The 51,635-nt window shown below is 58.0% G+C and carries 41 protein-coding genes and 2 tRNA genes; 15 read left to right on the forward strand and 28 right to left on the reverse strand.

Annotation, left to right across the window (positions count from 1 at the left end):
• Positions 1-275 precede the first annotated feature (275 nt).
• The 4 genes from PHW69_02220 to PHW69_02235 all read right to left on the reverse strand — a co-directional run bounded on the left by PHW69_02220 (position 276) and on the right by PHW69_02235 (position 5,117).
• Complete coding sequence (locus tag PHW69_02220) at positions 276-824, reverse strand: hypothetical protein (protein ID MDD4004002.1); 549 nt, start codon at positions 822-824, stop codon at positions 276-278.
• A gap of 11 nt (positions 825-835) precedes the next feature.
• Positions 836-2,776, reverse strand: a complete 1,941-nt coding sequence (locus PHW69_02225; protein MDD4004003.1) for a hypothetical protein — start codon at positions 2,774-2,776, stop codon at positions 836-838.
• Positions 2,773-4,083, reverse strand: a complete 1,311-nt coding sequence (locus tag PHW69_02230; GenBank protein MDD4004004.1) for a clostripain-related cysteine peptidase — start codon at positions 4,081-4,083, stop codon at positions 2,773-2,775. Before PHW69_02230 ends, PHW69_02225 begins: the two co-directional genes overlap by 4 nt.
• Positions 4,084-4,187: 104 nt before the next feature.
• Positions 4,188-5,117, reverse strand: coding sequence for an FAD:protein FMN transferase (locus PHW69_02235; GenBank protein ID MDD4004005.1), 930 nt, complete (start codon positions 5,115-5,117; stop codon positions 4,188-4,190).
• Between the two features lie 407 nt (positions 5,118-5,524).
• On the opposite strand from PHW69_02235, the gene PHW69_02240 reads away from it, so the two are divergent.
• Both PHW69_02240 and PHW69_02245 read left to right on the forward strand, forming a co-directional pair.
• On the forward strand, positions 5,525-6,796 hold the full coding sequence (locus PHW69_02240; GenBank protein MDD4004006.1) for a clostripain-related cysteine peptidase: 1,272 nt from the start codon (positions 5,525-5,527) through the stop codon (positions 6,794-6,796).
• A 394-nt stretch (positions 6,797-7,190) separates the two neighbouring features.
• The gene (locus tag PHW69_02245) at positions 7,191-8,849 is read left to right on the forward strand and encodes a glycoside hydrolase family 3 protein (protein MDD4004007.1); all 1,659 of its coding nucleotides are present in this window, start codon (positions 7,191-7,193) and stop codon (positions 8,847-8,849) included.
• A 10-nt stretch (positions 8,850-8,859) separates the two neighbouring features.
• Here the strand turns inward: PHW69_02245 and PHW69_02250 are convergent, their stop codons facing one another.
• The 12 genes from PHW69_02250 to PHW69_02305 all read right to left on the reverse strand — a co-directional run bounded on the left by PHW69_02250 (position 8,860) and on the right by PHW69_02305 (position 21,705).
• Positions 8,860-9,525: a DedA family protein gene (locus tag PHW69_02250; protein MDD4004008.1), complete on the reverse strand. Its 666-nt coding sequence runs from the start codon at positions 9,523-9,525 to the stop codon at positions 8,860-8,862.
• Complete coding sequence (locus tag PHW69_02255; GenBank protein ID MDD4004009.1) at positions 9,525-10,784, reverse strand: nucleoside transporter C-terminal domain-containing protein; 1,260 nt, start codon at positions 10,782-10,784, stop codon at positions 9,525-9,527. The genes PHW69_02250 and PHW69_02255 overlap by 1 nt, the downstream gene beginning before the upstream one ends.
• A 175-nt stretch (positions 10,785-10,959) precedes the next feature.
• Positions 10,960-12,072: a DUF362 domain-containing protein gene (locus PHW69_02260; GenBank protein ID MDD4004010.1), complete on the reverse strand. Its 1,113-nt coding sequence runs from the start codon at positions 12,070-12,072 to the stop codon at positions 10,960-10,962.
• A 380-nt stretch (positions 12,073-12,452) separates the two neighbouring features.
• Positions 12,453-12,524: transfer RNA gene (locus PHW69_02265), tRNA-Glu, on the reverse strand.
• 113 nt (positions 12,525-12,637) lie between these two features.
• Complete coding sequence (locus tag PHW69_02270; protein ID MDD4004011.1) at positions 12,638-13,492, reverse strand: peptidyl-prolyl cis-trans isomerase; 855 nt, start codon at positions 13,490-13,492, stop codon at positions 12,638-12,640.
• Between the two features lies 1 nt (position 13,493).
• Positions 13,494-14,189: a response regulator transcription factor gene (locus PHW69_02275; GenBank protein ID MDD4004012.1), complete on the reverse strand. Its 696-nt coding sequence runs from the start codon at positions 14,187-14,189 to the stop codon at positions 13,494-13,496.
• A complete protein-coding gene (locus PHW69_02280) occupies positions 14,189-15,604 on the reverse strand; it encodes a HAMP domain-containing sensor histidine kinase (GenBank protein MDD4004013.1) in 1,416 nt (471 codons plus the stop codon). The genes PHW69_02275 and PHW69_02280 overlap by 1 nt, the downstream gene beginning before the upstream one ends.
• A 146-nt stretch (positions 15,605-15,750) precedes the next feature.
• Positions 15,751-16,191: a prepilin-type N-terminal cleavage/methylation domain-containing protein gene (locus PHW69_02285; protein MDD4004014.1), complete on the reverse strand. Its 441-nt coding sequence runs from the start codon at positions 16,189-16,191 to the stop codon at positions 15,751-15,753.
• A 120-nt stretch (positions 16,192-16,311) separates the two neighbouring features.
• Entirely contained in the window at positions 16,312-18,105 is a 1,794-nt protein-coding gene (locus tag PHW69_02290; protein MDD4004015.1) for a hypothetical protein, read from the reverse strand.
• 50 nt (positions 18,106-18,155) lie between these two features.
• Positions 18,156-19,847: a tetratricopeptide repeat protein gene (locus tag PHW69_02295; GenBank protein ID MDD4004016.1), complete on the reverse strand. Its 1,692-nt coding sequence runs from the start codon at positions 19,845-19,847 to the stop codon at positions 18,156-18,158.
• An 8-nt stretch (positions 19,848-19,855) separates the two neighbouring features.
• Positions 19,856-21,583, reverse strand: a complete 1,728-nt coding sequence (locus PHW69_02300) for a tetratricopeptide repeat protein (GenBank protein ID MDD4004017.1) — start codon at positions 21,581-21,583, stop codon at positions 19,856-19,858.
• A 50-nt stretch (positions 21,584-21,633) separates the two neighbouring features.
• Positions 21,634-21,705 (reverse strand) — tRNA-Lys (locus PHW69_02305).
• Between the two features lie 328 nt (positions 21,706-22,033).
• Here PHW69_02305 and PHW69_02310 point away from each other — a divergent pair.
• Genes PHW69_02310 through PHW69_02345 form a run of 8 tightly spaced genes read left to right on the forward strand, consistent with a single transcriptional unit; the run spans position 22,034 to position 29,629 of the window.
• Positions 22,034-22,792 (forward strand): cell division protein FtsQ/DivIB, encoded by a 759-nt coding sequence (locus PHW69_02310; GenBank protein MDD4004018.1) that lies wholly within the window; start codon positions 22,034-22,036, stop codon positions 22,790-22,792.
• Positions 22,793-22,801: 9 nt separating this feature from the next.
• On the forward strand, positions 22,802-24,052 hold the full coding sequence (gene ftsA / locus PHW69_02315) for a cell division protein FtsA (protein ID MDD4004019.1): 1,251 nt from the start codon (positions 22,802-22,804) through the stop codon (positions 24,050-24,052).
• A gap of 12 nt (positions 24,053-24,064) precedes the next feature.
• Positions 24,065-25,210 (forward strand): cell division protein FtsZ, encoded by a 1,146-nt coding sequence (gene ftsZ, locus PHW69_02320; protein MDD4004020.1) that lies wholly within the window; start codon positions 24,065-24,067, stop codon positions 25,208-25,210.
• A 51-nt stretch (positions 25,211-25,261) separates the two neighbouring features.
• Entirely contained in the window at positions 25,262-26,350 is a 1,089-nt protein-coding gene (locus tag PHW69_02325; protein MDD4004021.1) for a PilT/PilU family type 4a pilus ATPase, read from the forward strand.
• Positions 26,351-26,377: 27 nt separating this feature from the next.
• Positions 26,378-27,103 carry a deoxynucleoside kinase gene (locus PHW69_02330; protein MDD4004022.1) on the forward strand — a complete coding sequence of 242 codons (726 nt, stop codon included), beginning with the start codon at positions 26,378-26,380 and terminating at the stop codon, positions 27,101-27,103.
• A gap of 3 nt (positions 27,104-27,106) precedes the next feature.
• Positions 27,107-27,784 carry a (d)CMP kinase gene (gene cmk, locus PHW69_02335; GenBank protein MDD4004023.1) on the forward strand — a complete coding sequence of 226 codons (678 nt, stop codon included), beginning with the start codon at positions 27,107-27,109 and terminating at the stop codon, positions 27,782-27,784.
• Between the two features lie 8 nt (positions 27,785-27,792).
• Complete coding sequence (locus PHW69_02340) at positions 27,793-28,380, forward strand: lysophospholipid acyltransferase family protein (protein ID MDD4004024.1); 588 nt, start codon at positions 27,793-27,795, stop codon at positions 28,378-28,380.
• A gap of 55 nt (positions 28,381-28,435) precedes the next feature.
• A complete protein-coding gene (locus tag PHW69_02345; GenBank protein ID MDD4004025.1) occupies positions 28,436-29,629 on the forward strand; it encodes a S1 RNA-binding domain-containing protein in 1,194 nt (397 codons plus the stop codon).
• Positions 29,630-30,041: 412 nt separating this feature from the next.
• Here PHW69_02345 and PHW69_02350 read toward each other — a convergent pair whose 3' ends face one another.
• Genes PHW69_02350 through PHW69_02375 form a run of 6 tightly spaced genes read right to left on the reverse strand, consistent with a single transcriptional unit; the run spans position 30,042 to position 37,403 of the window.
• The gene (locus PHW69_02350) at positions 30,042-31,979 is read right to left on the reverse strand and encodes a sulfatase-like hydrolase/transferase (protein MDD4004026.1); all 1,938 of its coding nucleotides are present in this window, start codon (positions 31,977-31,979) and stop codon (positions 30,042-30,044) included.
• Entirely contained in the window at positions 31,969-32,265 is a 297-nt protein-coding gene (locus PHW69_02355; protein MDD4004027.1) for a hypothetical protein, read from the reverse strand. Before PHW69_02355 ends, PHW69_02350 begins: the two co-directional genes overlap by 11 nt.
• Positions 32,262-32,747: a hypothetical protein gene (locus PHW69_02360; protein MDD4004028.1), complete on the reverse strand. Its 486-nt coding sequence runs from the start codon at positions 32,745-32,747 to the stop codon at positions 32,262-32,264. Before PHW69_02360 ends, PHW69_02355 begins: the two co-directional genes overlap by 4 nt.
• Positions 32,744-34,174 (reverse strand): complex I subunit 5 family protein, encoded by a 1,431-nt coding sequence (locus PHW69_02365; protein MDD4004029.1) that lies wholly within the window; start codon positions 34,172-34,174, stop codon positions 32,744-32,746. Before PHW69_02365 ends, PHW69_02360 begins: the two co-directional genes overlap by 4 nt.
• Entirely contained in the window at positions 34,171-35,985 is a 1,815-nt protein-coding gene (locus tag PHW69_02370) for a proton-conducting transporter membrane subunit (GenBank protein MDD4004030.1), read from the reverse strand. The genes PHW69_02365 and PHW69_02370 overlap by 4 nt, the downstream gene beginning before the upstream one ends.
• Entirely contained in the window at positions 35,982-37,403 is a 1,422-nt protein-coding gene (locus tag PHW69_02375; protein ID MDD4004031.1) for a proton-conducting transporter membrane subunit, read from the reverse strand. Before PHW69_02375 ends, PHW69_02370 begins: the two co-directional genes overlap by 4 nt.
• A gap of 98 nt (positions 37,404-37,501) precedes the next feature.
• On the opposite strand from PHW69_02375, the gene PHW69_02380 reads away from it, so the two are divergent.
• Genes PHW69_02380 through hypF form a run of 5 tightly spaced genes read left to right on the forward strand, consistent with a single transcriptional unit; the run spans position 37,502 to position 42,918 of the window.
• A complete protein-coding gene (locus tag PHW69_02380) occupies positions 37,502-38,239 on the forward strand; it encodes an MBL fold metallo-hydrolase (protein MDD4004032.1) in 738 nt (245 codons plus the stop codon).
• A 13-nt stretch (positions 38,240-38,252) separates the two neighbouring features.
• Complete coding sequence (locus PHW69_02385; protein MDD4004033.1) at positions 38,253-38,501, forward strand: HypC/HybG/HupF family hydrogenase formation chaperone; 249 nt, start codon at positions 38,253-38,255, stop codon at positions 38,499-38,501.
• Positions 38,498-39,595: a hydrogenase formation protein HypD gene (hypD, locus tag PHW69_02390; GenBank protein MDD4004034.1), complete on the forward strand. Its 1,098-nt coding sequence runs from the start codon at positions 38,498-38,500 to the stop codon at positions 39,593-39,595. Before PHW69_02385 ends, hypD begins: the two co-directional genes overlap by 4 nt.
• A complete protein-coding gene (gene hypE, locus PHW69_02395; protein MDD4004035.1) occupies positions 39,592-40,599 on the forward strand; it encodes a hydrogenase expression/formation protein HypE in 1,008 nt (335 codons plus the stop codon). The genes hypD and hypE overlap by 4 nt, the downstream gene beginning before the upstream one ends.
• 42 nt (positions 40,600-40,641) lie before the next feature.
• A complete protein-coding gene (gene hypF / locus PHW69_02400; protein ID MDD4004036.1) occupies positions 40,642-42,918 on the forward strand; it encodes a carbamoyltransferase HypF in 2,277 nt (758 codons plus the stop codon).
• Here the strand turns inward: hypF and PHW69_02405 are convergent.
• The 6 genes from PHW69_02405 to PHW69_02430 all read right to left on the reverse strand — a co-directional run.
• The gene (locus PHW69_02405; GenBank protein ID MDD4004037.1) at positions 42,915-44,264 is read right to left on the reverse strand and encodes a hypothetical protein; all 1,350 of its coding nucleotides are present in this window, start codon (positions 44,262-44,264) and stop codon (positions 42,915-42,917) included. The two genes, hypF and PHW69_02405, sit on opposite strands and share 4 nt — an antisense overlap.
• On the reverse strand, positions 44,257-44,748 hold the full coding sequence (locus PHW69_02410; protein MDD4004038.1) for a prepilin-type N-terminal cleavage/methylation domain-containing protein: 492 nt from the start codon (positions 44,746-44,748) through the stop codon (positions 44,257-44,259). Before PHW69_02410 ends, PHW69_02405 begins: the two co-directional genes overlap by 8 nt.
• A 3-nt stretch (positions 44,749-44,751) precedes the next feature.
• Positions 44,752-47,223 (reverse strand): carboxypeptidase-like regulatory domain-containing protein, encoded by a 2,472-nt coding sequence (locus PHW69_02415; protein MDD4004039.1) that lies wholly within the window; start codon positions 47,221-47,223, stop codon positions 44,752-44,754.
• Positions 47,224-47,242: 19 nt separating this feature from the next.
• Positions 47,243-48,301 (reverse strand): hypothetical protein, encoded by a 1,059-nt coding sequence (locus PHW69_02420; protein MDD4004040.1) that lies wholly within the window; start codon positions 48,299-48,301, stop codon positions 47,243-47,245.
• On the reverse strand, positions 48,270-51,422 hold the full coding sequence (locus tag PHW69_02425) for a prepilin-type N-terminal cleavage/methylation domain-containing protein (GenBank protein MDD4004041.1): 3,153 nt from the start codon (positions 51,420-51,422) through the stop codon (positions 48,270-48,272). The genes PHW69_02420 and PHW69_02425 overlap by 32 nt, the downstream gene beginning before the upstream one ends.
• Positions 51,423-51,429: 7 nt before the next feature.
• Positions 51,430-51,635: hypothetical protein (locus PHW69_02430; GenBank protein ID MDD4004042.1), on the reverse strand; the 206-nt coding region annotated here is incomplete at its 5' end.

Consider the following 51,635-nt stretch of genomic DNA (forward strand, 5'->3'; position numbering starts at 1 on the left):
GCTCTACATAAATCCCGGCTCTTTCCACTGGGGCCCGCCGATGCGGCTGTTCGTACCGGAGGAAATAACGGTTTTCACGCTCATAAAAAGACCCTGAAAGCAACGGCCCGCCAGAAACCTCTATCCGCATACCGCAGGACGAACGGCATAAAAAACCCGAACTCCCCGACACTTTGCTCCGACGGGTTCGCCGCCCCGGCGCATAAAGAATTCCTGAAAAAACGAAGCCCCCGGAACGGGGGCTTCGCCTGCTATGAGCCCTATCCGCCGGCGAGCTACTTCAACCGCACAAAGCCGGCGACCACTTCATTAAAAACCTTGAGGTTCTTTTCATACACGCTCCCGCCGGCGAACAAACGCAGCACATAAAACCCTTTTTTCTTCGAATCCGCCACCAGAACGTGCTTTTCGCGGATCCGGACTTCCTTTGCGTCCGGGCTGTCAGGCGGAATGAATTTTACCTGAGTGGATTCAAACGCCTTGGCGGAATATTTGCCGGCTTTTGACCTGACCGCCGGTTTTACACTATTGCCTTTTACCGTCACCGCGCCGCCGCCCATGCCTTTTATAAAACCGGGAATATCCGCGTACAGCGCGTTGCCGGGCGCGTAATAACTCACATAAATCATGGCGGGCGCAAGCCGGGTTGAATCGGGAGAAACCAATTCGGTAGAATAAACACCGAATTCCTCGTCCTCCGTAACTGCGGACAGAGTCCAGCCGGGCACGCTGGTTGAAAAATATCCGTTTTTATAGGTTTTGAATCCGGCGGTTCCGGCCAGAACAACCGCCGAGCATAAAACCGCGCCGAGAAGTTTAATCATAATAGCCGCGCCTATTCCGCCACCAAATTTTTAACGGCCCGCACCTGCTGCCGCGCAACGGCGCTTGCGCCGGTGTCATACATGTTCCGCCCTTTCAAAAACTCCGCGCGGATCCGCTCCAGCTCCGAGGTCCTGATCTGGCCGGCGACCTCCTCAAATTCCTCAAGCGAAATCCTGCTGACCACGCTCATGTCCAGTCCGGTCCGCTCAAGCTCGGCCAAATCGCCGCAGCAGAGCGCATCGCGCCGGCGCAGCTCATCATCGGCGACCGCTATAATTCTGGCAGACGCGGCGCGCATGTCCGGCAGGTTGGCGTACTCCTGCTGCGCCACCGCGCGGCGGAACTCCAGAGGGTTTTTGCTCATCGCGTCCGCCCTGGCAAGAGTCTGGCGCGCGTAAGGAGAGGTTTCCTGCGCGGCGGTCATAAGCCGCGCGAATTCCCTGTCCGTTTTCATTTTTTCAAGGGTAAACAGCGCTTCCGCGCCGGCGCTTTCGGCTTCGTCGCTCTGCACATAGGGATCAAGCATCCTGCCGTCCGACACGGAATGCTGCATCTGGTGAGTCGCTTCATGCACCAGCACCGGCGCAACGTATTTGGAAAGGGAATCAAGCTCGGCCTGATCCGCCAGCAGCTGCGCCGTGGTTATCCCGCGCTGGTCCATATACTGCTGAACCAGCCCGGTGTTAAGCACTATCTCGCCAGTCGCGGCGGCTTCCGGCGCCACCTCATACTTGCCGTAATAGCCGTTGCCCTGCTCCATGCGCACATTTAGCGGATTGTCCCTGTAAAACGCCAGCACCTTGCCGCCCGCGGCGGTACCGCCCAATTCCCCGGCCATACGGGCATTGAGAGCCGACACGATCGCGTCATTCTGTTCCGGCGAAACGCTGCGCTCGACGTTCTGGCTGATGGCGGCATTAGTCAGCGCGGCATCGGAAAAGTCAGTAGTGGTCACACCCCTGCTGTCCGCGGAACGTCCGGCTGCGCTTTCAGCGGCACGAACTAAATCATCGAAATCCTTATTGTCGCCGCTTTTGCCGTCAAACAGCCTGTCGAGATACTGTTCACGTCTGGCTGCGGGCATTTTCGCTATTTTCGCAAGCATTCTGCTGACTTGGCTGTCTTCGTAAGTCATCGCTATTTTATCACGCAGCGCGGCCGACCGCTTGAAATTACGCAGATAATTCTGCATAAGCGGCAGATCCTCACGCCGCAAAAACCCCCAGCCCCAATGTGCCCGGAAACGATCGTAATCATAGGAACTGCCGTATTCGGCCAGTTTGACCATCTGCTCGCGCGCTATCCCCGCCAGCAAAGCGCTCCGCGCCTTCAGATCCAGCGACCGCCACCACCGCACGGAATCCGAATCATACCCCGGCGTATTGGCAAGCGATTTCCTGGCATAATCGTCCACATAAGATGAAACCGTTACCGCGCCAGCCAGATCCCGTGCGCCGGTTTCAATGCGCGAAAGCGCGTCATAGTTGCGCAACGCCACGGCAACCTTTTCACGCCGCCAGGCGGGCAGATCCGCCCGGTATCTGTCCAGCCACCGAAGCGTCTGCTCCGGCTCGGGGCCGAACCCGATCCCTTCGTGGCCAGGCGCGCCCATGTCAATGTACGGTTTGCTCGTCAACCTCGCTTCAAGCGCTTCGCTCAGCGCGGGCGTGGAAACTTTGAGCACCAGCCCGTCAACCACGGCCGTCATATCCTTTATGGCGCGCGACCGGGACACCAGCCACGCTTCCAGACCCGGCCGGCGGCTTTTCACGAAATCCAGAAACGCGCGATCCCGTGAACATTCCACGGCATAGTCGGGATCCAGCGCCTCCAGCCCTTTTATGCAGTCTGCCGCGCGCACGGCGTAATCCCGCCCGACGGACACTTCCCCCTGCGCAAAAACCGCGCCGGAAAAAAGAAACACCAGCGGAATCAGCGCAAACCGTTTCATGGCCGCCTCGCAAAATCTTTAAACATGCGCGGATTGATTGTCCACTTTATAAAATCGTCCCAGCGGCTCAGCCGCGCGAATTTAGTATCGTCGTATGACGGCCGGTATGCGGAGCGCGCCATGTATTCGCTGATCCCGGCGCCCGGGCCGGTATACGCCAGCACCGCCGAATCAAGCGCGCCAAGCGCTTTTTCCGTAGCGGCGGACACTTCCGTATTTTCTGAAAGCCGCCTGTCTTCGCTGACCAGCGTTATGTAGCTGGCAATATCCACCGACATCGGATGAGAAGCGTCGTCCGGCGCCTGATGATAGCCGTAACTCGCGACTGCCTGAAACTTGGCTTCCACGGCGGCGGAATCCGCTCCGCTTTTCATAACGGCATCGCTCCAGCTGTTCAGGGCCGAATAAAGGGCCGGCAGTTCCGAGCTCTTTATGGCCGTATGGGTTTTATTGGAGTATGCCGCGCCAAACGCGCCCACTATCACCCGGCCTAACGCTTCGGCATCCATAGCCGGGTCTGTTTTGAGCGCGGCAAGAATCCTGTCGTACGGATAGCCGCCAACAGGCTGAAGATCCTGGGAAGCGGTCACAACCTGCGCATAATCCTTCACTTCCGCCAGCACCGACAGCATCGCCATATAGCAGGCGTCAAAACCCAGCAGATCCGGGGTTTTGCCGCTGCGGGCTTTTATCTGGCGCAGGGCCCGGCCCAGTTCCCCGATCCTGATTTCGTTCATGCTCAAATCGTTTTTGCCTACGGACAGTTCCGCGCCCCTGTTGCTCCCGCCCCACAGGTCGGACCAGCCGAGCCCGTGGTTCCACAAAACAAGCGCATAGCGCCGCGCCGGATATTTAGCCATTGCCCAGGTGGCAAAATTGGCGAACGCGCTCCACGACCCCATATCCGCCTTTACGCTTTCAACCGGCCGGGACTGCAGTTCTGCGCTCCCTTTTTCTCCGCTTTTGCCTACAAGGTAGCGGTCAACCCTGTCGTTGCGCAGCAGCGTGCCGAACTGTGTCACGATGGCAACCCGGTCATCTGACCCGACCGCCTCCATCTCGCGCATGTCGTCGTATGCGGCCGGGGTCAGATCGTTCTTGCCGCTCATGAACACGATCACTGTCCAGTCCCGTACGGATTTTTGCGCCAGCGGCGGCGCAAGCAGCGCGTTCTTCACTTCCAGCTCGCAGGCTTTGCGCCCGCTTTTCCCGGCCGGCTCCGGTTTTTCCGCAAAAGCAAAGCCGCCCGCCGCGCAAACCAGCGCGGCCAGCGACAGCGATAAAAGCGGAACCCTCAACAGTTTCATAAACTCCTGCTCCGACCGGCGGTATCGTCCCTGATATATGATATTATCCCATTGTCACCGTTTTGACCAGCGCCAACAGGCCCAGACCTGTCGGGACTTTAGACCTATTTTACAGAATTGCCGGATTTCGGTTCCTGCGGAAAAATCGTCCATTCCGCACCGGACGCAGCCGGCCGGTAAAGGTACGGCCTGACCCCGGCTGACTGATAAACGAACGACGCGCCCGGCAACAGCCTCAACGCCTTTTCAGCGGCCGCCGCACCCAGCAGGAATACTACGGAAGACGGGTACGATCTGCCTATATCAGGGAAATGAGCCGTAACGCTGGATACGCCTTCAACCGGCCTGCCGGTTCGGGCATCTATGATATGGCAGTAACGGCGCCCGTTTATCTCCACAAACCGCTCAAACGCGCCGGTAGTCACCACAAAACCGCCTGTAAACGACACGGTGCCGGCCAGCCGCCCCTCGTTTTCCGGGTTCTGGATGCCGAATTTCCAGGGCTTGGAACGTTCGCCAAGAACCGCGATATCGCCGCCGAGACTGCACATCACCGCCGCGCCATTCCGCTCCGGCTCGGCAACCGCCGCCGCGCGACGCAAAGCGTATTCGCGCATGATACCGCCGAGATTTACGCTCACCCCGGCAGTAAAACGCACGGTATGGGAGGAACTGTCTAAAACAACAGCGTTAAAATCAACAAGTTCAAGCGCGTCCGCTATTTCAGAATCTGAAGGCAGCCGGTTGTGGCGGGCGCACTGCCTCCATAACTCCCACACCGGCGTAAAAGTTATATCGAACCGGCCGCCGGTCATACTGCTCAATTCAAGGCCCTTTGCAAGCAGCCCGAAAGTTTCCGGATCCACGGCAACCGGCTGAACCCCAGCCAACCCGTTTAACCGGGAGATTTCGCTTGCCGCATCGTAATAGCCGAATTTTTTCTCCAGCCGCCGCCATTCGGAAAAAACAGCCGACGAAAGGCGGACTGCGCTGCCCTCATCAGCCGCACCCGACACGCGCACCTCCGCGCGCACACCCAGAATATTATCCTCCGCAAATATCTTATCAGCGGCAGATGCGGCAGTTCCGCAAAAACCAGCCGGCCCGGAAAAACACGCTAAAAACATAAAAAGGATTTTCTTCATCATAGCCAGCACCCGTTTGCAGAGATGGTTTTATGATAGCATATTTATAAATGAACACATTTAAAAGAGCGGAAACAGGCCTGACCCCATCAGGCCTGGCGGAGGCATGGGCCTTTAGTCCCTTGCCGCATATATATCCGCCAACTAGAGTATGTAGCGATACCGCGAAAAATTATCAGCATGCAGAACGATAAAAAACAGTTGCAAAATTCAAAATAAAAATGCTACGGTGAGGTATGCTGAAAGGTTAATCCGTTTCAGCGACCTTAACAAAGGCAAAAATACGGAGGCTGGAAATGTTTAGAAAAAGCTTCGCAGTTGTAGCATCCGCGATGTTCCTGGCGACAGGCGTGTCGTTCGCCCGGGTCCCCGCGATCAGCACACTCGGTACACCTGATCAGTTTAAAGACGTCGTCGTCCCCCAGGCGAAGACGAAAGCTGCCACCTGGACCATCATGGTCTATGTCAATGCAAAAAACAACCTGGAAGAGTACGGCCTGAAGGATGTCAACGAAATGGAAATGGTCGGCTCCAATGACAAAGTCAATGTCGTAGCCGAGCTCGGCCGCATCAGAGGATACAGTTCAGTTGAAGGCAACTGGACCGGCTCGCGCAGATATCTTGTCCAGAAAGACAACGATGCTTCCAATATCACCTCCCCGGTTCTGGTGGACATGCCTAAAACCGATATGGGCGACTGGAAACACCTGGTAGATTTTGCGCAGTGGGCGAAAGCCGCTTATCCGGCGAAGAACTATATGCTCATCGTCTGGAATCACGGCGCTGGCTGGATCAAAAACAGCAAAGGAAAAGGCATTTCCTATGATGACGAAAGCGGCAACCACATGACCACGCCGCAGCTCGCGCAGGCTCTTAAGGAAATCGGCGGCCTGCAGGTTTACGGCTCCGACGCCTGCCTGATGCAGATGGCCAGCGTTGACTACGAAATCAAGGACTATGTGGATTATATCGTCGGCTCCGAAGAAACCGAACCCGGTGACGGCTATACTTATGACACGTTCCTGGCTCAGGTAAACGCATCCGACCTGTCGTCGCTGGCCGTAGGCAAAGCTGCCGTCGACGCTTACACGGATCATTACGTTTCCATCCAGCAGGGCGCCACGCAGTCGCTCGTCAAAACCGCCGCCATGCCCGGTTTCATCGCCGCGCTTGACGCGTTTGTTGACGCCACGATGGCTACAAACGATAAAACCTCCGTCAAAACCGCCCGGTCTAAAACAGTTTCTTACGCTTATTCCGACAACAAGAGCCTGAGCCATTTCGTCAACAACCTGCTCGGCATCACCACCGACGAAAAGGTAAAAACGACTGGTGCCGCCCTCGTCAAATACACCGATAATGAACTTGTTGTGCATAACCGCACCAACACCGGCACCAGCAGCTGGGACAACAAGAATTACGGTAATTCGAAAGGGCTGGCAATCTACCTGCCCAGCTACAACTTCAACGCAACTTACAAAGAACTGCAATTTGCGAAGAACTCCAAATGGGCTGACTTCATACAGTGGATTAACGCCAAAGACACCACCCCTGTTCCCGCCCAGTAATCAGGAATTGAATGTCGTCTTTCTCCCCCCCCGCCGGATAATCCGGCGGGGGGTTTTTTTCAGTTTTGCTTTCAGCCTGTACGCAACAGCAACGCCTTGTCAATTCCAAAGCATGGCGAACAAAACCAGCCCCTCCCGCAATGCGCTGTGATCCGTGGGGGTTAAAAAAAAGCTTGAAGCACTCCGCGGTTAACATCAAAACATATGACAGCCGCAAACGCAGCCGTCAATTAGCGCCGGGCATTCCGGTCCGTTGAGCTTGACGCGGCTTTTATCGGCGCCGTGTTTTTATTATGATATTGACATGCCCCGTACAAATTTTCGCATTGCAGCAGCCATTCTGCTTTGTCTGGCTGCGGGCGCGTCCGCACAATGCCGGGCGGAAGAGCGTTCCGTGCGCGATATTATTGAACAGCTGGCAATTGCGGCGGACAGGCATCAGGCAGCCGAAGTGATCGCCAGTTCCTCACAATCCGTAACAAACGCCATGTCGGTGCAGGATTTCACGACACTGTCCGAAACGGAAAAAATCGCGCAGGTTCTGCTTGTTTCCATGGATTATGACGAAGCTGAAAAGTACCGCCCGCTCATTGAAAAAGGGCTGGTGGGGCACGTTCTGCTGCAATGGGGCAATTATTCCCTGGAAGAAACCCGCGCGCTGACGGAACGGCTCGCGGCCTGGGCGGGCAAAAGCCCGCACGCCGTGCCGTTGCTCATCTACGCCGATTACGAAGGCGGCACGGTATTTACTCCGGTAACGCTGGGCCTGACGGATCTGCCTACCAACATGATGCTGGGCGCGGCAAACGATCCACGCGCCACAGAAACGCTTTTTCACCTTGCCGGGCTTGAAATGCGCCGCGCCGGCATACACATGAGTTTCGCGCCGGTGCTCGACGTAAACACCAACCCGAAAAACCCGATCATTGGAGTGCGCTCGTTCGGCTGTGATCCCGTGAGAGCGGCGGAACTGGGCGAAGCGGTGATAACGGGCCTTAAGTCGGCCGGAGTGGGCGCGGTGGCGAAACATTTCCCGGGCCATGGCGACACTGCGGTTGACTCCCATTTCGGGCTGCCGGTTATTGTGCAGCCGCAAGCCACTTTTTTTCAAACGCATCTGTTTCCTTTTCAGATAGCGGCGAATGCGGGCGTGACCGGCATCATGTCGGCCCATATCCTGTTCAAAGACATGGATGACGCAAATCCCGCCACATTCTCCCGGAAGATTCTGACCGGACTGCTGCGCGAACGGATGGAATTTAAAGGGCTTATTTATTCCGACAGCCTTGATATGCGAGGCGCGCTGAAACTGCACGGCATCGCTGAAGGCGCCGTCGCCACCATAAACGCCGGGACCGATGTGGCCATTCTGGGCAAAGGCGACGCGGAAAAAGCGCAGGCCGCGCTCGCGGAGGCCATGAACAGCCCCGAATTCAAAACGCGGCTTGAAACCGCCGCGCGCCGGGTATGGGAGCAGAAACAGCGCATGGGCCTTTTCGAAAAGGGGTTCAACGTGGATTTCAGCATAGACAAGGCCTATTCAGTTTACGCGGGCAAACTCTCGCAGCAGGCCGTTACGCTGGTGCGCGGAAAACCGGAATTCGCCGCCGACGGCTCCGGCAAAAAACTCTGCGCCCTGTTTTTCACGCCGCCCAGGTTCGGCGACAAACTGGCCTACTTCGACATGCCGTTCCTAAACGCCGGCTGGCTTGTGACGCATTACAACGCCTCCGTCACACCCACCCGCGACGATCTGGCATTCGCCGCCGACTGCGTCGCTTCGGCTGACGCCGTGGCGTTCGGCTCGTTTCAATGGGCGGCGACACCCAACACCGGTCAGATAAACGCCATTGAAAACCTCATGCCGGACAACAAACCCTGCGCGCTTGTCTCGCTCATGAGCCCGTACGACATTCCGTTTTTCAATAAAGCGAAAAATGTGCTCGCGCTTTACGGCATAAGCAGATTTTCAGCCGCCGGCGCGGCCAACATCCTGCTGGGCACGGCAAAACCCGCAGGCACAATGCCCATATCGTTTAAGCCGTTGAACTAAGGTTATGAAATCAAGATGAAATTTTCCGCCTGCGATGTTCACGGCGCGCTTTCCAGACTTCCACGGCCGCCGGAACCGCCGAGATCAGCACAATGGCGAGAATCACATAATGAAAATTCTTTTTGACCATTTCCGTACCGGCGAATTTATAACCCAGCAGCAGAAAAGAACTGGTCCACAGCAAACCGCCAATCACGTTATAAGAAGCGAACTTCAGATACGTCATTGAGCCGATCCCGGCCACAAAAGGCGCGAAAGTCCTGAAAAACGGAAGAAACCGCGCGAGTATTATGGTCTTGCCGCCGTACTTCTCGTAAAATTCATGAGCCTTGAGCAGATGCCGCTTGTCAAGCCAGCGCGACGACTCCCGCGAAAACACCTTCGGCCCGACCCATTTGCCTATCGAATAATTAACCGCGTCGCCCAGAACGGCCGCTACGCCCAGCACCACGCACAGATAGACGATATTGAGCGGGCTTCCTTCCGTAGCGGCAAGCGCGCCTACGGCGAACAGCATGGAATCACCGGGCAGAACCGGAGTGACCACCAGGCCCGTTTCGCAGAAAATTATCACGAACAGCAGCACATACAGCCATACGCCGAAAACTCCCGCCCATTCGTTAAGATAGCGGTCCAGATGCAGAAACATGTCAATGAAGTTCAGAAGAAAAGCCATCAATTGAGTATCCCCGCTATCGCGCCATTAAGAAATCCGCACAGCGAGGCCGCGATAAGGCACCGTATGCCGAGCCGGGCCACATCCTGCTTGCGGCCGGGCGCCATGCCGCTGAGCCCGCCGATCAGTATGCCGATAGAACTGACGTTGGCGAACCCGCACAACGCGTAAACCGCAACGATAGTCGAGCGCGGCGACAGCAGGTCCGGCGTGGCTTTGAGGATATTCGACAGATGCGAATAGGCCACAAATTCGTTGGCGATGAATTTCTCGCCCATGAGCTGGCCGAGTGTCACGCAGTCTTTCCATTCCACTCCCATCAGCCACGCGACCGGTGAAAAGCACCAGCCGATTATATCCTGCAGATTAAACCCGGCCGTCTGCATTCCGAAGATATGGCTGCCCAGCCACGCCGTCGCGCCGCCCAGAATGCCGTTAAACAAAGCTATAAGGCCAAGAAATGCGATCAGCATCGCGCCTACGTTGAGCGCGAGCTGAAGGCCGGTTATGGTGCCGTTGGCGGCGGCGTCCACGACATTATTGCTGGGATCTTTGTATTCTATTTTAAGCGCGCTTCTGGTTTCCGGCTCCGCCACTTCGGGTGCCATCATCTTGCTCATCACCAGAGCCGCCGGCGCGGCCATGACGCTTGCGGTCAGAATATGGCCCGCCACGTTGGGCACCACGTCCTGCAGCATGCCCACATACGCGGCAACAACACCGCCCGACATCGTGGCCATGCCCGCGACCATGACGGTAAACAGCTCGCTCTCGGTCATCCGCTCTATGAACGGGCGCACCAGAAGCGGAGCCTCGGTCTGCCCGACAAAAATATTGGCGGCCACTGTCAGCGATTCCGCGCCGGACGATTTGCAGGTGTACGTCATCACCCGCGCGATCGAAGAAACCACCATCTGCATGATCCCCAGATAATACAGCACGGCCATCAGCGCGGAAAAGAATATGATCGTTGGCAGAACCTGAAACGCGAAATAAAAACCCGACGATGAAGCGCCCAGCGAGCCGAACACGAATTCCGCTCCGGCTTTCTGGAAAGAAAGAATGAAAACAAACAGGTCGTTTATCGTTTCGAAACACCACTGGCCGGGCCGCGTTTTAAGCACCAGCAGCGCGAACACGAGCTGCAGCGCGATGCCCCAGCCGATTGTCTTCCAGTTTATATCGCGCCGGTTTTTGCACAAAGCCCACGCACCGGCCCACATTGCCACCACACCGACAACAGCGATAAAATTGAGCATAATACTCCTGAAAATTTCAGAATTGTCCGGTTTTCGCAGGAAAACCGACGCAAAAACTGATTGTATTATACCCTTTTCAGCGGCTCCGCGCGAGCATTCGAAAACCATTCCGCCGCTGTCTGACTGAACAGAAAACGCCCGCGGTTGCCGCGGGCGTTTCTATTGCGGAAAAGAGCTAGAGCCTTATCAGTTCGTAAGCCCGGCTGCCCAATCCTATTTTCTCGCCATAAGCAAGCGGCGCTTCAGGCATTGTGTTGCCGGCAAGCGCCTTGAACTTGTCCTGCCCGCAGGCGTGGCCGGCATGCAGGGCGGTATTTTGCAGGCCCGCGCTGTCACGCACAAGATCAAATGAAGCCTGATCAAGCGCCACGGGATCTTTGGATGCCAAAACGCCTATATCCGGCACGATCGGAGCGTCGCTCCAGGGCACGCAGTCGCATTCGGGAGTAATGTTTAGCAGAAAATTAAAATACGCCGCCCGGCCTTTTTGAGCAAAGGGTTTGGCCGCAGCATAGGCGTATTCAGTCAACCGTTCGGAAAATTCCCCGATATCGGTCGCCCAGTCCAGGTCTATCGCGCCTTGCGGGCAAACAGTCATGCATTCTCCGCAGCCGATGCAGAGTTCTCTGGCGATAAACGCCTTGCGCCCGCTTACCGAGATCGCTTTCTCCGGGCAGGCCTCCGCGCACAACCCGCACCCCGCGCATTTTTCAGGCACCACCTGCTGCCGCGTGGAATGCTGTTCGCGTTTGCCGGCCACGGAGGCGCATCCCATGGCCAGATTTTTAATGGAGCCGCCGAACCCCGCCATAATGTGCCCTTTAAAATGAGAAAGCACCACCAGCGCGTCGGCTTCGACGAAAGCGGACGCCACTCTGGCCTGTTTGAAATGTTTAAGGCCTATCTCGACCAGCCGCTCATCCCTGCCGAGCAGCCCGTCGGCAATAACGACAGGCGCATCCGTAACGGCGGGCCCGAACCCGTGCAGCGATGCCGTGCGGGCGTGCACAACCGCGTTTTTCCGGCTGCCGGAATACAGGGTGTTCGTGTCGGACAGAAAAGGCTGTCCGCCGCAATGTTTTACCTTGTCCACAACGGCGCGCGCGAAAACCGGATTGACGAAAAGATGTCCGCCCAGTTCGCCGAAATGCATTTTGACCGCGACCAGCCCGGCGGCGGGAATGCAGGCGGAGAAATCCGCCGCATCGAAAAGTTTCTCCAGTTTGGCCGGCATGGAATTACGCCAGCCCTGCGACCTGGCATCCGCGAAATATACTTTGCTTTTCATAATGCCTCGCTTTCAATACGACTTAATCCGGCTGCTGTTTATGACTATATTTTAGCAATTTGGCGCAGCCCGATTATCGGCCTGGCAAACCGCATGCATTGAAATCTGGAAGCCGCACCTGCGATGGGAATATGGGCAATTACGGTTCTTTCAGGATAAACAAAAAACCGCCTTCCGGCGGTTTTTAAATCGTTCGCCCCCTAGGATTTCGGCCACACCTCCGCTCCTCATCTTCACTCGTCGCGGGTCGCGGCCCCGGCTCGCGGCCGCGCTCTGCTCGGCATCGCTCCGCCTTTCGATTCTCCCGCGCACCAAGCAGTTGGTGCGCTTTACGGGGCCGGATAAACAAAAAACCGCCTTCCGGCGGTTTTTAAATCGTTCGCCCCCTAGGAGAATCGAACTCCTCTTTTCGGCTTGAAAAGCCGACGTCCTAACCGATAGACGAAGGGGGCTTCTCGAAAATGGACGCGTTCCGCTTCCATTTTCAGCTTATTCATTATATCAAAACCCTTCCCGCATTGTCCAGATTTTTAAGGTTTGCCCGCCAAACCCGACGCAATCACCATCAATATTTCTTTATCCTGGCGCCCGCGCGCAGTTTGCCGATCACCCCACCCGCGGCTTTATCAATCTCGGCCTGCTCAAGAGTCCGGCGAACTTCCTCTTTTATCACGCTGAAATCAGCCGGCTGACCGGCCCGCTTCTCTTCAACCAGAATGATATAGAAACCTCCCGGCGTTTCAATAACACCGGTATGCGCGCCGGCGGCGGTGTTTTTCACCGCGTCCGCCGCGCCGGGCGCCAGCTGCGTTACGGCGACAAATCCGAGCTCGCCGCCCGTGTCTTTTGCCGCGGGATCGGCCGACCTGTCCCGCGCCAGTTTCTCAAAATCAGCCCCGGCGTTCAGCGCGGCAAGCATATCATCAGCCTGCCGCCGGTCCGTGAAAAACATCTGCCGCAGTTTCACCGATTCCGGCGTATCAAAAGCGGCTTTATTCTCATTGAAGAATTTTTCCGCGTCAGAACCGGTAATATCAATGCCGGCAATTTTCCGGATCACCCGAACCGACAGCAACTGCCGCCCGATACCCGCGCGGATTTCGCGCTGCGTCAGATTGCGCCACTTTAACGCATTAATAAATTCCGCCTCGCCGCCGTATTGCTTTTTCATATCGGACAGGGCACCGTCAATTTCAGAATCCGCGATCTTAAGACCCAGCTTGCGCGCCTCCTGCACAAGCACGGTTTCCGTTATCATCTCATCGGTAATACCGGCGCCATAAAGCGTCCAAAGCCGTTTTTCGGCTTCCGCACGCGCGAGCTTCTCTCCGTTCACCTCGGCGATATATTTACCCGGCCCGGCGTAAACCGCCGTAGCCGATAAAAACGCCGTCATAATCAAAATTGCCCCTTTTATCATGTCAGTCCTCCTCCCACTTGTAACCCAGGCTTTCTATGGTTTTTATCTTCGAACCGTCTTCACCCAGCTTTTTCCGGAGATTTTTTATATGCGAATCTATGGTGCGGCTTGACGAATCATAATCGCGCCGCCAGACCGTTTCCATCAGATACGGCCGCGTAAGCACCCGGTCTTTCTTTTTCAAAAGCAAATGCAATAATGAAAACTCTTTAGGGGACAGCTCAACCTGCTCACCCCTGATTTTTACGGTATAGGCGGCGGTGTCGAGTTCGACTGACCCGGATTCCAGAATTTCCCCGTCAGTTCCGTCCGCCGCGGTTCTTGCGTTTCTGCGGATAAGCGCGCGCAGCCGCGCCACCAGTTCCGCCGGACTGAACGGCTTGGTAAGGTAGTCGTCGCCGCCCAGCTCAAGGCCAAGCACTTTATAGGACTCGTCGCCAACCGTAGTCAGAAATAGAATAGGCGCGGACGCCAGGTCAGTCTGCAATGCGCGGATTTTTTTGCACAGATCAAACCCGCTCATGCCCGGCAGCCGCACATCCAGCACCAGCGCGGCGGGCGCAACCTTGCCCAGCATCTGCAACGCCTGCTCCGCGGTTGTGCAGGTGACAACAGTGAACTGCTCCAGCTCCAGCCGCTCGCGCAGCCCGCGCAGCAGCGAAACCTCATCGTCAACGACCATTATTGTATGTTTCATTAATCTGACCCGCCCGCCTGCGCCACGGGAAGCGTTACCGTGAATTCCGTTCCTTTGCCCGGTTCGCTCACAAAATCAACCTTGCCGCCATGCAATTCTATGATTTTTTTCGCGATATACAAGCCCAGACCTGACCCTTTGCCCTGATGCGCCCCTTTCTGGAATTTTTCAAACAGGTATTTCCGCAATTCCGGTTCAATACCCCGGCCGGTATCCTTGACCCGGATCTGCAGCCCGGAATCAGCCTGACAGATATACACAAACACCGTTCCTGCGTCCGTATACTTAAGCGAGTTGGTTATTATATTGGACAACGCCTGTTCAAGTTTTTCACGGTCTGCAACAATATCGGAAGTGCCGGTTTCTATTATCAGGTCCAGCACAAGATTCTTCTCCTTCGCGTAAGGCCGGTTGGCCTGCACAATGCCGTCGAGCAGTTCTTCCGCGTTCACAGAGCTTAGCGAAAGCGATTCATTGCCGGACTCTATTTTGGAAACCTGCAAAATCATGTCAATCAGCCGATTCAGCCGTTCGGTATTTTCCTCTATTATAAACACCTGCTCGGGAATGCGGTTGACTTTGCCGGTCCGGTATTCTTTTATAATATTGCCGGCCGCCAGTTTGATCCCGGTTACCGGCGAACGCAAATCATGCGTAATGCCGGAAGTAAAATCGTCCTTCAGTTTTTCCAGCTCCGACAGTTTTTCAGCCATCTCGTTAAGCTCGCGGGCAATCTGGCCGAGTTCGTCGTTGCGGTTCAGGCCGATCCGGTATTTGAGATTGCCGCGCGCGATTTCTCGGGCGCCGCGCGTTATATCGTCTATCGGCCTGACGAAAAGCGATGAAATAAGCAGTATCGCTATATAAGCCGCAATCAGCACAATCGCCGAAATGCCGTATATTTTCATGCCCACCCGGCGGCGCTGCCGGTTCTGCTCCTCCAGTTCCCGGGTTTTTGAAAAGTATATGCGGGAAAGCACCTTCCCGTCGGGAAACACATTGACCGGCGTGTTGATAACAATCATCTCCGCACCTTGCGTATAAGTGTCTGACGGAGTATAGCGGCCGGAAAAAAGCCGGCGCATAAGCTCTTTTTCCGGCGGCAGAAGCGACTGCTCAAGTTTCTCGGGGCTGAGGGCGCGAAATGCTTTGCCGTCTTTAGTATAACAGGCGGCGGTAACCAGCATGCGGGAGTTATGCGTCCCGGAAAAAGACTGGTCCACGCCATACTGATGGTTCCCGTAACTGCGTTCGCAGTTGATCGCCCAGTCCTGCGCCGCCTTGGAACGGAATACTTCGGCCTGGCGAATAAACAACTCCGTTTCGCCCATATAAAACCGCACCGCTTGCGCTGAAATAACCAGCGTAATCAGCAAAAACAGCGTCATCACTATTTTCGAGCGGATTGTTTTCATGCGCTTGCAGCATCAAACCGCAAAAACAACGGGAAGGGGTGTGCTGTTTTGCACACCCCTTCCCGAACAATTAATACGCTCTCTGCAAAACAGCCGCACTGACTGTTACCGGACGCGCCTTGCATCATGACACACAAACACAACTGCTATTTGTCTATCAAAGAATCGTAATCCGTGTTGGCAACAGTGCCACCCGTGATCGTAAGCAGGCCGGTGGAATAGTTGATTGTGATTGTGTAGTTGCTATACCCGGGCGCGCCTTTTCTCATGGCGCGAGCAAATCCGTTGGCCATTTGAATGGAAAAATATTTCAGTGTGGCAAGGTTGCCGCTTAGAATATTCGAACCCGCCGTATTTTTAAACACGATATCCAGTTTGCCGAACGAAGTCGGATATGTTGCGGCGTTCGAGTAATACCGGTCTGCCGCGGCTCTTACGCTGGCAAGCGCAGAAGTCGCTTCGCCCACGCGCGCCTTTTCAACCGTCTTGAAATACTGCGGCACGGCGATAGACGCCAAAATACCGATAATCAAGATAACCACAAGCAGTTCAATCAGCGTAAAACCTTTCCTGTTTTGCGTTCTCATAAACCCTCCAGAAATTCTGCTGCGCCTTCCTGATGCTTCATACCTTATTCAAATTATACAGGCCGGATGTATTATCAGTCTGTGCTTATTGTAAAAAATATGTGAACGGTTGTAAATACTTCAGCCGCCGATTCGATGGTTTGCCGCCGTGGATGAACCCGGCATGTCATGCCCCGCCGCCCGTTCTTCTGCGCCGGAAACCGTTTTTTTCAACAACACGGCAAGGCGGATCCGCGCGTCCTCCAGCGACGGGTCCAGTTCAAGCGCCCTGGCATAAAACTTCCCGGCGGAACGATATTTGCCCTGCGTTTCGAATATCGCGCCCATTTTAGCAAACGACTCCGCTTTCATCACCGGTTCCCTGCTGGCATGCGCCAGCAGCTGCAGGGCCAGCGCCATGTTGCCTTTATCCGCTTCAATGCACGCGATTTCCGTAAGCGCCGGCGGATAACCCGGCGCGTAAAAGTAAACCTGCCGGAAAATTTTTTCGGCGGTCGCGGCATCTTTGCGGAAATAGAGTTCCCGGCCGATGCCGATGTAAACATCCAGAACTTCAAAGTATCTGGGTGTGCCGGGCCGGACCGGGCCGGCAAGTTTTAACGCCATATTAAACACGGCAAGCGCGTCCGCCGACTGTTTATGATGCAGTTCCAGCGCAAAACGCCTCAAGGTGGCAAACGAAGGATATTTCTCCACGGCGTCAGAAAACAGGGTCATGTTGTTTTTCCATGCCGCGCAACGCGCCCGCGCGGCAAAAAACAGCGTTATCACGCATAACGCCATGCAAACAGTAACGCCCGCGGCGAGCCGGATGTTTTTTTCACGCAGTTTGGCCAGCAGCCGCACCGCATAAACCGACAGCGGCAGGAACAGCCCCAGTGCGGGAATATAGGAATAGCGGTCGGCGGTTATCACCGGCCCCACCGGCACGAACTGAAGCACCGGCGCGACGGTGATCATATAAAACGCAAGCCCCGCCATGACCGCGCGGCTGCGGCGGAAAAACAGAAAAAGAAGCGCGATACAGCCCAGCACCGTAACCGGGCTGAGCCAGTATTCAAGCGGCAAAATTCCGCCGGGTTTGTCCGGAAACGGATACATTGCCGACAAGGTCACCGGACAAATCAATTTCCAGACATAAAATTTCAGGCCGTAAAACACAAACAGCACCCTGTCCGGCAGACTAAACCCTTTGGCCAGCTGATTCGCCGAATGTAAAAGGGCATAAGTCCACAGGCCGAACAGGCCCGCCAGCAGGATATAAAAAACCTTTTCCAGCGCAAGCCGCCAGGCAAAACGCCTGCCCAGCAGATAGTCATATACGAAAAGCACCGCCGGCAGCGTAAGGCCCATCGGTTTTGCCATCAGCGAAAGCCCGAAGCAAACGAGCGACAGTATATGTCCAGCCGCGCTGCCCTCCGTGACGTATTTTATATAAAAAAGCGAACTGAGCAGAAAAAACAGCGAATACAGCATATCCTTGCGTTCACTGATCCACGCGACCGACTCCACATGCAGCGGATGCACACCGAACAGCAAAGCGCATAAAAACGCCACCCGGCTATCGCCCGTCAGCAGCAGAACAAGCAGCAATACCAGCGCGGCGTTGGCCGAATGCAGAACGATATTCGTTATGTGATAGACGCGAGGCCTGAGCCCGGCATTTCTGTAATCCAGCGCGAAGCTGAGCATGGTGACCGGTTTGTAAAGCCCGTAATGCGTGCTGGCAAAAATCTTTCGCACGCCTTTGGGCGACAGATCCCGAATAAGCGGATTGCTCGCGATATACGCGGGATCGTCCAGCACAAACGCGCCTCCCGCCGACGGCCACATCGCCATCGCCGACAGAAAAACGACCGCCGCGATCAAAACTCCCTTCACCACCGCCGGGCGCATTGCAAAACCTGATGTCATGATAGCTGTCCCATTTATTGAAATTCAATATAGCTGCGAGGGCGAAACGCTCACCGTTGTTCAATCACGGCAGATCTTGGTATCGGATGAGAAGGATTTAACACATTTCCCCGCCCGTAAGCCTGCGCCGCCAGTGAAACGTTCCCGGTTTTCATATATATATCGCCCAGCTGGAAATAGGCGCCCGCGCGAAACGCGGGGTCAAGAGTCGCCTGTGCCGCCAGCGCCAGCGCCGCGCCGAAATTGCCTTTTTTCAATTCAACATCGGAAAGCGCCAGAAGCAGCGGCGCGGTTTCGGTAAATTGCAGGACGCTGCGCAAAAGTTTTTCAGCCAGCTCGGTCTTGCCCTTCAGGTACAGCACCCGGCCGAGCTGAACGTAAGTGATCGCGATGTCGGAAATATTGCAGGTGTCAAGCCGGAACGGGCCGATCAGATCAGCCGAGGTTTGCAATACTTTCTGCGCGTCGTCCATGCGCCCCACTTCCATCAGCGCCGTGCCGAACCGGTTGAGCGAAGCCGGCGCGGGGTATTTGGCGGACGCATCCGAAAAAAGCATTACGTCATTTCTCCATACCGCGCACCGCGCCCGCGCCGCAAAAATCAGCGTTATCACGCATACCGCCATGCAAACAGTAACGCCCGCGGCGAGCCGGATGTTTTTTTCACGCAGTTTGGCCAGCAGCCGCACCGCATAAACCGACAGCGGCAGGAACAGCCCCAGTGCGGGAATATAGGAATAGCGGTCGGCGGTTATCACCGGCCCCACCGGCACGAACTGAAGCACCGGCGCGACGGTGATCATATAAAACGCAAGCCCCGCCATGACCGCGCGGCTGCGGCGGAAAAACAGAAAAAGAAGCGCGATACAGCCCAGCACCGTAACCGGGCTGAGCCAGTATTCAAGCGGCAGGGAAACGCCGTTCTTTGCGGGGAACGGATACATGGCCGACAGATTCAAAGGGCACAGCAGCTTCCCGATATAGAATTCAAGCCCGTAAAAAACAAACAGTATCCGGTCGGACAGGCTGAACACCGTATTCATCTGCTTGGCCGAATCGAGCAGAAACAGGGTGAGCAGGGCGAACAGTCCGGCGATTAAAAAATAGGTGAATTTCTCCGTCACCAGCCGTCCGTCAAACCTTCTGCCCAGCAGATAATCGTAAACAAAAAGCAGGAGCGGCAGGGTAATGCCCATCGGTTTCGCCATCAGCGAAAGCCCGAAACAGACGAGTGAAACAACATACGCCGCAACGCTCCCGCCCTGAACGCGCCGGATATACAGCACCGAGCAAAGCAGGAAAAACAGCGCATAAAGCATATCCTTGCGCTCGCTTATCCACGCCACCGACTCCACATGCATCGGATGAGCGCCGAACAAAAGCGCGCACAGAAACGCCACCCAGTGATCGCCCACCAGCAACAGCACAAGCAGGAATACCAGACCGGCGTTAATCGTGTGCAGCGCGACATTCGTGGCGTGATACGGCAGCGGATTCAGCCCGGAAAAATGGTAATTAACGGCGAAACTGAGGAATGTGACCGGCTTGTACAAACCGAAATGCGATTCGGTGAATACCCGTTTTACGCCATCAGCCGACAACTCGCGCACCAGCGGATTGGTAATCACATAAGTCGAATCATCCCATACAAAGCCATTGCGGGCCGACGGCCACATGGCCGCCGCCGCCACCGCCATCGCGATTGCCGCCAAAACCAATTTAAGAACCGTATTGCGTGACATTTTTACTTTCATGGGATTACGCCGGCGCCATCGGTTTTCCCTTCCGTATCCGCCAGGCCGGACAGCGCGCCCTGCGCCAGCGGGTTTACCGCAAGAGCCGCGCGATATGCTTCAGCCGCCTTGCGATATTCGCCGGCGCGCCTGTATATATCGCCGGTCTTTGAGCAGGCTTCTGCCCTTATAGCCGGATCAGCCTGCGCCTTTCCCAGCAATTCGACGGCATATTGGTAATTGCCCTTTCCCGCCTCGATATCCGCCAGAACCAGAAAGATCATCCTCGGCGCCTGTGCCTGAGAAAGATTATAGATATTTTGCAGCATTTTTTCAGCGATGACGGCCTTGCCCTGCGCCTGAAGCACATCCGCCATATTGATATAACTTGCGATAAAATCCCGCATGGCCGGCGTTCCCGGCCGGACCGGCCCGACAGATTCCGCCGCCAGCTCAAAAGCCTTAAGCGCATCATCCAGCCTGCCTGCTGATTTCAGCACCGCGCCCAGCGCATTAAGAGTGCCGGGAGAGGGATGCTTTCTGGCGGCATCAAGAAAAAGCGTCGAATCATTTTTCCAGACCGCGCAGCGGCCTCTCGCCAAACCCGCCAGCCCCGCCACGCATAATGCCGCGCAGACAGCCGCAACCGCGGCGAGTCTGGCGTTACGCGCCCGCAGCTTTTCAAAATATTTCGCCGCATAAACAGACAACGGCAAAAACAGGCCAAGGCTCGATATATACGCATACCGGTCGGCAGTTATCGCAACGCCCGACGGGATCAGCTGAAGCGCCGGCAGCAATGCTATCACATAAAACGCCAGCCCCGCCATAACGGCCCGGTTGCGCCGGCAATATACAAAAAGCAGCGCCGCGCAGCCCAGCACCGTGACCGGGTTTAACCAGTACTCCAGCGGCAGGACATTGCCCGTTTTGAGCGGGAAAGGATACAAGGCGGACAGCCGCGCAGGATAAAGCAGCTTCCATACATAAAATTTCAGCCCGTAAAACGCAAACAGAACCCGGTCAAGCGGATCAAACCCCTGCGCAAACTGGTTCGCGGAGCGCAGCAGCGTGTAAGTCCACACCCCGAACAGAACCGCAATCGCCGCATAGGGCGTTTTTTCCAGCGCCAGCCGGCGGTTAAATGTTCTGCCAAGCAGATAATCATATATGAAAAGAATGGCGGGCAAAACGATGCCCATGGGCTTTGCGGTGAGCGAAACCCCGAAACAGACAATCGAAAAAACGGACACGGCCGCGCCTGCCCCTGCCGCCCGCTTAATATAAAGGATTGACGAGAGCAGGAAAAACAACGAATAAAGCATATCCTTGCGTTCGCTTATCCACGCGACCGATTCCACATGCATCGGATGAACCGCGAAAAGCAGCGCGCACAGAAAAGCCGCGCCGTTATCTCCCGTCAGCAGCAGGACGAGCAGAAACACCAGCGCGGAGTTAACAGCATGCAGAAAAATATTTGTAAGGTGATAGGGCGCCGGATCAAGGCCGGAGAATTTGTGATTGACCGCAAAGCTCAGTATCGTGGCGGGTTTGTACAGGCCGTAGTGCGGCTCGGTGAAAATGCGTTTAAGGCCCCCGACCGACAGATCGCGCGCAAGCGGGTTGTTGAGGATATAATGCGCGTCGTCCCACACAAAACCGTTCCGGGCCGACGGCCACATGGCTGTCGCCGCCGCCAGCATGGCTATACCCATAAACAGCAGTTTCAGGCCTGGTCCGCGCATATAAAAAACCACCTTTCAGCCCGCGCTGAAAGGTGGTGATAAAACGAAAATACGCCCGGTGCGGTTCGAACGCACGACCCCCCGCTTAAAAGGCGGATGCTCTACCACTGAGCTACGGGCGCATACAACCTGTTACCGAAAAATTATAGCAAAATTATCAGAAGTTTTCAAAATATTCGCCAAGGCCGCTCTGAAACAGCTCCGTCAGAAATCACGGGGAACATTGTTTTTCCGCGCTGCCGGCCTCCGCCCGGCACTGGCCGGCCGCTGGCCGCGCGGCGGTTTGAGCGCCTGCCGGAAAAACCGGAAAATCGGGTTTGAAACATTCCCTTAAACTTATTATAATTATCTGGCGGGATGTTGCGCCGAAAAGAGCTGTTTTCCACAATGAAAAGACGACGAACCCGGGTAACTCTCAGAGCAAAAGTGCGTACGCAGCGGAACAGACGCGTGGTTTCGTTGTTTGTTCTGTGTCTGCTTTTGGCCGGCCTGGCCTGCAAAGCGCCAAAAGCCTGGGCCACTCTGGCGCGGCTGGACGCACCGCAATGGACCAAATGGCGGTATCAGGGGCTGGACGTGCATTGCGCCGATAAAGCGACAGCGGCCGCCATACCCGCCGAAGTGCGGTTTCCGGCGGGCGTGGAGGTTTCCCTGAGGGATTGCGCGGTGCTGGAAAAATCGGTCCGGACGGCGCTGCCCGCCGTAAGCGTCGTGCGGGTATCGCGAAACTGGTTTACCAGGCGGCTGGAGATTGAAGCGGAAATGCGCGCGCCGCTGGCGCAGATACCCGATGGACGGTTTATTGATGCGGACGGCTACGTCTACACTCCGGATGCCGCCTCCGCGCCGGCGAATTTATTTCTGATAAACTCGGCCGCTCCGTCAAACGGCAGGATGGACGGCAGAACGGTAACGCTGGCTAAAGCCGTGCTGGAGAGCGCCAGCCTGTTTCCCAGCAGTCCGGTAAAGCTGGAGTGCGGGCCGGGGGAAACCGATTCCGTCGTTCTCAGGGACGGGACCCGCATAAAATGGGGCGAAGCCGGGTTTGTGCGCGAGAAAGCCATGCGGATCGCGCAGGTCTATAATAAAACCGCCGCGAAATTTCCCGCGCCGTACAATATAGACCTGTCATATTTCGAAGACGGGAAAATTCTGCTTTCGCAGGCTCCGGCCGCGCCGTCCCAGCTAGCGCAGGCCGATGGCATTTAAGGAGAACGCATGTCAAAGGAACGAGTGGTAGCCTCAATAGATCTGGGCGGCGGCCGTGTTACCTGCGTATTGGCTGCGCGCGATCCGGAAACCAACAGCCTTAACGTTCTTTCGGGCGCTTCGGCGCCCTGCAAAGGCGTCAAGGGAGGCGTGGTGGTTGACATACAGGAAACCGCAGCGGCGATCGAGCAGGTGGTGGATCAGGCGGAGCAGGCCGCCGGGGCCGAAGTAACCGCGCTGATCCACGGAGTGCGGGGCAACCATCTGGAATCGCGCAACAGCCACGGCGCGTACAACATTTCCAGATCGGACAAGGAAATAACCGCCGAAGACGTGCATTACGCGCTGGAAAACGCGAAAGCCATCTCGCTGCAGACCAACCGGGAAATTCTTCAGGTGATACCCCAGAGCTTTACGATAGACGGGCAGAAAGGCATACCCAACCCCGAAGGCATGGAAGGCTCGCTTCTTGAGGTGGATGTGCACATCATATCGGGATCAAATTCTCATCTCAACAATCTGCTGAAAGCCGTTTCCAAAGCCGGTTTCGAAGCGGAGGACACTTTTGCCAGCATCGTGCCGCTGTGCGAAGCGGTGCTTACGGACGAGGAGAAAGAGCTTGGCGCCGTGCTGGTGGATTTCGGTTCGGAAAGCACTTCCGTGGCAGTCTATATAAACGGCTCCGTGCGCTACACCAGGGAACTGCCCTACGGCAGCGATCTGATAACATCGGACATTGCGTGGGGCCTGCACACTTCGCGCGAAATAGCGCGCACGGTGAAAGAGAAATACGCCGTGGCCTGCGAGGGCCATCTGGTGGAGGACGAGGTGATCCCGGTGTCGCTGCCTGACCGGGCCGACACCAAGGAAATCAAAGCCACCGACCTGCTTGACATAGTCAAGCCGCGGGTGGAGGAACTGCTGGAACTGGTGCGGGCGGAAGTGGTTGCCTCCAATCAGGGCGATTTCATCAGAATGGCCGTGCTGACCGGCGGAGGCTCGCTGCTGCGCGGCATTGACGACCTGACCGCGCAGATTCTGGGCGTGAGCGAAGTGCGGGTGGCGGGCGTAAAACGCAATCTCGTCGTCTGCGACGACGAGGAGTTTTTCGGCCCGGCCTACAGCACCGCCGTCGCGCTGGTGCTGTACCCGGAACTGCGCCCTGCCTGCGGGATTGCTTCGGGCGAACCGAAAAAAACGGGATCCATAAGCAGGCTCCTGGACGTTTTCAAAAATCTGGATGTATTCGGCGGAAACTAGTAACGGAGCGGTATGACAGAAACCGGCAATATATTTGAATTCCAGCGCAAAACCGCGAAAATCAAGGTGGTGGGGGTGGGCGGGGGCGGCGGCAACGCGGTCAACCGCATGGTGGAGGCAAAAATCAGCGCCGTGGATTTCGTGGCGTTAAACACCGACTCGCAGGATCTGCGCAGAAATCTTGCGCCTTACCGGGTGCAGATGGGCGAAAACCTGACAAAAGGGCTGGGGGTCGGCGGGGATCCGGAAAAGGGCCGCAAAGCGGCCGAGGAATCAGCCGAGCAGATCCGGCAGGTGGTCCGCGGGGTTGACCTGCTGTTCGTTACCGCCGGGATGGGCGGCGGCACAGGCACAGGCGCCGCGCCGGTCGTGGCGAAAGTGGCGCGCGAGGAATGCGGGGAAGACATTCTCATCATCGGGGTGGTGACCCGCCCCTTCCAGTTTGAAGGCAACACCCGTGCCCAGCAGGCCGAAAGCGGGATCCGCGAGATCCGCAAATATGTGGATTCGCTGCTGGTCATTCCGAACGAACGGCTGTTTTCCATAATAGACAAGCACACGTCCGACTCGGACGCCTACCGTATGGCCGACGAGGTGCTGCGGCAGGCCATACAGGGCATCACCGATATCATCACCCGGGCGGGGCAGGTGAACGTTGATTTCAACGATGTGAAACGGGTGATGGCTAATTCCGGGCCGGCGCTTATAGGGATAGGCGAAAAAAGCGGCGAGGGCAAACATCTGGCGGCTGCCCGGGAAGCCGTGAAATCGCCGCTGCTGGAAAACGCGGAGCTGGACGGCGCGCGCGGGCTGATAGTGCATTTTCTGTCGCGCAAAGGCGATCTGACCCTTATGGAACAGCGCGAAGCGGTTGATTTCATCCGCGAAACCGCAAGCAAGGACGTGGTGCTTATTTACGGCACCGCGTACGATGAGTCTGTGCAGGAAGATTCTCTGAGGATAACCGTGATCGCGACGGGTTTTTCAAACGATCTCACGACCCGCAAGGTAAGCGCGCGCAAGGTGTTGCGCCAGGCCTCGCCGGAGCGGGGCGGCGCGCTGCCGGGCGGGCCGGGCGCACAGAAAGAGGAGCCGGTGCGCGATGAAATGCTGGTGCCGGCTTTTTTGCGCAGAGGCAAGAAGAAAGGTTTTTTCTGATGCGGGGCTGAAAACGCCGGACAAACAACCAGACTCAGGGGAGAGCATCATATGGCCGTTGACTTGAGCGTACTTTTGAAAACGATGGTGGAACACAAGGCGAGCGATCTGCACATAAGGAGCGACAATCCCGCCTATATCCGCATCAACGGCGACGTAAAGCCGCTGGAAGGCAGCCGCATGACGGCGGCGGAAGTGGAAGCGGTGGCGGAGGCCTGCATGGACTCCCGCACCCGCCGGATTTTCGCGGAACAGCTGCAGGTTGACTTTTCCATAGACGGCAAAACTTACGGGCGGTTCCGCTTCAACGTATTCCGGCAGCGCTCGAAAATCAACATTTCCGTGCGGCACATACCCAACAAGATCCCCACGATGGAATCGCTGAACCTGCCGGCGGAAGTGTTTAAAAAAATCGCCGAAAAGGAACGCGGGCTGGTGCTCGTGACCGGCATAACGGGCTCGGGAAAATCCTCGACGCTGGCCTCCATGATAGACCATATCAACGGCTCGATGGAGAAACACATCATCACGATAGAAGACCCGATCGAATATGTGCACGTTGACAAAAAAAGCATCCTCAGCCAGCGGGAAATAGGGGCCGACGCGACCGATTTCGTAACCGCGCTGACCGCCTCCATGCGGCAGGATCCGGATGTTATTCTGCTGGGCGAAATGCGCGACCTGGAAACCATGCACGCCGCGATAACGGCGGCGGAAACGGGTCATCTGGTTTTCGCCACGGTGCATACGCTGAACGCGACGCAGACGCTGTCACGAATCGTTGATATGTTTCCGCCCCATCAGCAGACCCAGATTCGGCTGCAGCTGGCGGACACGCTGGTGGCGATCATCTCCCAGCGGCTGCTGGCGGCCAGACAGGGCGGCCGGATTCCTGCGATAGAGGTGCTGGTGAAAACTCCGCACATCCAGAAGCTTGTGGAGGAAAACAAGCTGAGCGATATCACGATGGCTATCCAGAAAGGCGCTTATTACGGCATGAAAACTTTCAACCAGTCCATGGTGGAGCTGCATCAGCAGGGGCTGGTTGACCTGAACGAAATTCTGGCGGCCGCTTCCAATCCCGATGATGTCATGCTGTCGGTGCGGGGCATTGAAGCCGACGTCAACTCGACCAAGTAGCGCAACTTATTAAGTCCGGGAGCGGGTATGTTCGCAGAAGGCTATATCGGAGTGGCAGGCACGATCGGGGTAGGCAAATCAACGCTGACGAAACAGCTGGCCGAAGCGCTGAATTTCGAACCGGTAATGGAGGAGGTTAGCGGAAACCCGTACCTTTCCCATTTTTATAACGACATGGCCGCCTACGGCACCATGATGCAGGTATGGCTGCTAAACCACCGGTTCCGCCAGCACCGCGAATTCGTGACCCGGATAAGCCTCGGCAAAATCCGCGGAGTGGTGCAGGACCGGACCATCTGGGAAGACACCATTTTCGCCCGCATGCTCAACCAGCGGCCGGACAAGATCATAAGCGATCTCGACTACAACACCTATCTTGATCTGTTCGACAACATGGTACTGCGCGAACTGGTTTTTCCGCAGCTCATGATATATCTCGACTGCCGGCCGGAAACGGCGTTTGAGCGCATCAAAATGCGCGCGCGCAACATAGAAACCGGCATTTCGCTTGAATACCTGCGCGCGCTGGACTCCAATTACCGCCAGTTCATTGACGAGATGGAAGGCGCGGGCGTGCGGATCCTGCGGGTCAACTGGGAGGAATTTCTGCCGATTGGCGAAGTGGCGCGGCTGGTGCATGAATATTCGCTGAAGCCTTCAAATTTCACGAAATGGGTCCGGCCGCTGCGGCGGCTTAAAACCGGGTGCGCGGCGGACGACGCGCCTCAGGCGGATCCGGTAAAGGCAAAGTAACCCGTGGCGCGGAAAAACGGACTGGTGATAGCGGTGGACGGACCGGCCGGCGTGGGCAAATCCACGGTCTGCCGGATTGTCGCCGAACGGCTGGGGTACGGGTTCATCAACACCGGGGAGATGTACCGCGCGCTGGCATGGAAAGCCCTGTCGCTCGGCATGGATCCGGAGGACGAAGCCGCCGTAAGCGCGCTGCCCGGCCGGCTCCAATGGGAATTCCGGCGTATTGACGGCAGCACAATAAAAACTTTTCTGGACGGCGAACTGATGGACAGCCGGATCCTCACCGAAACGGTCAGCAGGACCTCAAGCGGCATAGCCAGATATCCGGGCGTGCGGGAGTTCATGAAAAAACTTCAGCGCGAACTGGGCCGGGAAGGCGCGATCCTTATGGAAGGGCGAGACATCGGCACCGCGGTTTTTCCCGACGCGGAGCTGAAAATTTATCTGGATGCGGCGCCGCAGGCGCGCGCGCGCCGCCGCTGCGAACAGCTTGTCCGCGCCGGGATAAGCGCCAGCTACGCTGACATTCTCGCCGGCATCATCGCGCGCGACAGTAACGACAAGGGCCGGAAATTCGCGCCCCTGAAACAGGCGGAGGACGGCGTCGTTGTTGACACCACCGACAGAAATATCGGGCAGGTTGTTGACGAGATATTGACGCTGGTTAAGCAACGGTGATCGCAGATTTGATAAGATTGGGAGGACGGCTCGTTTTAGGCGGGCTGTACCGGCTCAAAACCGACGGGCTTGAAAACATTCCGCAAACGGGTTCCGTGATAATCGCGTGCAACCATTTTTCGGACGCGGATCCCGTAGCGCTTGACATTACGGTTCTGCGCGTAAGGCCGCCGCGGTTTGTGGCGAAAAAAGAGCTGTTTTCCGTGCCGTTGCTGGGCCGCGCGCTCCGGCAGGTTCGGGCCATACCGGTTGACCGCTATAATCCTGACGGCGATCTGAACGCGCTGCGCAGCACTATTAACGGGCTGGCCAAAGGCGATTGCATGATAATCTTCCCGCAGGGAACGCGCTCGAAAAACGGCAGAATCGCCGAGCCGAAAAGCGGGGTGGGCTTTATCGCCTGCCGCAGCGGCGCGCAGGTAGTGCCGGCCCGGATAAGAGGCACGGAGCGGTTTCCGCATCCGGCACGGCTGAGCCTGATGTTCGGCGAACCGTACAGCTGGAACCGGTTCACGCAGGAAACCCGTATCACCGACAAGAAGGAAAGCTATAAGGAATTTTCCCGAAAACTAATGGAAAAGATAGAAAAATTATAACGGAGGCAACGCGTCGCGCCCACGGCGGAACCGTGCGGCACGGCGCAAGAGAGCTATGACGACAACAACCAGTAATCAGGAAGAAAGCCATACAAACCCTGTAGAGGCGCTTACCGCTCAGGAAAACATGACGATGGAGGATCTTTTCGCGGAACAGGACGAATTCCGCAAGCATCTGTCGGGCAGGGAAATTGTAAAGGTGAAAGTGGTGCAGGTGGATAAGGACTTTGTGCTGGTGGACATCGGCGAGAAAAAAGAGGGCATAATTCCGGTGTCGGATTTTCAGGGTCCTAAAAATCTGCCGGCGGTCGGCTCTGAAGTGTCGGCGATTCTGGACAAGCGCGGCGGCGAAGACCGCCATGCGGTGCTTTCGCACCGGCGCGCGGCGGAAGCGCAGGGCTGGGTGCAGTGCGAAGAGGCGTTTAACGCAAAAGCCCGCGTGAAAGGAACAATCGCGCAGGCGGTAAAAGGCGGCTACATCGTCGAGGTTTTCGGGATACGGGGCTTCATGCCGCTGTCGCTTTCCGAGATGCATCCCGCCTACAAGCATCACCTGCCGGAGAGCGCGAAAATCCGGTGCCAGATTATCGAATTTGCGAAGGAAAAAAACCGGCTCATCGTATCGCGCAAGAGCGTGCTGGAAGAAGACGAAAAATCGCGCAGGGGCGACGTGCTTTCCGAAATCAAGGAAGGCGACGTGCTGCGCGTTGTCGTGTCGAAAACCTCCAAGGACACCGTGTTCCTCCGTTTCCACGGGATTGAAGGGTTTGTAGCCTACGACAATGTGGCGTGGAAAGACGCGGAAGCCGCCATCGAAAAATACCGGCGCGGCCAGCGCCTGCGCGCAAAACTGCTGAAGCTGGACGCGGCAACGCCCCGCCTCGAATTCGGGCTGAAACAGCTGTATCCCAACCCCGCCGACATCCTGCGCCGGAAATACGCGCCCAGAACGACGGTGAAATGCAAAGTGCTGGAAATTAATGACGAGGGGATCCGGGTTTCCATCGCGCCGGACGTGGAAGGTTTTGTTTCGATCGAGGATTACACGGCGGACAGCGAACCCGCGGTCGGCGACAATATCTCGGCGGTCGTAGTGGGCGTGAACTACAAGACTTACCGGGTCACGCTGTCGGTCAAACGCTACGAAACCATGCAGAACCGCAAAATTGTGCAGCAGTACCTTAAGGAAGCTCCGCCGTTAACGCTGGGCGACCTGCTGAAAAGCAACGAGAACAATAAAAAGAAATAAGCGCCGTTCATTTCCGGTCAAAAGCCCCGTCCGCAAGGACGGGGCTTTTTCATGTGCTTCCCCGGCTGCGCCGCATGGGGCCTGCCGGCAAATATGTGAATTAATGGCTTAATGGACAAAATTGTGCATAATACCGCCCGAGAAATGATTTAATGCATTTCGTGTTGGTTTTTCAAGAGGGATCTCTACGAAGCCCCCCCCCCTTAGTATTTTGCCTTGCCTGCAAACACCGGGGATCTAAAAGCGGAATTCAAACTCCCCGGCCACGCCTCTGGATATCTGCCGCTGCCTGCCGGTAACCCGGCGCGCAGTGGAAAAAACAAAACGCGCGCTTGCGCGCGCATTTGAAAATCAGCGGTTTGCCCCACGGTACGGGTTCAAAAACGCGGACGGGGCGAGCAGGTAAGCAGAATCAGCGGATTATATAATCCGGTTTTTTCCAGGAACCGGCGGCCTGTCCTTTAAAAAACAGTTCACGGCTTATCTGCAACATTGCCCGTGCATACCGGGCCAGGCGAGCCTGCTCGCCGGGGTCCGTGGCGGGCGCGCCGTTTAAATAAAACAGGTAACCCTGCCCGCCGGAAATGGTTTCGCGATAAAAATACCTGTCCGTAATAACCCCGAAATACGGATCCTCCAGCACATAAGCCATGCCGTTGCCCGCGAAAAACGGCGTGCCGAAAAACGGCGTGCCGGCGCTGGTCGTGCTGGCCCCGCACAACCCCAGCACGCTCATTGGCAGGTTAAGCTGCGAAAACACACGTTCCTCGCGGCCCGGCTTTTGAAGCAGCGGCGACCATACAAGCAGCGGAATATGGAACCTGTCCCGCACAAACCGTTCTTCATAAGTGGCGTGATCGGCGGTGATAATAAAAACGGTGTTGTTGAAATACGGCTCGCTTCGGGCCTGTTCGATGAATTTGCCCAGCGCATAGTCCGAATAATACATCGTGCGCAATTCTTTGGGCAGATCGGGCCGCGCCGTGTAGGCGGGCGGCAGCGTGAAAGGGCCGTGATTGGTAAGCGTCATCACTTCGGCGAAAAACGGAGTTTTTGCGCCGGACAATATGCGGTTTACGTTAAAAAACAGATCCTCGTCATACACGCCTATGGGGTTATGCGCGGCGACATCCGTAAAATCGGAAAAATCGTAGAATTTTTCAAATCCGGCCTTGAGAAAGAACCCGCTCATATCCTCGAAATGCCGGTCCCCTCCGTAAAAAAACAGCGTGGCATAGCCTTCCTTCAGCAAATACTGCGCGACGGACGGCATCGCCTGCTGCGCCTGAATCTTCTTTGTAAGGTTCACGCCCGGCAGCGGCGGATACGAGTTCAGCGCGCTTAACAGCGCGCGCGAAGTGCGTGTGGCATTGCCGTAGAAATTGGTGAACAGCAACCCGGTTCCGGCCAAGCGGTCGAAATTGGGGGTAAGGCTTTGCTTTGCGCCCACCGCGCCGCAGTATTTGCCGGCGAAACTTTCCATCGTCACAAGCACCACGTTAGGGCGGCCGGAGGACCCGGGAAGAAGCCGCGCGGGCGGGGCGTTCCAGTCCGACCCGGAACGCAGAATTTCCAGCGCCTCGCCGTCGGCATAATACCTGGCGGAAGAAACGGTCCTGCCTTTTTCCTCCTCGTAAATCTGCCAGCATTGAAACAGGTTGTACGGCCCGTTTAGCGCCAGCTGGTTTATGATGTTATGACTGCTGAAAAAAGCCGCCCCCCAGTTAATCGGCCGGCGCTGGAACCCGCCCCGGATAAATAACACCGTCAGGCCGGCCGCCAGCGCAAGCGAGGCCGCTTTCGCGCCGGCTCCCTGCGCCCTGAACGCGAATATTTTCCCATCAAGCCGCAAGGTGGCGTAAACCGCCGCGCCCATCGCCAGCAGAATAAGCGGCAGCACCACCCACAGGTTCACTATGCCCGACATCGTGACCGCAAGCTCTTTCGGGTTGGCGAAATACTCGAAGAACAGATGGTTGAGCCTGGAGGAATAGTTTGAATAGAACGGAAACTCCACAATCCATAACCCCAGCAGCACGGCATTAAACAGGCCGAACCAGAGGTCCGCGCAGGCGCGCACCGCTTTGCCGGGCGCGTTAAAAGCCGAAAGCAAAGCCAGCAGAACATAAACCGGCAGAGCAAACGTGGCCGCGAGCGACAGATCGAGCCGCCCGCCCTGAAAAAACGCATACAGCACTTCCCGCGCCGCCAGTCCAGAATTACCGAACACGAACAGAAACACCAGCCGGGTCAGCCCGAAATAAAACAGATAGACCGCGCATAAAACTGCGAAATTAAAAAGGATCGTCCCTTTTGAAAACAGTTTTGCGCGGGCATTATCAGTCGTCATAAGTATCCGTTTTTCCGATATCGTTCGAACCGCTCAGCCGCACAAACCGCACGGCGAGAGCGAGCCCGGCGACAATTACCAGCCCTTCAATCCCGGAGATTACCATCACGATCCGGCCCGCGCCGGCGCCATCCAGCCCGCAGAACCCCGCGCCGAACAGAACCAGCGCCTTGAAAACCAGATCGGCGCCCAGGATCAGTTTAAAAACATTGCGCGAAACCGCCAGACAGTATACTCCCGCGCAGCCCGTGAGCGCGGCGGCCATCCAGACAATATGCGCCGTCATTTTCCGTCCCCCTGCTGACCCGGTCTTGAACCGACCAGCAAAGCCAGCGCGACCGAAACCGCCGCCGCACCGCACAAAATAACCAGCCCGCTTAAAACCGGCAGAGCGGCGCTTTCGCCGGCCGAGGAAGACGCCGGCGCGCTCCGGGTGAAAATTTCGAAAACCGACCGCTTCATGATAAACACGATAACCAGACAAACCAGCGCCGGCATCAGCGCGGAAAATCTGCGCGCCGGCTCGCGGAACAAAGTTTTGACCCCAAACCCTTTCTGCACATAATGGAATGCCGCGGCTGGCAAAACGCAGGAAAACACCAGCACACACAGCCCGGCCAGCGGCCCTCCCAGCGCAAAAGCCACGCCCGCCACAAGAAGCCCGGCTCCGCCGAGCAGGAAAGCTGGCCGCTCGCCGCGCGCGTCGCCGGCGACCACCGCCGCCGCCAGCGCTTCAAACGCGCAGAAAAAAACAAGCAGCGCCATCATATAAACACCTTCGCGCCGGGTTCCAGCAGCTGTGTGAAAATATAAGGGAAACAAAGCCCCGCCAGCACCAGCAGCAGCGATAACAGCACGGTGGGCACCAGAAACCCGCCGGCAGGCTCGGTTACATTGTCCAGCGGGATCGGCACGCGGCCGTGGAAAATTTTCCGGTATGAGGAAAGCGTGTAGACAAAAGTAAGCAGAACTCCGAACGCCGCGCCCGCGGCGAACAGGGGATGATCAGTCTTCCACAGCGAAAAAATTATCACGAACTGGCCCCAGAACCCGGCCAGCGGCGGCAGGCCCGCCATGGAAAGCGCGGACACCAGCGTAGTGCCCGCCGTCCAGGGCATGCGGCGGCGCAGGCCGCCCATATCGGCGATATCATGAACGCCGGTCTGCCTTTCAAGTATCGAGGAATTGAGATAAAGCACCGTTTCCGCCGCGGTTTCCGATACCAGCTGAAACACGGCGCCCGCAATCGCGAGCGGAGTGCCGAGCCCCGCGGCGATAAGCACATAACCCGCCTGACTGATCCCGGCGTAAGTCAGCAGATGCTTCAGGTCCTGTTTGGTAAAAGCCAGAAACGCCGCCGCGATAAGCGAAAACACGCCAAACAGCATCAGCGCGCGGGCGGCGGGCGCATAGACGAAAGCGGGCAGCACAAGCATGATTTTAAGCACCGCGTAAATCCCGGCCGTGCGGATGCCCGCGCAGGCCAAAACGGCGCTGCGCGCGCCGCGCGCCGTTGAATACAGTTCCGGCAGATCACCATGAAACGGCATTATTCCGGCCTTTACGGCATACCCGCATAACACAAGCGCTGCCGCGATGCGCATACCCAGACTTCCGCCGCCGACCGCGGCCAGCTGTGAAAACGACGTGCCGCCGGCGCAGTACGCGGCCAGCGCGCTGCCCGCCCCCGCCGCGGCCGCGCCGACAATGGAAAACGAATAGGTTTTAAGGGCGGCCCCGGCGCTGCGGGGCGTATCGTCAAGCGAAGCCAGCAGGCAGGTCAGAAGCGAAACCGTTTCGGTGAAAACAAACAGCGCAAGCAAATCCTCCGACGCCGCCGCACCCGACATGGCCGCCACAACCCCCAGCACCAGCGCGAAATAAAACCGCCGGCGCGTGGTGGGCGGCTCGTCATAACAGGCGAAAAACACGGCGGCAAACCCGGTGAGGTAAACGCTCAGGATCATCAGGAACGACAGGGTTTCGCTCGCGGTAACGCTTACCGGCGAAACGTTGAGCCTACCGGCAAACAGCACAATCGCCCGATAGACAGGGAGCTGAAACAACGCCGACAGCAACCCCGCGCCCAGCACGGCGCAGGTAATCGGGCCGGCCAGCCTGGGCCGGTACCTGCCGAGAAACAGCACCGTAAGCGCGCAAACCGCCGGAACCAGCAGATACATGTAAAGACTCATTTGGCGCCTTCCATGATCGCAATGATCAGAAACACCGCCATGCCGGCAAGCAGATACGAAAAGCGCCGCTCATATTGCCCGCGATTAAGCCGCGACATGACAACAGCAACCAGCTCCGTGCAATAGGCAGGCACGGCGCCTGTTAAAAAACCCGCAAGCCGGTCCGCAGAAGACAGCAGTCTGCCGACCGAAAACAGCACATGCATCACGCCCGGATACAGATAAAAACTCTCATTGCCCGCCATATTGATCACCCGGTTCCAGCGCGGATTGGAAGAAATGCTCCCGTACAGCCCCAGATAGGGTTTTTCTCCGGCTGACCGGCCCGCCTTGTAACCGCACCAGCACGCCAGCAGCGAACAGCCCGTAACGATGGCAACGCGCCAGATTACCGCCTCGTTCCCGCCGCCAAAAACGCTAAGCTCCGGCAGAAGAAACCTGACCGCGACAGGCACCCCCAGCCAGAGTCCCGCAAGCGCGGCGCAAGCCAGCGCGAACACCCCTTTCACCGCTGCGGCGGTGTGCGGAAGCTGCGCCCCACCGCCTTCAGCTGCGGGCTTTGACATGCTGAAAAACACTTTGACAACGGAGGCAAACCCCAACGCCTGTCCCGCCATGACAGCCAGCGCGACTGGCGCGAAATACACCGGCATTCCCGCAATGATCAAAGAGGCCGGATAAAACAGGGCGAAAGGCACAAGCCCCGAAACGGAAATTCCGCCCGCCGCGAAAATGACCGCAGCAAACGGCTGCGCCTTGAACGCGCCCGCTGCGCTGGCGCAATCGGTGACCGATCCGCTTTTTTCGAGCTCTGCGGCCGCCAGCAGCATGGCAGCCGAACCCGCCGCCACAACCATCGCGGCGGCCGCGCATGAAAAACGGAACCCGGCCGCGTCCCCTGCGCAAGAAAGCGCGATCAGGGCCGCGCCGCAAGCCGACACATGAAAAGCGATCTTTTTCACGCGCGTTTCGAAAAACGCCGCGCCGCCGCACAGCAAAACAGCGCCGGCGCAAACAATGCCCACAACTCCGCCCTGAACCGCCGAAAGAGGCACTTCGTCGCTGAACGCCTTGAGCATGAGCACGGCGGCGGCTATTTTATCCCACACGCCGAAACATAACGCCGGCCCGGCCGGCGGCAGATACTGAGCCGCTTCATGCGCCCAGCCGTTAAACGGAAAAATTCCGGCTTTAATCAAAACCGCCGTCAGCATCAGGCCCGGCGCTACAAGCTGGGCGCGCGCGGCATAAACTTCGGTCCAGCCGTAAATCAGCATGTCGGCGGTGGCGTTGCTCGACATCAGCAGGCCCGCGCCGGCGAGCAGCCCGGCGAACGAATGAACCAGAATCAGGCGCAGGCCGGCGGCCTGGGCCGGCACGCTTGCGTCGCGCACGGTCAGCAGAAAATAATTCACCCCGGACAACAGCCACGCAAGAGTAAATGTGGCCGGATTGCCGGCCATTATCAATATGGCCGACAACGACAGCCCGGCCAGCAGCCCGGAAGTGGCAATCCCGTCCCGCCGGCCGCCGCAGGTTGCCGCATGGTACAGCAGCGGCGGCAGCGACAGCGCATACAAAAGGAACAGGAACAGCCATCGCGAAAGCGTCAGCCGCAGCTTGAACTCGAAGGCGCCGGTCCACGGCACGCTCAGCACCACGCCTTCCCCCACAAACATCGCCATAAGAAACAGGCAGGCGGCGGCCGCCATGGCAGGCAGCGCGTTTTTCAGGCGCGGCATCTGCCGCACCGGCGCGAACGCCAGCACAAGCGGCAGCAGCACAGGCAGCAGCAGATTAAACGCATTCATCCTGTCACCACGCTCACCATCACCCTGATAAATTCGGCCGGATAATATGCCAGCACTCCGAAAACCAGCGCTGTCGCGCCGGCGATCACGGCGCCGGAAAAAACACAGGGCTGCGCCTCCACAGCGGGCAGCCGCACCGGCCCGGTAAAAAACACCGAATAAAACAGGCGCGCCATAGCCAACCCGTTCAACACCAGCGCCAGCATAAAGAGAACCGCCGCCCAGGGCGAGAACAGTATAACCGATTTAAGCAGCGCGAATTTCGCGGTAAAACCAGCCGCGGGCGGAACCCCGGCAACGCCAAGAGCGCACAACCCGCACGCGAGCGCGGTATAGGGCATCGCATGGAAAGCGGACGGAGTTTCCCTGATGTCATATCCGCCCGTACGGGCCGCCGCCGCGCCGACCGCAAGGAAAAGGCCCGTATGCGCCGCCGCGGCCATAAAAACCAGCTCCATCGCGGCGGAAGCGGACCCCTCGGAACCGAGGCACAGTCCGAAAACCGCCAGCCCGGCGTTGGCCGACATGGACAGCGCGATTATTTTGCGTGAATCGAACTCGCTCAACGCCGCGCCCGCGCTCATAACCGCGCCGGAGATAAGCAGCAATGCCGCATACACGTTCCACTCGGGGTTCCAGCAGTCAAGCCCCACCAGCGCCCTCAGAAGAAACAATCCGCCAAAATTCACCAGCAGCGCCCCGTGAGTAAGCGCGGCGGCGCAGTACCCCGTTTTGACGGAATCCGAGAACTGGCCCGCAAACGGGGCGATACCCGTTTTTATGATCGCGCCGGCCACCATAAGCAGCACCGGCAGGCGCGGCAATTCGGCGTATTTCAGCAGCGCCAGATCCGGCGTGCCCTTGGCGGCATATACGCCGATTATGCCCAGCAGCACCAAAAGCGAACCGGCCTCGCCGGAAATGAATTCGCGGTCGGCGGCGATGGGAGTGGAGGTGCGGTCAGCGAAAATTTTCAGCAGCCATGCGCAGACCGACGCGATTTCCCAGAACACGAACATCCACATCAGGTTCGTGCTCATGGCAAACCCGGCGGCTGACCCCAGCAGCACAAGCGCCGGCACAAAAAACCCGGTGGAATACCGCAGGAATTCAACCGGTATCGAAAAAGAATGGAAAACAGGCAGAACGAGCAGACCCGTAAGGAAAATGAAATACATGGCCGGATAATCCGCCTGCAGCAGCAGCGTCATGCCCATCGGCATTTCAATAACCGCCTTGGGAACCAGCCCGTTGCCGGTTTCAAGCAGCAGCAAAAAACCCAGCGCGAAAAATGCCGCCGCGCAGACCAGCGCGCAAGGTTTTATAGCCCGCGGACAGAAACGCCGCACGCAGGCTATCACGGCCAGCCCGGCCAGAAGCGGCAGGAAAAGCGCGAAAACGGAATCGAACCTCGGCATAATATTTTCATTATAGTATTTATACAGCGGATATGCGCCTTGTGACAACGTCCGAATATGGCTAAAATTATATATTGGCTGTTTTCCAAAGGATTGCTATGAAACTGACATTTCTGGGCACCAGCGGCTGGTACGATTCGCCGGCCGGCTATACCTTATGCACCGTGCTTGAAACCGCTGACTTCTATCTGGTGCTGGATGCTGGCGGCGGGTTCGCCTTTCTGGACCGGTGCGTAAAACCCGGCAAGCCGGTCTATGTTTTCATCAGCCATCTGCACCTTGACCATGTGGCGGGTCTGCATACGCTGGTCAAGCATAACCTTCACTCGGTGTTGTTCCTGCTGCCGGACGGATACCGCGAACCCTTTGCCGCCCTTATAAATTCGCCGTTTACCGTGCCGCTTTCAAAAATGAGCTATCCGGCCTCAATAATGGAAAGCCGGGATTTCGGAAAACTGCCGTTTAAGCTGACCGGTTACGAGCTTGATCATTCGGACAGCTGCTGGGGTTTCCGGCTCGAGCATGAAGGCCGCGTCTTCAGCTACGGCCCGGATACCGGCCCCTGTCCGAACCTTGACAGGCTGGCCCGCAACGCCGATCTGCTGCTAACCGAATGCGCCTATCTGCCCGGCGAAGAACGGCCCGAATGGCCGCACATGAACCCCGAACTTGCGGCGGCCTGCGCGCGCGACAGCGGCGCGAAACGGCTGATTCTGACGCATTTCGACCCGGTACGCTATCCGGATGCTGCGACCCGCACAGTCGCGGACTCCGCGGCAAAAGCCATTTTCGCCAATTCATCGGTCGCCGAAGACGGGCTGGCGATAACCATTTAACGGAGATAACATCATGTGCCTTGCCGTGCCGGGAAAAATCATAAGCGTAGAGAATAAAACCGCGCAGGCCGATTTTGGCGGAGTAACGCGCGCCGTGTCGGTCGCCATGCTGCCGGGCGCGAAGCCCGGCGATTACATTCTGGTGCACGCCGGTTTCGCCATCCAGTTTTTAAGCGAAACGGAAGCGGAGGAAACAATGCGGCATTTCCGCGAGATTTACGAAATTTCGCTGGAGCAGGCGCAATCGCCCGAAAAACCATGACCGGCAGCGGCCATATATTCGAGGACTCCGCGCTCGCCCTGAAAATGGCCGAGCGCGCGCATCTGCTTGCCGGACGCATAGGCAGGCCCGTGTCGTTAATGGAAGTATGCGGCACCCACACCATGTCAATCGCCAGAGCGGGCCTGCGCAGGCTGCTGCCGCGGAACATGAAACTGCTGTCGGGGCCGGGCTGTCCGGTCTGCGTGACGCCGCCGGGCGTGATTGACGGGATTCTGTCAGTCGCCAGAACACCCGGCGTGATAATCACCGCGTTCGGCGACATGCTTAAGGTGCGCGGAGCCTGCGCCAGCCTTGAAGACTGCCGCCGCAGCGGCGCGCAGGTGCAAATAATCTATTCCGCTCAGGACGCGCTTGAAACAGCCCGGCAAAACCCGCGAAACCGCGTCGTGTTCGCCGGAGCGGGGTTTGAGACCACCACCCCGTCCGCCGCGCTGGCGGTTATGCAGGCGCGTGACGAAAAACTTGAAAATTTCAGCGTTTACCCGGCTTTCAAACTGGTGCCGCCCGCTCTGCGGGCTTTACTGGAAAACAAAACCGAACTGGACGGGTTTCTGCTGCCCGGCCATGTAAGCTCGGTCATCGGACTGGCCCCTTACAGCTTTGTGGCCGGGGAATTTAAAAAACCCTGCGTGGTGGCGGGTTTCGAGGCGCTGGACATCCTGCACGCGGTCAACCTGCTGCTTGAACAGATTCTAGCCGGCGAGCCGAAAGTGGAAAACGCTTACCCGCGCGCGGTGCGCGCGCAGGGCAACCCGGAAGCGACGCGCGTGACAAACGCGGTTTTCACGGCGGCAACCGCGCGCTGGCGCGCGATAGGCGATATTCCGCTGTCGGGCCTGGCGTTCCGCCCGGACTGGTCGGCATTTGACGCCAGAACCGTTTTTGAAATATCCGAGCCTGACACGCCGGAGCCGCCCGGCTGCCTCTGCGGCGCGGTTATCACCGGGCGAGCCGCTCCGTCCGACTGTCCGCTTTTCAGAACCGCCTGCACACCCGCCGACGCCAAAGGCCCCTGCATGGTTTCTTCGGAAGGCGCATGCGCGGCGTGGTACCGTTATGGAGATCCGCTATGAAAAAAATCACCATGTCGCACGGGTCCGGCGGAGCGGGAACCGACCGGCTGATAGCCGAAACCATTCTAAAGCATTTCACCGGCCCGGTGCTCGCGCGGCTGGAAGATTCCGCCGAACTGCCCCCGCCCGGCGGGCGGCTGGCTTTCACGACGGACTCTTATGTGGTCAGCCCGCGCGTTTTTCCCGGCGGCGACATCGGGCACATAGCCGTTTGCGGCACGGTGAACGATCTGGCGGTGAAGGGCGCGGTCCCGAAATGGATTTCGGTCGCGCTTATTCTGGAGGAGGGGCTTGAAATAGAGGAACTGGAAAACACGCTCGCCTCCATGCAGAAAACCGCCTTGAAAGCGGGCGTCGAGATAGTTACGGGCGATACCAAGGTGGTTGAAAAAGGCAAAGCGGACGGCATGTTCATAACCGCATCCGGCATTGGCGTGATACCGGACGGGGTGCGCCTGTCCGCCGCCGGCATCCGGCCCGGCGACAGGATAATAATAAGCGGCCCGCTCGCCGAACACGGTGTCGCCGTTCTGAACGCGCGCCACAGGCTGGGCCTGAAAAGCGGAATAAAAAGCGACGGCGCGCCGCTGAACGGCCTGACCGCCGCGATACTGAAGGAACACGCGCCTTTCATCCGCGTCATGCGCGATCTGACCCGCGGCGGCCTGGCAGGCGCACTAAACGAGCTGGCCGCGGCCTGCGGCAGGGATTTCAGCATGGAGGAACGGCTCATTCCCGTGTCGGACGCGGTGCGCGCCGCGTGCGCGATACTCGGCACGGACCCGCTGGCGATGGCGAACGAAGGCAGACTCTGCCTGTTCTGCTCGGCCGACCGGGCGGAGCGGGTTTTAGCCGTCATGCGCGATACGGAATTCGGCGGCGGAGCGGCCATCGCGGGCACGGTCACCGAAGGCAAAACCGGACGGGTGCTGCTTGCCACCGCCATCGGCGCGGAGCGTATCTTAAGCTCGCCCGAAGGCGAAGTACTGCCGCGCATCTGCTGACGCCCGCGGCCGTTGCGCCGGTCATGCAACAAGGACAGACCGTTGAAGACAATACGCAAAAAAGTGCATATAACCGGGGTGGTGCAGGGTATCGGATTCCGCCCGTTCGTGTACCGCATGGCAATGGCGCGCGGAGTGCGCGGCTTTGTGTTTAACTGCGCGCAGGGCGTATTTATAGAAGCGGAAAGCGATGAGGCGGCCGTCGCCGGATTCATCAGCGATTTAAAAACAAAGGCGCCGCCCGGCGCGGTTATCAGGTCGCTGCGCGCGGAACTGATTCCGCTGGCCGGGGAGCGCGAATTCAAAATAACCGCCAGCAGAACCGGCGGCGAAAATTCAGCCGCCATTCCCGCCGACATGGCCATGTGCGACGCCTGCCGCCGCGATATCAAAGACCCCGCCAACCGCCGCTACCGCTACCCGTTCACCAACTGCACCAACTGCGGACCGCGCTTTACAATAGTACGCCGGCTGCCGTATGACCGCCCGCATACGGTGATGGACAAATTCGCCCTGTGCCCCGCCTGCGCCGCCGAGTACCAAAACCCGGCCGACCGGCGGTTCCACGCCCAGCCCAACGCCTGCCCCGACTGCGGCCCGCGCGCGCAATACATCAGCGGCGGAAACCGGGTTTGCGCAATAGCCGCGCTCAGGCAGGCCGCGCAGGCGCTGGCGGACGGCAAAATAATCGCCGTGAAAAGCCTCGGCGGGTTCCATCTGGCGTGCCAGGCATCGAACGATGCGGCCGTCGCTTTGCTGCGCGCGCGCAAAAACCGGCCGGACAAGCCGTTCGCGCTGATGTTCCCGTCGCTCAAAGCCGTCAAGAAACACTGCCGCGTGAGCGAAAACGAGCAGGCGGCGCTGCTTTCGTCCGCCGCGCCGGCGGTTACGCTCAAGCGCATCACCGCCGCCTATCCGGCGGCCGCGCCGGGACTGGACACGTTCGCCGTAATGCTGCCGTTTACTCCGCTGCACGAACTGCTGTTCGACTGCCGGGCCGGACTGGGACTGACCGGCCCGCTGGTAATGACCTCGGCCAACCGCGGCGGCGAACCCGTATTGTATGAGGACGAAACGCTGTGCGCCCGGCTGCCGGGGGTGTTTGACGCACTGCTGACCCACAACCGCGACATCCATAACCCCTGCGACGACTCGGTGGTTTATGAAACCGGCGGCCGGATCGTGCCGCTGCGGCGCGCGCGCGGCTACGTGCCGGCGGGCGTAAAACTGCCCGGCGCCGGCTCGGTTATGGCGTGCGGCGCGCAGCAGAAAAACACTTTCTGCATTACCAGGGGCGACGAAGCGGTTTTGTCCCAGCATATCGGCGACATGGACGGGCTGGAAGCGGAAAGGTTTTTCCTCTCCTCATACGAAAAACTGAAAGCGCTGCTCAGCGCCGAGCCTGAACTTTTCGCGCGGGATCTGCATCCCGGCTATGCCGCTTACGCGCTGTGCCGGCGCCTCGCCGCGGGCCGCGAAATAATTGACGTGCAGCACCACCACGCGCATATCGCCTCCGTCATGGCGGAACACGGGCTGAAAGAACCGGTTATCGGCGCGGCATTCGACGGGACCGGGCTGGGAACGGACGGCGCCGTCTGGGGCGGGGAATTCCTCGTCTGCCGCGGCGGCTCGTTTGAACGGGCCGGCGCGCTTGAACGGACCCGGCTTCCGGGCGGCGACGCCGCCGTCCGCGCGCCCTGGCGCGCGGCGCTCGCCTGGACCGGGGTTGAACACGGTATTTTTTCCGCGGTGCCGGTCGAGGAATTTGAAGCCGTGTCGGCTATGCTCGAAAGCGGATTTAACAGCCCGCTTTCCTCCTCCATGGGCAGGCTGTTTGACGCGGCCGCTTTTCTCGCGGGCGGGCCGGCGGAAGTTTCATACGAGGGTCAGGCGGCCATGGAATTCGAGGCGCTGGCCTCGGCAGGCAACGGACGCTGCGCCGTAATGCCCGCGTTCGGAATTGAAGAAACAGAAAATTTCGTGACGGTTTCGCCCGGCGCCGCGCTCGCGGAAATAGCCGCCATTCGGCAGGAAACACGCGGCGCGCTGCCTGTGCAGCTGCGGCGCGAAATAGCCTGCGCGTTCCACCACCGCGTGGCGCAGGCCGCCACGGAAGCGGTTGAGCTGATAGCGCGGCGCACCGGCATAAGAACAGTCGCTTTATCGGGCGGGGTTTTCCAGAACCGGCTGCTGCTCGGGCATACGGCAAGACTGCTTAAGGAACGCGGCCTGCACGTTTACTGCAACCACGCGGTGCCCGCCAACGACGGCGGACTCTCGCTCGGCCAGGCCGCGGTAGCGGCCTGGAAAACCTAAAATCTCACCGGCTGCAATTCCCGCCACGACGTTTGCGACATGGAAGCCGTGGAAGAACAGCCGGAATGGAAAATATCCGCGGACGGGTCGAGATAAAAATTCACCCGCCCGCTCGCCACCAGCCCGCCCAGCGCGTAGAGCATTCCGTAAATCCCGGTCTGGCCGGTCATGGTCAGCTGCCCGGTCACATACAGCGCGCCCTTGAACACAGGACAGCTGTCGTCGCCGCCGCCCAGATGGTGATGCGCCACGCAGCCGTACCCGAACTTGAACGGCTCGACGGCGTGGTATCCGGCGTCGCCGGGATACTGGTGCCAGCATTCATTATCACCGCCGCCGGAACAGGTCAGGGTGGAAATATTGAGCTGGTTGGTGCCGCAGAAAGGCGCGCCTTTCATATATTCCTGATATGCCCGTGCCGGCGGCGTGACTGTGAAACCGCCGTAGCCGTCGGCGCAGGAACCCTGGCCCGAGATATGCACCGGCCCCAGCGCGATAAGCACGCCCCGCAGATGCGACACGCCGGCGAGGCTGAATCCCTTTTCAAAAAACCAGACCGCGGAATCGTCGTTGGAAAGCAGATTCGACAGCGTGACGTAATTCTGGTAATAATGCCCCTGATGCCGGGCGGAAGCCCGGTAGCTTTCAAAATCAATCGCGGGCATGTGCGGCACGAAATGCGGATTATAGGACCACCACTCCATTCTGTCGGTTCTGGGATGATGAGGATTGCTGCCGCGCCCGAAAATCGCGCCGCCGGCCACCTTGCGCGGGAAATACTTGTCCGCATTGCCCGACAGCCTGATATCCTGCTGGGCGGCTATCTTGCCCCATACTCCGATCGCGTTGCCGGAAAATTTTATCCAGTAGGAATTCACGACAGTATCAGTCCGTTCGGCCTGATTGGTGTAAAGCACTTCAATCGTGCGGTACTCCCTGCCGGAAGCGTCTCTGCCGGTTGAAACGACGCGCACTTCGCCGTAAGCCGCGGTGCTCGACAGGCCGACCCGGTAAGTTCCGGAATCCGCCATATCCGAGTAGCTGTAGTCGAATTTATAGCCGGCCGGCGCCACGCCGCTTTTCACTATAAGATCGTAGACGGTGGTGCTGTCGCGCAGCAACAGCAGCGCGCGGTTCGCGCCGGCTTCCGCCAGCGCATACGCCGTCTGGTTGCGCTGTTCTTTCTGGGAAGCGTTGCTGTCCTGCCGCGCCAGATAGACCAACGAAGGCACCAGCACCGAAAGCACCGCTATTATCAGTATCGCTATCAGCAGCGACACTCCCGCGTTATCCGCCGCCCGCCGTGAAACCCGCCCTGAACAGCCTGCCGTTTTTTTGTTATTCATTCTGCACCCGTACCTTTTCAGCCCACATGTAAAGTTTTCTTTTGTGATTTGCCGATTCTTTCCTCACAGCGAACGAAACCGACAGATACCTGTCGTCATCCGTGCGCGGAAACGCGAACGCCGTAAACACCACGTCGCGCGTCATCACTCTGACCGGATCGGAAGTGGACGTGGAATACAGCACTCCGTCATCCAGATAATATGCGAGCGCGGAGCCGGACTGCTTCGTAAAAGTTATCCGCGAATAGGGCGGTTCGCCGGCGGCGCTGTCAATTGTGACCGTCGCGGCTTTCGCCTGCCGCAGATTGCGGGTCATCAGATCCATCGCCACGCGCGACTCGATCTGCAGCGACAGCTGGCTGCTGTTCTGGAGATAAAACTTCCGTATCTGAAGCAGAACGGCCGCCCCCATCAGCGCGATAAGCCCCATGATTACGCTGGTTATTATAACTTCGGTTAAAGTGAACCCTTTTCTGTTTAACATACGCTAAAAATCAAAATCCGCCGTCACGGCCGCCGCTTCCGTCATCGTTACCGCCTGCGCGCGGCGCGCGCCGTTGCGGAAAGCGTAGACGTAATAGGTGATTTCGCTGTCGCTGCCGCGCACGGTAACGGAATAAGTCCCGTCCGGGCGGGTGGAATCTGCGTAATACACCGTGCCGCCGCCGCGCAGCGCGGCGTCATTGACCGGCGGGCCGGCCGCCAGGCTGACGGTGGAAATTACTATAAGCGCGCCGTCGGGAACGGCGGCTCCGCCTTCCCGCACGGTGCCTTTAATCGCGCACATGGTGTTGGATACGGTGAAAGTTGCCGTCCACACCGTGGCGCCCGCCGTGTAAACGTTAGCCGCCACGCTTTCGGGCGAAGCGGTTTCGCTGCTGTCAAGCTGCGGCTCAACGGCATAAGTGCCGGAAGACAGGTTCTGCATCGTGAAATACCCCGCCTGGTTGGTAAGCGCGTAACCGGATTCCAGCCCGTTGCTGACGGCGGTCACCGCCACGCCGGAAATAGGATCAACCCCGTTTGACGTAACCCGTCCGGCAATATGGCCCACTATGGAAATCGAGAAATCCACGTCCCCTGTGATCTGCCCTGTTGAAACCGTCACGCCCTGTGAAGACACCGTGGCATAATAGTCCTTATAACCGGCTACATCGGCGGCGTTGGCGATCACGGTGGCCAGACCCGCGGGCGCGGCAAGCAGATACCGGCCGGCTGAATCGGTTCTGGCGGCGTTCTCGCCGGCCGTTACGGTAATATCCTGCAACGGCGCCTCGTAAACATTGCACACCCGCCCGCTTATAAAACCGTTTTCGGTGGTGGAAACCAGCCGCACCGAATACACCCCGCCATACGGCCACGCGGGGGCAGTAACGGCGTTGGGAATATATACCGTGGCATTGGCGGAAACCGTCACAGAAGAAACCGTGGCGAAATACAAATCGCTCGAAATGGAAACCGTCCAGGTTCCTGTTGATACCGGCGTCAGCGAAAACGACGCCTTGGGATAGGCGCCGCTGACATAAGACACCTCCGCCTGCACCGCGGAAGACAGGCCGTCGTTGGCGGAAACCGCCGCTCCGTAGGCCGGCACGCCCGCGAGCGCGGCCTGGATATCCGCGGAATTTTTCACAGCGTAATTCATGGAATGCGAGGCATAAAAATTCAGGCTGTTATTATCCGTGTCGTATGCGCGGCCGCTTGTCGTGTTGAGCGAGCCGGGATAGGTCAGCCGGACCAGCTGTTCCCTATCGCCCAGCCCGCCTGAAACGGTAACCGCGGTTCCCTCGGTAAGCGCCGACGGAGCCGAACTGTTGTGCGAACTGGTGCGCCACGCGACACGGTCGTAATAACCCGACGAAGCCGGATTCCTTATGCCGATTCCGCCGGTCGTGTTTTTAGCGATCAGGTCGGAATTGCTGTACACGGCGTCGGCGCTTACGCCGTAATAACCATACTGCACGGTGCTGGCGTTTGAAATAAGATAATAGCCCTGCGCGGGCAGAATGTTTGTCCGGTAGGTCAGGGAAACTTCGGCCAGCGAAGTGGAATTGGATTTCTGATACAGCAGCCGGAGCGTATCCGCGTTTATTGTCATCGGCGCCGTGGTGGGGTTATACAGTTCCACCACTTCCGTATTGTTTGACGTGCCGGCCATCACCATGCTGATTACGGGGCCGGACGCGAGCCACACATCGCCCTTGACAGTGCCGAACGACATGGCGGCCAGGTTAAAGTTCTGCGTGGTTGTCTGGTCCTGCGAAAGCGTGATAACCGGAGAGTACTGGCTGTAATAGCCGTCCCGGCCGGCTTTCAATGTATAAAATCCTTCCGTGGCCTTGAGCTGGTAAAACCCCAGCGCATTGCTGAAAGCGTATAAATCCGGATTCTGCGCCACTTCCACCCGCACGCCCGATAACGGCCAGATATTGCCGGTGGTTACAAAACCGCTGACGGTGGAATCCGCCGCGGCCACATCCGAATTCGCATAAAGGCCGGAAAGCGAATACTTATGCCATTTATTGTTCTCCTGCCACACTATATAAACGGTAATGCGCTTGGCGCCGGTATCAGCTTCGGCATAGGAAACCGAACTGAGCGCAACTCCGGTGTCCCGCACTTTTTCCACATAAACGCGTCGGGAATAACCGACTCCGCCGGATGCGATCGTTTCCGGCGGATAAACCGCAATATCATAACTGAACCCGCCCAAGCCGCTTTCCTGCGCCTGCGCGGCCGCCGTTGTAACCGCCAGCCGCGAATAGGGAAGCTGTTTGAGAGCTTCCATCTTCTGCACCGCCAGCGGCACCACCGAAAGCGACTGCATTTTGGAATGCCGTATGGCGCGCGCGATCGTGCTGAAGGACGACAGAAACACCAGTCCCGCCACCACCAGCAGCGAGCCGGCTATCATAAGCTCTACAAGAGTAACGCCTTTTCTGTTCAACCCGGTCTTCATTATATTCAAACGCCGCCCGTCACCAGATGTCACGGGAACTGGAGATGACTGACATATCGTTAAACACAAGATTGTTACGTTCGCCCTGCGCCACCGCCACGCTCCGCACCAGCACCTGCCGCCCGTTCGCGCCGCCGATTATGCCCACCTCCAGCCCGCCCGGGAAACTGCCGCCGGCCGTGGCGTAAGCGGGCACGGTGGTTTTCGGGGCGGTCCAGACGCCTGTGTTTGGCGCCACTCCGTAACTGTAGCTCCGGCCCATTATGCCCGTAAGCGCCTGCGTAAGATTTTTGCTTTTGGCTATGGCGATCTTGTGGCTTGGCACACTGGTCAGCGTGCCGGCGGCGTTTATGGAGGAGAACGCAAGCGTGTAGTCCTGCGTGTCGCTCAGCAGACAGGTGTTTATGCCGGCCGCCAGCAGATTGGCATTCAGCTTTTTGCGGTTTGTGGAGCTCGTAAGAGCGGTCAGCTGCTTGCAATCGGCATACAGGCCGCTTTCCAGCTCGACCAGATTATAAGCCTGCACTCCGTTTACCGTTTGCGCGCCGTCCGCCGTAAGGTAATACTGGACAAGTTTGTAGGTATCCACCCGCCAGGTGCTGCTGCCGGACAGCGCGATATCCTGCGAACCGTAAAGATACGCGAAAAACAGCCGGTTGCCGAAAGAAGCCGCCTTGAACGAGGCGGCGGCGCTGGAGAAAGAACCTTGTTCCTCTATTGAAGCGAGCTTGCTGCCCGTCAGCACGGCCGGCGCGCCGGCCATGTTAAAGCGCGCGAGCAGTCCTGTGCCCAAAACGTCATTTTCGAACAGGCGTTTGGAACGGCCCAGCCGCAAATAAATCCTGTTAAGCGAGTTCTGGTTCATCTGCTTCATCGTGCTGGCGGCTTCAAAGTTGGTAAAACCTTTGCTGGTGGACAGGATCAGAACCGCAAGCACCGGCACAACGATAAGGGCGATGGTGGAGGTGACTATCACCTCCAGCAGCGTATGGCCTGCCGCCCGGCGGCGCGGGCCGCCTGCGCCTGCCGCGGAACCGCAATGGTTTTTAATCGCGCAGGTAAACATTGACTTGGTCATAGGCATAGTGCAACGGAATCGCGGAACGGAACGCCTCCACTCTCAGAACATAGGACCCTTTGGGCAGCCCGCCCACGTCCCAGTCAAAGGAAGTGCCGCTCTGGGCGTAAGCGCCGCTGTAAACTCCGGCGAGAGCGGAAGCCCCGTCCAGGCAGTATTTCCAGGTGTTGCCGTTGTCGGCGGAATATTTGGCAATATAGACAAGAGCGGTGCTTTCCGAATATCCCGAACTGTAGTCGGAGGTGTACGGCTCGCCGTTCCAGCGCAGCCACGACGCGCTCCATTGCATGGGCACGGCGGTCACGCCGTTAAACTCGTCGGTTACCGCCGGAGAACTGATCACGACCCTGGGCAGCTGGGCGATATGCGCGCTGCCGGTGTAGAGGCCCGCGTCAAGGAAAGTGTAAAGCAGAGAAAGCAGCGCGTAACTGCTCAGTTGCGTGCTGCCAAAACTCGCCTGCGTGGTCAAACCCGACACGGTCACAAACGCCGCGCTCGAAGCGTAAGCCATCTGCACGATGCCGCTCGCCGTGTACGATGTGCTGTAATCGGAGGTGTAATAGATGCGGCTCGCGCTGGCCGCCGCGGGCACAGACAGGGTGGACCGGATCATCGAATACGTCGTATCCAACCAGGCCGGCGGATAACTGCTCCCGTAGTTTATTGTATAGGGACGCAGCGAAGCCACCACCGTGGCCAGCGGAAAGTTGAAAACCGCCGCGGCATCCAGTCCCACATCCGAAATCGTGCCTGACGAAGTTACCGAAATATGCATGAATGGCCCGTTTTTGCTGGACGGCTTGCCGTTGAAAAAAGCGGCGCAGCCATATCCGCCCGTCCGGTTGGTGCTGCCGTGCGGCAGAAAAACGCTCTTTGAAGCGCGGTAATAGTTGCCGATCCCGGTGGACAGGTTGCCGCTCGACACCCAGGCCGCATAAGCCGCATCAGGATACAGCTCGCCCAGCCACGGCTTGGAATACCAACTGCCCGAAGTGTTGGCCACCAGCCGGTTCGAAGTCAGCCCGGAAGCGGCGTTATAATTGAGTATTTCATCCACATAGACTGAACTGGTCTCGCCGCTGGCGCTCCACGGGGTTTTCTTGAATTTCAGCGCGTTGGCCAGCGGCGCCATATCGCTGCCGAATTCGCCGCCCAGCCCGTAATAGTAATAACTGAACCCGGTGATGGCCGACCACACGGCCTGCGAATTAATCAGCCCTTCCCGGTAGAGCTGAAACGCGCGGTCAACGTCAATATCGTTATCGTCGTCACCCCAGCCGGAGCGGGTTTTGGTGAAACCGGGCCAATAGCTGGAAGAAACCGACGCGAAATTCCAGTTATAGCGGTGATCCGCCACAACATCCTTGTAAGGGCAGTGACGCGGATCGCCCAGCAGCTGGTACTTTTCCGTGACAGGCAATGCGACTCCGTGCCAGACGTAGGTTTTTGAAATGTTGTCCGGCTTGTTCGAGCCGATCCCCACCGTCAGGTCGTCGCCTATGCGCGTTTCCACGGTCAGCGCGCGGGCCGGCAGAGCCGCGCCGTTAAGCGTAATCACCCAGCGCGCGGTGTTTTTCGGCATGGAATTGGAGGTGTTGGTCAGATTGCGCGAAAAATCCACCGTCGAGGCGGTGGACACCGGACAGGGCACATATTCCATGCCGTACAGCCTCATGCTGTCAGGCAGGCCCTGCACGTTCGCGCCGGAAACCGTATGCGATGAATGGCGCACCGGAGTGCTGTAAAGCGTTATCAGGGTGCAATCGGAAGTCGGATGTGTAAGCAGGTAACGCCCGTCCCCGGAAACGCGCGTCGCGGAAGTATAGGCGGAAGTGGCGTTGCCGTCTATGGAAACCGCCGTGACATCCGACTCGCTTAAAGCGACGTCGGGCAGGCGTATCGTTATGGACGGCAGCACCGCCGAAGATGAAACCCGGGCCGGTTCCGTCACATACGGATAAACCCGCAAAACCACATCCTCCGCGGCGTTGTAGCGGATCTGCTCCGGGTGAGTCACCACCCGGTAATAGGGATAATCCGCCGGATCTTTCGCGGCGTCGGAATAATTGCGCATCGGCGGAACCGGCAGCAGTTCGCCATGCAGATTGATCAGCACCGCATTTTTATACGGCGCGGAAGCGCTGTTCAGTTTTTCCAGCAGCATGCGCAGGCTTGGCTCCGGCGCGGAGCTGCCAGCCGACCCGGCGGCCGCGACAAGCCCGTTATAAATAGCCTCCTCCTCCGGGTAACGCATGGCGTGATTGTACTGGTCACACACCGAATAGGTGGAGGAATTGGCGAGCGCGCCGTCGGCGTTAAGCCGCTCGTTTATGAAATCGGAGGAATAATAGGTGTAATCGCTGTCATACTGGTCGGGGATAAGGCCGGGATAGAAATACACATACGGCATGGCGGCCGCGTCGGACCGGGTTTCCTCGTTAATGTAAGGCGTATAATACGGATCGCGCCCGTATGAAAGCCTTGTAACCCAGTGCGTGCGCACTTCAAACCCGGGATTGCGCGACTGTATATCCTGCAGCACGCTTTCATACGCGCTGCGGATCGAGCTCATGGACGACCACCAGCCGGGCACATTGCCTATCGCCACAAGAAACACGTCAATCACCTGTGTGGGCACAAAATCGCCCTTTATGGTTTTGAGAACCGTCATCGTTTCCGCGAGTTTCACTTCCGGCGAGCCGGGATTGGAAACCGAATTCTTGTACACCCGCACAAACACCTTGCGGGAGTAGGCCTCCTCAGGCATTTTAAGCACGTTTATCCTGCGGATATATTTCCAGGCGTTGTTTTTTCTTACGTTGCCGCTGAGCGGATTGGCCGGATCGGACACGCTGCGGTCAGTGGTCAGTATGGAAGAATAGGAGGTGCCGTTATCGTAATCGTCCAGCACGGCCACGTCGTTATCCTCCGACCCGGCCACCAGCGAACGCAGCTCCTCCAGCATCTGCATGGCTTTCTGGTTGGCGAACGCGTACTCGTTCTGCTCGCCGCTTTTATGGCTGAGCAGATACTGCACATTGAGCAGACCAACCACCACCAGCCCCATAATAAGGGTGGCCAGCATTATCTCGATGAGCGTCAGCCCGCGTTTCCCGGTCATAATCGCCTCAGTTCTCCAAAGCCGGCACGCCGATAAACACATGCAGGGTGGACTTGTTTTCCCGGTACTGGCAGATCTGCTGTTTCACGGAATTAAGCACCGAAGGATCATACCGCAGCTCGGCCACGTCAGTCGCTCCGGAGCGCGACAGCGAAAGCCCGCCGTACCCGACAAAACTGCCGGTTATCAGCGCCGGATCCTGAATTGTTGACA

Source organism: Elusimicrobiaceae bacterium (assembly GCA_028700325.1).
Classification (GTDB): domain Bacteria; phylum Elusimicrobiota; class Elusimicrobia; order Elusimicrobiales; family Elusimicrobiaceae; genus JAQVSV01.

What these genes read in the sequence shown, in the direction of transcription:
- PHW69_02425 (MDD4004041.1), bottom strand. Translation starts at nt 51,422, where the DNA reads ATGACCGGGAAACGCGGGCTGACGCTCATCGAGATAATGCTGGCCACC.
- PHW69_02225 (MDD4004003.1), bottom strand. Translation starts at nt 2,776, where the DNA reads ATGAAACGGTTTGCGCTGATTCCGCTGGTGTTTCTTTTTTCCGGCGCG.
- ftsA (MDD4004019.1), top strand. Translation starts at nt 22,802, where the DNA reads ATGTCAAAGGAACGAGTGGTAGCCTCAATAGATCTGGGCGGCGGCCGT.
- PHW69_02230 (MDD4004004.1), bottom strand. Translation starts at nt 4,083, where the DNA reads ATGAAACTGTTGAGGGTTCCGCTTTTATCGCTGTCGCTGGCCGCGCTG.
- PHW69_02370 (MDD4004030.1), bottom strand. Translation starts at nt 35,985, where the DNA reads ATGAATGCGTTTAATCTGCTGCTGCCTGTGCTGCTGCCGCTTGTGCTG.
- PHW69_02350 (MDD4004026.1), bottom strand. Translation starts at nt 31,979, where the DNA reads ATGACGACTGATAATGCCCGCGCAAAACTGTTTTCAAAAGGGACGATC.
- ftsZ (MDD4004020.1), top strand. Translation starts at nt 24,065, where the DNA reads ATGACAGAAACCGGCAATATATTTGAATTCCAGCGCAAAACCGCGAAA.
- PHW69_02280 (MDD4004013.1), bottom strand. Translation starts at nt 15,604, where the DNA reads ATGAAAACAATCCGCTCGAAAATAGTGATGACGCTGTTTTTGCTGATT.
- PHW69_02260 (MDD4004010.1), bottom strand. Translation starts at nt 12,072, where the DNA reads ATGAAAAGCAAAGTATATTTCGCGGATGCCAGGTCGCAGGGCTGGCGT.
- PHW69_02380 (MDD4004032.1), top strand. Translation starts at nt 37,502, where the DNA reads ATGAAACTGACATTTCTGGGCACCAGCGGCTGGTACGATTCGCCGGCC.
- PHW69_02255 (MDD4004009.1), bottom strand. Translation starts at nt 10,784, where the DNA reads ATGCTCAATTTTATCGCTGTTGTCGGTGTGGTGGCAATGTGGGCCGGT.
- PHW69_02250 (MDD4004008.1), bottom strand. Translation starts at nt 9,525, where the DNA reads ATGGCTTTTCTTCTGAACTTCATTGACATGTTTCTGCATCTGGACCGC.
- PHW69_02330 (MDD4004022.1), top strand. Translation starts at nt 26,378, where the DNA reads ATGTTCGCAGAAGGCTATATCGGAGTGGCAGGCACGATCGGGGTAGGC.
- PHW69_02240 (MDD4004006.1), top strand. Translation starts at nt 5,525, where the DNA reads ATGTTTAGAAAAAGCTTCGCAGTTGTAGCATCCGCGATGTTCCTGGCG.
- PHW69_02220 (MDD4004002.1), bottom strand. Translation starts at nt 824, where the DNA reads ATGATTAAACTTCTCGGCGCGGTTTTATGCTCGGCGGTTGTTCTGGCC.
- PHW69_02360 (MDD4004028.1), bottom strand. Translation starts at nt 32,747, where the DNA reads ATGATGGCGCTGCTTGTTTTTTTCTGCGCGTTTGAAGCGCTGGCGGCG.
- PHW69_02325 (MDD4004021.1), top strand. Translation starts at nt 25,262, where the DNA reads ATGGCCGTTGACTTGAGCGTACTTTTGAAAACGATGGTGGAACACAAG.
- PHW69_02405 (MDD4004037.1), bottom strand. Translation starts at nt 44,264, where the DNA reads ATGAATAACAAAAAAACGGCAGGCTGTTCAGGGCGGGTTTCACGGCGG.
- PHW69_02285 (MDD4004014.1), bottom strand. Translation starts at nt 16,191, where the DNA reads ATGAGAACGCAAAACAGGAAAGGTTTTACGCTGATTGAACTGCTTGTG.
- PHW69_02365 (MDD4004029.1), bottom strand. Translation starts at nt 34,174, where the DNA reads ATGAGTCTTTACATGTATCTGCTGGTTCCGGCGGTTTGCGCGCTTACG.
- hypE (MDD4004035.1), top strand. Translation starts at nt 39,592, where the DNA reads ATGAAAAAAATCACCATGTCGCACGGGTCCGGCGGAGCGGGAACCGAC.
- PHW69_02345 (MDD4004025.1), top strand. Translation starts at nt 28,436, where the DNA reads ATGACGACAACAACCAGTAATCAGGAAGAAAGCCATACAAACCCTGTA.
- PHW69_02415 (MDD4004039.1), bottom strand. Translation starts at nt 47,223, where the DNA reads ATGAAGACCGGGTTGAACAGAAAAGGCGTTACTCTTGTAGAGCTTATG.
- PHW69_02420 (MDD4004040.1), bottom strand. Translation starts at nt 48,301, where the DNA reads ATGACCAAGTCAATGTTTACCTGCGCGATTAAAAACCATTGCGGTTCC.
- PHW69_02295 (MDD4004016.1), bottom strand. Translation starts at nt 19,847, where the DNA reads ATGTCACGCAATACGGTTCTTAAATTGGTTTTGGCGGCAATCGCGATG.
- PHW69_02375 (MDD4004031.1), bottom strand. Translation starts at nt 37,403, where the DNA reads ATGCCGAGGTTCGATTCCGTTTTCGCGCTTTTCCTGCCGCTTCTGGCC.
- PHW69_02270 (MDD4004011.1), bottom strand. Translation starts at nt 13,492, where the DNA reads ATGATAAAAGGGGCAATTTTGATTATGACGGCGTTTTTATCGGCTACG.
- PHW69_02410 (MDD4004038.1), bottom strand. Translation starts at nt 44,748, where the DNA reads ATGTTAAACAGAAAAGGGTTCACTTTAACCGAAGTTATAATAACCAGC.
- PHW69_02275 (MDD4004012.1), bottom strand. Translation starts at nt 14,189, where the DNA reads ATGAAACATACAATAATGGTCGTTGACGATGAGGTTTCGCTGCTGCGC.
- PHW69_02385 (MDD4004033.1), top strand. Translation starts at nt 38,253, where the DNA reads ATGTGCCTTGCCGTGCCGGGAAAAATCATAAGCGTAGAGAATAAAACC.
- hypD (MDD4004034.1), top strand. Translation starts at nt 38,498, where the DNA reads ATGACCGGCAGCGGCCATATATTCGAGGACTCCGCGCTCGCCCTGAAA.
- PHW69_02300 (MDD4004017.1), bottom strand. Translation starts at nt 21,583, where the DNA reads ATGCGCGGACCAGGCCTGAAACTGCTGTTTATGGGTATAGCCATGCTG.
- PHW69_02355 (MDD4004027.1), bottom strand. Translation starts at nt 32,265, where the DNA reads ATGACGGCGCATATTGTCTGGATGGCCGCCGCGCTCACGGGCTGCGCG.
- PHW69_02290 (MDD4004015.1), bottom strand. Translation starts at nt 18,105, where the DNA reads ATGACATCAGGTTTTGCAATGCGCCCGGCGGTGGTGAAGGGAGTTTTG.